This window comes from Micromonospora sp. A3M-1-15 (assembly GCF_024213425.1).
In the GTDB taxonomy this organism is placed as follows: Bacteria; Actinomycetota; Actinomycetes; order Mycobacteriales; family Micromonosporaceae; genus Micromonospora; species Micromonospora chersina.
This window is the reverse complement of sequence record NZ_JANAVK010000004.1, coordinates 168,347-223,775: the sequence shown is the minus strand read 5'-3', so window position 1 is coordinate 223,775 and position 55,429 is coordinate 168,347. Positions and strand designations below refer to the sequence as shown.

The 55,429-nt window shown below is 74.7% G+C and carries 56 protein-coding genes (2 of these 56 cut by a window edge); 24 read left to right on the top strand and 32 right to left on the bottom strand.

Annotated elements, in window-relative coordinates; all coding sequences use genetic code 11:
• On the top strand, positions 1–223 hold the 3' portion of the coding sequence (locus NLX85_RS21495) for a hypothetical protein (protein WP_254337890.1). 287 nt of this gene lie to the left of the window's left edge; 223 of the gene's 510 nt are visible here — the last part of the coding sequence; its start codon lies beyond the left edge, outside the window; its stop codon occupies positions 221–223.
• A gap of 1 nt (position 224) precedes the next feature.
• Here the strand turns inward: NLX85_RS21495 and NLX85_RS21490 are convergent, their stop codons facing one another.
• A complete protein-coding gene (locus tag NLX85_RS21490) occupies positions 225–677 on the bottom strand; it encodes an SRPBCC family protein (protein ID WP_254337888.1) in 453 nt (150 codons plus the stop codon).
• A 102-nt stretch (positions 678–779) separates the two neighbouring features.
• A complete protein-coding gene (locus tag NLX85_RS21485) occupies positions 780–1,139 on the bottom strand; it encodes an STAS domain-containing protein (RefSeq protein WP_254337886.1) in 360 nt (119 codons plus the stop codon).
• Positions 1,140–1,566: 427 nt separating this feature from the next.
• Here NLX85_RS21485 and NLX85_RS21480 point away from each other — a divergent pair, with 427 nt between their 5' ends.
• Positions 1,567–1,971, top strand: a complete 405-nt coding sequence (locus tag NLX85_RS21480; RefSeq protein WP_254337884.1) for a hypothetical protein — start codon at positions 1,567–1,569, stop codon at positions 1,969–1,971.
• Between the two features lie 63 nt (positions 1,972–2,034).
• Here NLX85_RS21480 and NLX85_RS21475 read toward each other — a convergent pair whose 3' ends face one another.
• Entirely contained in the window at positions 2,035–4,749 is a 2,715-nt protein-coding gene (locus NLX85_RS21475) for a cellulose binding domain-containing protein (RefSeq protein WP_254337882.1), read from the bottom strand.
• Between the two features lie 209 nt (positions 4,750–4,958).
• Between NLX85_RS21475 and NLX85_RS21470 the strand changes: the two genes are divergently transcribed.
• Together NLX85_RS21470 and NLX85_RS21465 are read left to right on the top strand one after the other, a co-directional pair.
• Positions 4,959–5,636 (top strand): BON domain-containing protein, encoded by a 678-nt coding sequence (locus NLX85_RS21470; protein ID WP_254337880.1) that lies wholly within the window; start codon positions 4,959–4,961, stop codon positions 5,634–5,636.
• Between the two features lie 59 nt (positions 5,637–5,695).
• Positions 5,696–6,247, top strand: a complete 552-nt coding sequence (locus NLX85_RS21465) for a thioredoxin domain-containing protein (RefSeq protein WP_254337878.1) — start codon at positions 5,696–5,698, stop codon at positions 6,245–6,247.
• Between the two features lie 13 nt (positions 6,248–6,260).
• Here the strand turns inward: NLX85_RS21465 and NLX85_RS21460 are convergent, their stop codons facing one another.
• Positions 6,261–9,113, bottom strand: a complete 2,853-nt coding sequence (locus NLX85_RS21460; protein ID WP_254337876.1) for a LuxR C-terminal-related transcriptional regulator — start codon at positions 9,111–9,113, stop codon at positions 6,261–6,263.
• Between the two features lie 165 nt (positions 9,114–9,278).
• Here NLX85_RS21460 and NLX85_RS21455 point away from each other — a divergent pair, with 165 nt between their 5' ends.
• The 5 genes from NLX85_RS21455 to serS all read left to right on the top strand — a co-directional run bounded on the left by NLX85_RS21455 (position 9,279) and on the right by serS (position 14,951).
• Positions 9,279–9,716, top strand: coding sequence for a hypothetical protein (locus NLX85_RS21455; protein WP_254337874.1), 438 nt, complete (start codon positions 9,279–9,281; stop codon positions 9,714–9,716).
• Entirely contained in the window at positions 9,713–10,864 is a 1,152-nt protein-coding gene (locus NLX85_RS21450; protein WP_254337872.1) for a zinc-binding dehydrogenase, read from the top strand. Before NLX85_RS21455 ends, NLX85_RS21450 begins: the two co-directional genes overlap by 4 nt.
• Positions 10,865–10,895: 31 nt before the next feature.
• Positions 10,896–12,071: a trans-acting enoyl reductase family protein gene (locus NLX85_RS21445; RefSeq protein WP_254337870.1), complete on the top strand. Its 1,176-nt coding sequence runs from the start codon at positions 10,896–10,898 to the stop codon at positions 12,069–12,071.
• A gap of 47 nt (positions 12,072–12,118) precedes the next feature.
• On the top strand, positions 12,119–13,192 hold the full coding sequence (locus NLX85_RS21440) for a MerR family transcriptional regulator (RefSeq protein WP_254338774.1): 1,074 nt from the start codon (positions 12,119–12,121) through the stop codon (positions 13,190–13,192).
• A gap of 472 nt (positions 13,193–13,664) precedes the next feature.
• Positions 13,665–14,951: a serine--tRNA ligase gene (serS, locus tag NLX85_RS21435; protein ID WP_254337868.1), complete on the top strand. Its 1,287-nt coding sequence runs from the start codon at positions 13,665–13,667 to the stop codon at positions 14,949–14,951.
• Here serS and NLX85_RS21430 read toward each other — a convergent pair.
• Positions 14,935–15,813, bottom strand: a complete 879-nt coding sequence (locus tag NLX85_RS21430) for a cytochrome c biogenesis CcdA family protein (protein ID WP_254337866.1) — start codon at positions 15,811–15,813, stop codon at positions 14,935–14,937. The two genes, serS and NLX85_RS21430, sit on opposite strands and share 17 nt — an antisense overlap.
• A complete protein-coding gene (locus tag NLX85_RS21425; RefSeq protein ID WP_254337864.1) occupies positions 15,810–16,217 on the bottom strand; it encodes a redoxin domain-containing protein in 408 nt (135 codons plus the stop codon). Before NLX85_RS21425 ends, NLX85_RS21430 begins: the two co-directional genes overlap by 4 nt.
• On the opposite strand from NLX85_RS21425, the gene NLX85_RS21420 reads away from it, so the two are divergent.
• The gene (locus NLX85_RS21420; RefSeq protein WP_254337861.1) at positions 16,195–16,371 is read left to right on the top strand and encodes a hypothetical protein; all 177 of its coding nucleotides are present in this window, start codon (positions 16,195–16,197) and stop codon (positions 16,369–16,371) included. The genes NLX85_RS21425 and NLX85_RS21420 overlap by 23 nt on opposite strands.
• A gap of 49 nt (positions 16,372–16,420) precedes the next feature.
• On the opposite strand, the gene NLX85_RS21415 is transcribed toward NLX85_RS21420, so the two are convergent.
• Together NLX85_RS21415 and NLX85_RS21410 are read right to left on the bottom strand one after the other, a co-directional pair.
• The gene (locus tag NLX85_RS21415) at positions 16,421–17,887 is read right to left on the bottom strand and encodes an NADH-quinone oxidoreductase subunit NuoF family protein (RefSeq protein WP_254337859.1); all 1,467 of its coding nucleotides are present in this window, start codon (positions 17,885–17,887) and stop codon (positions 16,421–16,423) included.
• A complete protein-coding gene (locus tag NLX85_RS21410) occupies positions 17,884–19,419 on the bottom strand; it encodes a hypothetical protein (protein WP_254337857.1) in 1,536 nt (511 codons plus the stop codon). The genes NLX85_RS21415 and NLX85_RS21410 overlap by 4 nt, the downstream gene beginning before the upstream one ends.
• A 246-nt stretch (positions 19,420–19,665) precedes the next feature.
• On the opposite strand from NLX85_RS21410, the gene NLX85_RS21405 reads away from it, so the two are divergent.
• Both NLX85_RS21405 and NLX85_RS21400 read left to right on the top strand, forming a co-directional pair.
• A complete protein-coding gene (locus tag NLX85_RS21405) occupies positions 19,666–21,111 on the top strand; it encodes an alpha-amylase family protein (RefSeq protein ID WP_254337854.1) in 1,446 nt (481 codons plus the stop codon).
• Positions 21,112–21,203: 92 nt separating this feature from the next.
• Entirely contained in the window at positions 21,204–22,118 is a 915-nt protein-coding gene (locus NLX85_RS21400) for a L,D-transpeptidase (RefSeq protein ID WP_254337852.1), read from the top strand.
• A 6-nt stretch (positions 22,119–22,124) separates the two neighbouring features.
• Here NLX85_RS21400 and NLX85_RS21395 read toward each other — a convergent pair whose 3' ends face one another.
• The 5 genes from NLX85_RS21395 to NLX85_RS21375 form a co-directional block, all read right to left on the bottom strand.
• Positions 22,125–22,748, bottom strand: a complete 624-nt coding sequence (locus tag NLX85_RS21395) for a response regulator transcription factor (protein WP_254337850.1) — start codon at positions 22,746–22,748, stop codon at positions 22,125–22,127.
• Positions 22,745–23,899, bottom strand: a complete 1,155-nt coding sequence (locus NLX85_RS33500; protein ID WP_254337848.1) for a sensor histidine kinase — start codon at positions 23,897–23,899, stop codon at positions 22,745–22,747. The genes NLX85_RS21395 and NLX85_RS33500 overlap by 4 nt, the downstream gene beginning before the upstream one ends.
• Positions 23,900–23,920: 21 nt before the next feature.
• Entirely contained in the window at positions 23,921–24,727 is an 807-nt protein-coding gene (locus NLX85_RS21385; protein ID WP_254337846.1) for an ABC transporter permease, read from the bottom strand.
• A 30-nt stretch (positions 24,728–24,757) separates the two neighbouring features.
• The gene (locus NLX85_RS21380) at positions 24,758–25,648 is read right to left on the bottom strand and encodes an ABC transporter ATP-binding protein (protein WP_254337844.1); all 891 of its coding nucleotides are present in this window, start codon (positions 25,646–25,648) and stop codon (positions 24,758–24,760) included.
• 83 nt (positions 25,649–25,731) lie between these two features.
• Positions 25,732–27,183: an MFS transporter gene (locus NLX85_RS21375; protein ID WP_254337842.1), complete on the bottom strand. Its 1,452-nt coding sequence runs from the start codon at positions 27,181–27,183 to the stop codon at positions 25,732–25,734.
• Positions 27,184–27,290: 107 nt separating this feature from the next.
• Between NLX85_RS21375 and NLX85_RS21370 the strand changes: the two genes are divergently transcribed.
• On the top strand, positions 27,291–28,031 hold the full coding sequence (locus NLX85_RS21370) for a TetR/AcrR family transcriptional regulator (RefSeq protein WP_254337840.1): 741 nt from the start codon (positions 27,291–27,293) through the stop codon (positions 28,029–28,031).
• A gap of 42 nt (positions 28,032–28,073) precedes the next feature.
• Positions 28,074–28,922 carry an alpha/beta hydrolase gene (locus NLX85_RS21365; protein WP_254337838.1) on the top strand — a complete coding sequence of 283 codons (849 nt, stop codon included), beginning with the start codon at positions 28,074–28,076 and terminating at the stop codon, positions 28,920–28,922.
• Between the two features lie 11 nt (positions 28,923–28,933).
• Here NLX85_RS21365 and NLX85_RS21360 read toward each other — a convergent pair whose 3' ends face one another.
• Positions 28,934–30,061, bottom strand: coding sequence for a DUF3103 family protein (locus NLX85_RS21360; RefSeq protein WP_254337836.1), 1,128 nt, complete (start codon positions 30,059–30,061; stop codon positions 28,934–28,936).
• A 182-nt stretch (positions 30,062–30,243) separates the two neighbouring features.
• Between NLX85_RS21360 and NLX85_RS21355 the strand changes: the two genes are divergently transcribed.
• On the top strand, positions 30,244–31,386 hold the full coding sequence (locus NLX85_RS21355; protein WP_254337834.1) for a site-2 protease family protein: 1,143 nt from the start codon (positions 30,244–30,246) through the stop codon (positions 31,384–31,386).
• Here the strand turns inward: NLX85_RS21355 and NLX85_RS21350 are convergent.
• The 4 genes from NLX85_RS21350 to NLX85_RS21335 form a co-directional block, all read right to left on the bottom strand.
• Positions 31,383–32,084 carry an NUDIX hydrolase gene (locus NLX85_RS21350; protein ID WP_254337832.1) on the bottom strand — a complete coding sequence of 234 codons (702 nt, stop codon included), beginning with the start codon at positions 32,082–32,084 and terminating at the stop codon, positions 31,383–31,385. The two genes, NLX85_RS21355 and NLX85_RS21350, sit on opposite strands and share 4 nt — an antisense overlap.
• Positions 32,081–33,598 (bottom strand): hypothetical protein, encoded by a 1,518-nt coding sequence (locus NLX85_RS21345; RefSeq protein ID WP_254337830.1) that lies wholly within the window; start codon positions 33,596–33,598, stop codon positions 32,081–32,083. The genes NLX85_RS21350 and NLX85_RS21345 overlap by 4 nt, the downstream gene beginning before the upstream one ends.
• Positions 33,599–33,664: 66 nt before the next feature.
• Positions 33,665–34,891: an FAD-binding protein gene (locus NLX85_RS21340; protein WP_254337828.1), complete on the bottom strand. Its 1,227-nt coding sequence runs from the start codon at positions 34,889–34,891 to the stop codon at positions 33,665–33,667.
• Positions 34,888–35,652: a PH domain-containing protein gene (locus tag NLX85_RS21335; protein ID WP_254337826.1), complete on the bottom strand. Its 765-nt coding sequence runs from the start codon at positions 35,650–35,652 to the stop codon at positions 34,888–34,890. The genes NLX85_RS21340 and NLX85_RS21335 overlap by 4 nt, the downstream gene beginning before the upstream one ends.
• A gap of 55 nt (positions 35,653–35,707) precedes the next feature.
• Between NLX85_RS21335 and NLX85_RS21330 the strand changes: the two genes are divergently transcribed.
• Positions 35,708–35,905, top strand: coding sequence for a hypothetical protein (locus NLX85_RS21330; RefSeq protein WP_254337824.1), 198 nt, complete (start codon positions 35,708–35,710; stop codon positions 35,903–35,905).
• 10 nt (positions 35,906–35,915) lie between these two features.
• Here NLX85_RS21330 and NLX85_RS21325 read toward each other — a convergent pair whose 3' ends face one another.
• The gene (locus NLX85_RS21325; protein ID WP_254337822.1) at positions 35,916–36,845 is read right to left on the bottom strand and encodes an LLM class F420-dependent oxidoreductase; all 930 of its coding nucleotides are present in this window, start codon (positions 36,843–36,845) and stop codon (positions 35,916–35,918) included.
• Positions 36,846–36,932: 87 nt separating this feature from the next.
• Between NLX85_RS21325 and NLX85_RS21320 the strand changes: the two genes are divergently transcribed.
• Positions 36,933–37,241: a helix-turn-helix transcriptional regulator gene (locus tag NLX85_RS21320; protein WP_254337820.1), complete on the top strand. Its 309-nt coding sequence runs from the start codon at positions 36,933–36,935 to the stop codon at positions 37,239–37,241.
• Positions 37,242–37,243: 2 nt separating this feature from the next.
• The gene (locus NLX85_RS21315; protein ID WP_254337818.1) at positions 37,244–37,771 is read left to right on the top strand and encodes an SRPBCC family protein; all 528 of its coding nucleotides are present in this window, start codon (positions 37,244–37,246) and stop codon (positions 37,769–37,771) included.
• 4 nt (positions 37,772–37,775) lie between these two features.
• Here the strand turns inward: NLX85_RS21315 and NLX85_RS21310 are convergent, their stop codons facing one another.
• Complete coding sequence (locus NLX85_RS21310; RefSeq protein WP_254337816.1) at positions 37,776–38,981, bottom strand: FAD-dependent monooxygenase; 1,206 nt, start codon at positions 38,979–38,981, stop codon at positions 37,776–37,778.
• 71 nt (positions 38,982–39,052) lie between these two features.
• Between NLX85_RS21310 and NLX85_RS21305 the strand changes: the two genes are divergently transcribed.
• Positions 39,053–39,634 carry a TetR/AcrR family transcriptional regulator gene (locus NLX85_RS21305; RefSeq protein ID WP_254337814.1) on the top strand — a complete coding sequence of 194 codons (582 nt, stop codon included), beginning with the start codon at positions 39,053–39,055 and terminating at the stop codon, positions 39,632–39,634.
• Here the strand turns inward: NLX85_RS21305 and NLX85_RS33495 are convergent.
• Genes NLX85_RS33495 through NLX85_RS21290 form a run of 3 tightly spaced genes read right to left on the bottom strand, consistent with a single transcriptional unit; the run spans position 39,625 to position 43,074 of the window.
• Positions 39,625–40,278 carry a response regulator transcription factor gene (locus NLX85_RS33495; protein ID WP_254337812.1) on the bottom strand — a complete coding sequence of 218 codons (654 nt, stop codon included), beginning with the start codon at positions 40,276–40,278 and terminating at the stop codon, positions 39,625–39,627. The genes NLX85_RS21305 and NLX85_RS33495 overlap by 10 nt on opposite strands.
• Complete coding sequence (locus NLX85_RS21295) at positions 40,275–42,362, bottom strand: sensor histidine kinase (RefSeq protein WP_254337810.1); 2,088 nt, start codon at positions 42,360–42,362, stop codon at positions 40,275–40,277. Before NLX85_RS21295 ends, NLX85_RS33495 begins: the two co-directional genes overlap by 4 nt.
• A gap of 25 nt (positions 42,363–42,387) precedes the next feature.
• Positions 42,388–43,074, bottom strand: coding sequence for a hypothetical protein (locus tag NLX85_RS21290; protein WP_254337808.1), 687 nt, complete (start codon positions 43,072–43,074; stop codon positions 42,388–42,390).
• A gap of 223 nt (positions 43,075–43,297) precedes the next feature.
• Between NLX85_RS21290 and NLX85_RS21285 the strand changes: the two genes are divergently transcribed.
• Positions 43,298–44,455, top strand: coding sequence for an acyl-CoA dehydrogenase family protein (locus tag NLX85_RS21285; protein WP_254337806.1), 1,158 nt, complete (start codon positions 43,298–43,300; stop codon positions 44,453–44,455).
• A gap of 643 nt (positions 44,456–45,098) precedes the next feature.
• Complete coding sequence (locus NLX85_RS21280; RefSeq protein WP_254337804.1) at positions 45,099–46,670, top strand: TROVE domain-containing protein; 1,572 nt, start codon at positions 45,099–45,101, stop codon at positions 46,668–46,670.
• 161 nt (positions 46,671–46,831) lie between these two features.
• Here NLX85_RS21280 and NLX85_RS21275 read toward each other — a convergent pair whose 3' ends face one another.
• The 4 genes from NLX85_RS21275 to NLX85_RS21260 form a co-directional block, all read right to left on the bottom strand.
• Entirely contained in the window at positions 46,832–47,461 is a 630-nt protein-coding gene (locus NLX85_RS21275) for a biliverdin-producing heme oxygenase (RefSeq protein WP_254337802.1), read from the bottom strand.
• Positions 47,462–47,493: 32 nt separating this feature from the next.
• A complete protein-coding gene (locus tag NLX85_RS21270; RefSeq protein ID WP_254337800.1) occupies positions 47,494–47,892 on the bottom strand; it encodes a hypothetical protein in 399 nt (132 codons plus the stop codon).
• A gap of 71 nt (positions 47,893–47,963) precedes the next feature.
• Positions 47,964–48,563: a nucleotidyltransferase family protein gene (locus NLX85_RS21265; protein WP_254337798.1), complete on the bottom strand. Its 600-nt coding sequence runs from the start codon at positions 48,561–48,563 to the stop codon at positions 47,964–47,966.
• Positions 48,564–48,626: 63 nt separating this feature from the next.
• Entirely contained in the window at positions 48,627–49,070 is a 444-nt protein-coding gene (locus NLX85_RS21260) for a DUF5990 family protein (protein ID WP_254337796.1), read from the bottom strand.
• 83 nt (positions 49,071–49,153) lie between these two features.
• Here NLX85_RS21260 and NLX85_RS21255 point away from each other — a divergent pair, with 83 nt between their 5' ends.
• On the top strand, positions 49,154–49,543 hold the full coding sequence (locus tag NLX85_RS21255; protein ID WP_254337794.1) for a TIGR03618 family F420-dependent PPOX class oxidoreductase: 390 nt from the start codon (positions 49,154–49,156) through the stop codon (positions 49,541–49,543).
• A 33-nt stretch (positions 49,544–49,576) separates the two neighbouring features.
• Here NLX85_RS21255 and NLX85_RS21250 read toward each other — a convergent pair whose 3' ends face one another.
• Complete coding sequence (locus NLX85_RS21250) at positions 49,577–50,518, bottom strand: inositol-3-phosphate synthase (RefSeq protein WP_254337792.1); 942 nt, start codon at positions 50,516–50,518, stop codon at positions 49,577–49,579.
• A gap of 88 nt (positions 50,519–50,606) precedes the next feature.
• Here NLX85_RS21250 and NLX85_RS21245 point away from each other — a divergent pair, with 88 nt between their 5' ends.
• Positions 50,607–51,830, top strand: a complete 1,224-nt coding sequence (locus NLX85_RS21245) for a Clp protease N-terminal domain-containing protein (RefSeq protein ID WP_254337790.1) — start codon at positions 50,607–50,609, stop codon at positions 51,828–51,830.
• Between the two features lie 130 nt (positions 51,831–51,960).
• Here NLX85_RS21245 and NLX85_RS21240 read toward each other — a convergent pair whose 3' ends face one another.
• Entirely contained in the window at positions 51,961–52,422 is a 462-nt protein-coding gene (locus NLX85_RS21240) for a MerR family transcriptional regulator (protein ID WP_254337788.1), read from the bottom strand.
• Between the two features lie 114 nt (positions 52,423–52,536).
• On the opposite strand from NLX85_RS21240, the gene NLX85_RS21235 reads away from it, so the two are divergent.
• Entirely contained in the window at positions 52,537–53,586 is a 1,050-nt protein-coding gene (locus NLX85_RS21235; protein WP_254337786.1) for an aldo/keto reductase, read from the top strand.
• A 146-nt stretch (positions 53,587–53,732) separates the two neighbouring features.
• On the opposite strand, the gene NLX85_RS21230 is transcribed toward NLX85_RS21235, so the two are convergent.
• From NLX85_RS21230 to NLX85_RS21220, 3 genes are all read right to left on the bottom strand, one after another.
• The gene (locus NLX85_RS21230; RefSeq protein WP_254337784.1) at positions 53,733–54,413 is read right to left on the bottom strand and encodes a uridylate kinase; all 681 of its coding nucleotides are present in this window, start codon (positions 54,411–54,413) and stop codon (positions 53,733–53,735) included.
• A 35-nt stretch (positions 54,414–54,448) separates the two neighbouring features.
• A complete protein-coding gene (locus NLX85_RS21225; RefSeq protein WP_254337782.1) occupies positions 54,449–54,937 on the bottom strand; it encodes a hypothetical protein in 489 nt (162 codons plus the stop codon).
• A gap of 241 nt (positions 54,938–55,178) precedes the next feature.
• On the bottom strand, positions 55,179–55,429 hold the 3' portion of the coding sequence (locus tag NLX85_RS21220) for a hypothetical protein (RefSeq protein WP_254337780.1). It continues 154 nt past the right edge of the window; the window shows 251 of its 405 coding nt (coding positions 155–405); its start codon lies beyond the right edge, outside the window; the stop codon is at positions 55,179–55,181.

Genomic DNA, 55,429 nt, shown 5'->3' with positions numbered 1-55,429 from the left:
GCTCACGCTGGTGCTGCTCCTGCTCACCCCGCGCGTCCGGCACCTCGGCGAGCTGGCCGGGGCGGCCACCACCCACCTGCGCGTCGACCTCGTGGTCGCGCCGACCGTCTCCAGCACGCTGCTGCTCGTCGTCACGGTGCTGTCCACGTACAAGCCGTGGGGGCGGCTGCGGCCGGCCCGACCGGCGGCCCGGCGACCGGCGCCGGTCGGGCGGCGCGGCTGAGTCAGGCCGCCCGCCCCTCCAGGGTGGCGCCGAGCCGGCTCGCCAGGCCGAGGTGGGCCGCCCGGGCCTGCCGGAAGGCGTACCCGAACAGCGGCGCGGGGGCGGAGAGGGTGATCTCCACGTCGATCCGCACCACCCCGTCGGGCTCGTCACGCAGCCGGGTGTGGTTGCGCACCGTGGTGGCCGGCTGCTGCCGGGCCACGGTGACCACCTCGTCCTCGTTGGCGATCAGCACGTCGGCCTGATAGGTGACCGGGAAGTGCAGCGGGCCGAGCTCCAGCCGGTCGGTGATCGCGTAGCTGGCCAGCGCGCCCGGGCGGGGCGGCAGTTGGCGGACCCGCACGATCAGCGGATGCAGCTCGCCCTGCCGACTCAGGTCGCCGAGCAGGGCCACCGCTTCCGCCCGGGTGCAACGGGCCTGCACGGTGTAGCTGAAGCTGTCGCTGCTGAGCAAGCGGTACCCCCTCGCCGTCGTGGATCCGCACGATCGTCCCGTACCGGAGCCGGGCTGGCAACGGGTCGGAAGTCCCGTCGACCAGCGAGGGGTGGGCGCCGATCAGGCGCCGGGGAGCACCTCACGGGTGCTGTCGGCGAACCAGGGCTCGGGCGCGCCGAAGAGGCCGAGCAGGCCGGTCACCCACAGCTGCCGGTGCACGAACCGGCTCGGCTCGGTGACCACCAGCTTGACGCCGCTCACCTCGCAGGTCTGGAAACCGGCGACCATGGCGCTGATGCCGACCGAGTCGATGAAGGTGACGAGCCGCATGTTGAGCTCGATCCGGGAGGGGCGGCCCTTGGCGAGCACCTCGGCGATCGCTTCCCGCACCTCGTACGCGGTGTCGACGTCGATCTCGCCCCGCGGGGCGATCTGGACCACACCACCGGCCAGCACCGACTTCACGATCGACAGGCTCACGCGAGCACCTCCACTCGCCCGTACGGGCGCCTCATCAGTACGCGGGCCGCGACCGAGAGTATTCCTCCGACGGCCTCGGTCGCCACCCCTCGGGATGAGCAATTCGCGGACTGGGCACACCTGGGCACCCTGATCCGGACCTTCGGGCTCCGATCATCCCCGCGGCGCCGGTCCCACCGGTCGATCGACCGGGGCGGGCCCGGCCGATCCGCCGACCCAGGGTAGCGGGCCGCCGCACGTCCCGGTGGCACCCGACCCCCCGGCGCGTCCGGGTGGACTGTCCCCTGGCGCGCCGACGCGCCCCGCCGGGGTGGTTTGCGCCGGGTCGGGTCGGGGCACTGGGCACGGGGAGCGAACCGTCACGCGCCGGATGACACCCGGAGTCCGAACCGGCCACCGGACTTCGGCACCCCGAGGAGGTAACACCATGTTCGGATCCACCCTGCTGGACCGCCGCAGCAAGCCCGAGCGGGTCGCCGACCAGGCGTGGCAGCACCTGCTCGCCGCCGCCGGCTCCGCCGGCGACAGTGTGCGGGACGCCGCCCGTTCGGCCCGCCGCAACTCCTCCGGCTTCGCCGACGACGCCACCGACCTGGTCGGCTCCGCCGCCGAGGAGGCCCGCCGCCGGTCCAGCCTCGCCTTCGACGCGCTCGCCGGCCGCCGGCCGGCGCTGCCCTGGACGCTGCTGATCGCTGCGGCGCTCGCCGGTGCGGCGATCGGCTGGGCCGCCGGCACCGCCGCGCGGGCGGCCGGCAGCCGCGAGCGGGACGTCGACGAGATCGAGTTCGTCGACGTCGACCGCCCCAACTCCCCCGCCGGCCTCGACGGCTGAGCGGGACGCGACGGTGGCCGTCCCCGGCGTCGGGGACGGCCACCGTCGTGTGTGCGGGTGCGGTCAGCGGGCGGTGCAGGAGACCGTCGGGGCGCGGTTGCCGCCGGTGTACGTGCCGGTGAAGCCGGCCGTGGTGACTGCTCCGACGCCCAGGTTGCCGTTCCAGCCGGCATCCCGGACCGTCACGGCCGACCCGCTCTGGGTGTACGACCCGTTCCAGAGCTGGGTGATCTTCTGGCCGTCGGGGAAGGTCCAGGCCACGGTCCATCCGGCGATCGGGGCGGTGCCGGAGTTGCGCACCGTCACCTCGCCCTGGAAGCCCCCCGGCCAGGAGTTCGTCACCGCGTAGGTCGCCGCGCAGCCGCCGCTGGTCGGCGACGGGCTGGGCGAGGTCGGCGACGGGCTGGGGGACGTGGGCGACGGGCTGGGCGAGGTCGGCGACGGGCTGGCCGAGGTGGGCGTCGGGCCGGGCGTGCCGCCGAGCCGGTCCGCCACGAGAATGCCCCGGCCGTTGGTGCCCAGGTAGACCCGGCCGTAGACCCGCGGATCGCCGGTGAGCGCCTCGCCCGCGTTGCCGTACTGGTGCTGGTCGTCGTTGATCCGCACCCAGGCCGCGCCGGCGTTGTCCGAGCGGTACACACCCTGCCTGCCGTCGACGGTGCCGACGGTGAACAGCGCGGGGTACGTCTGCCCGGGGGCCGCCTTGCCGAAGCCCACGTTGACCGTCGAGGTGACGCCGGCCAGCTTCGTGAAGCTCGCGCCGGAGTCGGTCGAGTGCCACAGCCCGCCCTCGCCGGCCAGCCAGACGTCGCCCTCGCGGCCGGGCACGGCCTTGACCTTGACGCCGGTGGTGGGCAGGCCGCTCGCCGCGGTGGCGGTGAAGCTCGCGCCGCCATTGGTGCTCACGTGGAACCGCCCGCCGCTGACGCCGTAGAACTTGTTCGGGTTGACCCGGTCGGACTCGACGACCGCGTTCGCCGGGATGCCGGTCGCGGCGGTCCACGAGGTGCCGAAGCCGACCGAGCGGACCACCGGCTGGCCGGCGTCGCCCGGGGCCCAGACGAACTGGCCGCCGTCGGCGGAGGCGGCGACCGTGCCGCCGCTGTTGATCCCGGACGGCTCGCTGCCCTGGAACCAGTTCGCCCCGCCGTCGGTGGAGAACGCGACGTGGCTGTCGTTGGGGCGGTCCGCGTCGGTGAAGTTGCCGGCCCGGACCAGCACGGCCGGCTTGGCCTCGGCGTAGTCGAGGCTGGTGGTGCTCGTGAAGGTCGGCTGGGTGAACATCATCGGCGGCACCGCGTCGAGGTCGGTGTGGCGGAAGCCGCCGATGTCACCGAGCGCGCTGACCAGCGGCGCGCCCGAGGGCGGGCTGACCAGGTCGAGCACCGCGGTCTCCTCCAGCCCCTTGACCATCGGCTTGACGGTGAACTGGCCGCCGGTGTCCCACTTCGTCAGCTCGGTGGTGCCGTAGACGGTCGCGCCGGTGCCGTACATCATCCGGTTGCTGTCGAACGGGTCGATCTCCAGCGACTCGTTCATCCAGCCCAGCTTCGGGCTCTCCTCGGGCGGCGCCGGGTTGGTGCCGAAGGTCAGCCAGGGCACCGAGGAGATGTCCATGGTGTACTTCTTCGTGCGGTTGGGGTAGCTGGCGAAGTCCCAGATCCGGGTCCAGGTCGCGCCCCCGTCGGTGCTGCGCCAGAAGATGGCGTCCGGCCACCAGGAGATCTGGGTGGCCACCATGAGGGTGTTCGGGCGCTGCCGGTCGATGGTCAGCCCGGAGTAGCCGAAGTAGGCGTCGGCGCTGGACGACGGGACCGGGCTGATCTGCGTCCAGGCGCCGGTGGCCCGGTTGAACTTCCACACGTCGCCCTTGCCGCCGTCGTACGGGCCGCCGGTGTCGCTGGTGGCGATGTAGAGGTAGCCGCCGACCGGGTCAACCACGCCCTTGTGGGCCAGGTAGCCGGTGGGCTGGCCGGGGACCCGCTCCCAGGTCGCGCCGCCGTCGGTGCTCCGGTAGACCGGGTTCTGCTTGTCGGCCACGCCCACGTAGACGGTCTGCGTGGCGGCGCCGGGCGTACCCGTGCTCTTGTCGAAGCTGACCCAGGTCAGGCCCTGGTTCTGGCTCTGGTAGCCGGAGCTGTCGTTCGGGTCGGCCCGGTAGTTGCCGACGTTGGGGAAGTTGGCCACCTTGGCCCAGGTGACCCCGTAGTCGGTGCTGCGCCACAGGCCGTTGCCGCCCTCGGCGCCGTAGTAGACGATGCTGTTCCGGTTGGGGTCCACGGCGAGGCGCTCCCCCATGCCGCGACCGGGCATGTTGCCGCCGTTCTTGAACGGCAGGGCGGTGGCCTGCCAGGTGGCGCCCTTGTCGGTGGAGCGCAGGATCGCCCCGTTGTTCGGGTCCCAGTCGTTGGTGTACATGCCGACCGCGGCGTACACCCGGTTGGTCTGCACCGGGTCGGTGGCGAGGCTGACCACGCCGTTCCAGCCCCACCGGTCGGCGCCCACCCAGTCCAGCAGCGGCGTCCACGACTGGGTCGACTGCTCCCAGCGGTACGCCCCGCCGATGTCGGTGCGCGCGTAGATGAGGTTCTTCTCGGTCTGGTTGAAGATGATGCCGGGGACGAAGCCGCCGCCGTCGATCCGGACGTTCTTCCAGCTGTACGACTCGGCCGAGGCGGCGGCGGCCGGGGTGGCGGGGGCGGCGGCGAGCTGCACGACGACGGCCGCCGCGGTGGCGGCCAGCGCCGCGGCGGCCACGCCGGCGAGACTTCTACGCATGGGGCGGTTCCTCTCGGTTGCCCGGGGTGGTGGGACGGGAGCGGCAGGCGACATTCACACTAACCGATGATGGAAGCGCTCCCAAGCCCTCGGTTCCCACCCGGATCGGGTGAGGGCGGGTCACCCCGGGTGCGCGCAGGATCGGGGTTGCGGGACTCCGTGCCGGCGGCGGAGCCCGGCGAACCGCGAAACCGACCCGGGAGGGCAGCATGGCCACCGCGACGACCACCCGTACTGACCAGGAGATCCAGACCGCCGTCCTCGACGAACTGACCTGGGAGCCCCGCGTACGGCCCAATGAGATCGGGGTGACCGTCACCGAGGGCGTGGTGACGCTGAGCGGCTCGGTGGACAGCTACGCCAAGAAGTGGGCCGCCGAGCGGGCCGCCCACCGGGTGCCCCGCGTCCGGGCGGTCGCCAACGACGTCGCCGTCCGGATCGCCACCTCCGCCGAGAAGAGCGACCCGGAGATCGCCACGGCCGCCAGCCGCGCACTGGAGTGGGACGCGTTCGTGCCGATCGAGGCGCTCGACGTGACCGTCGCCGACGGCTGGGTCACCCTGCACGGCGAGGTCGAGTGGGAGTACCAGCGCCGCGCCGCCGAACGCTCGGTCGCCCGGCTCACCGGCGTACGCGGGGTGAGCAACGGCATCACCGTGCGGCCGAGCGCGCGCGCCGACGGGCGTGACCTGGCCGAGCGGATCGTGGACGCGCTGGCCCGCAACGCCGCCACCGAGGCGGAGGGGATCAGCGTCCGGGTGCACGGCGACACCGTGCTGCTGGAAGGGATGGTCCACTCGGCGCCGGAGCGCGCGGAGATCGAACGGGTGGTGTGGAACGCGCCCGGCATCCGGGAGGTGCACAACCACGTGACCGTGAGGCGGTGAGGCGGACCACCCGGGCGGGGTGATCCCGGCTCACCCGGTCACGGGCGAGGGTGGGAACCATGACCACGCCACTCCAGGTCACCACCGCCCGCCTGCACGTCCCGGTGACCGCGACGGACCACGCCCGCGGGCCGGCCGACGCGCCGGTGACCCTCGTCGAGTACGGCGACTTCCAGTGCCGGTTCTGCGGCGCCGCGTACGCCAACCTGGCCGAGGTGCTGCGCCAGCGCGTCGACACGGTCCGGCTGGTCTACCGGCACTTCCCCATCGCCAACGTCCACCCGTACGCGGAGAGCGCGGCCGAGGCCGCCGAGGCGGCCGGCCGGCGGGGACGGTTCTGGGAGATGCACGACTGGCTCTACGAGCACCAGGACCAGCTCGACCCCGTGCACCTGTCGCTCGGCGTCGAGCAGCTCGGGCTGCCACCCGACGAGGTCGGCGCGGAGGTGGGGCGGCAGGCCCACGCCGACCGGGTCCGGCAGGACTTCGTCGGCGGCATCCGCAGCGGGGTCGACGCCACCCCGACGCTCTTCGTCAACGAGGTGCGCCACGACGGCGGCTACGACCTGGCCGACCTGCTGGCCGCCGTGGACGCCGCCGCGAACCCCTGACCCAGGGGCCCGGTCAGATCAGCCGGAGCTCCCGCGCCCGCCGGACGGCCTCCCGCCGGCGGGTCGCGTCCAGCTTGCGGTAGATGTTGCGCACGTGGGTCTTCACGGTGTTGACCGACAGCGACAGCTCGCTGGCGATCTCCACGTTGGACAGGATGCTCTGCAGGTAGCGCAGGATGGTCAGCTCCCGCTCAGTCAGCGGCTCGTCCAGGGTCCGTTCCGGTCCGGCCGGGCGCTCCGGCGGCTCGTCGGCCCGGCGCTCGTCGGCCCCGCGGACCAGGTCGCTCACCGTCGGCCAGTGCGCGGTGCCGGAGTCCAGGTGCGCGGCGAGCAGGTCGCGGACCCCCGGCTCGGCGCGGGTGAAGACCCGCCGACAGCCCTCCGGCTCGGCCAGGTCCAGCACCTGCTCCAGGATCCGCCCGGCCCGGCGGCCGTCACCGCTAACGCCGGTCAGCACCGCGTCGAGCAGCCCGGCGGCGAGCCGCACGGACAGCGGCCACGCCGCCGCGTCCGGGCCGGTCCAGTCCGGCAGCGCCCGGCCGGCCTCGCGCGGGTCACCGGACCGCAGCCGCACCCGGGCCAGCGCCACGTCGAGGGCGGCCTGGCCGCCGCCTGCCCCGCCCGGCTCCGGGCCGGTCGACCCCGCGCCCGTCGCGCGGGCCGGATCGGCTGCGGTCACGGCGTCCGTCGCGCCGGCCCCCGCGTCGGCGAGCAGGGTCCGGGCGCTTTCCACGTCCCCCACGGCGGCGCGCAGCTGGGCCTCGTCGGCGGCCAGCCAGGCGCCCAGCTCCGGGCCGGGCGCCGTGTCCCGGGCCGCCGCGAGGGCGCGCAGCGCCGCCGCCGGCTCCCCGCCGGCCGCCAGCAGCCCGGCCCGGCAGAGCGCGGCCAGCGCCGCCGCGCCCGGCTCCGCCGTCGCCGGCCCGGCCAGGGTCAGGTTCGCCGCGGCCTCCGCCGGCTCGTCGCGGTCCCAGGCCACCAGGGCCAGCGCGAGGTACGCGTACCCGCAGTCCAACCGGGACGACCAGCCCTCGCAGGACGGCAGGGCCAGCGCCTCCCGGGCGTGGCGTTCGGCGTTCCGCAGCGCGCCGCGCGCCGCGTCCAGCAGCGCCGACCGGCTGGCGCAGACCAGCTCGGTACGCGGCCGGCCCGCCCGTCGCGCCGCGGCGAGGGCCTCGGCGAAGCGCGCGGCGGCTTCGGGCAGGTCCCCCTCGGCCAGCGCCACCAGCCCGAGCGCGGTGCCGGCGACCGCCCGCACGTCGGCGTCCTCCGCCGCACCGGCCCGCGGGTCGTCGACCGGGCCGTCCGGCGCACCGGTGGCGAGCAGCCGGCCGGCGGCACGGCGTACCTCGTCGTGGTCCCCGGCGAGCCGGGCCAGGGTCAGCTCGACCGCGACGGCCAGCCGCCGGAACCGGTCCCGACGCGGGGCGGGCAGGTCGCGGGCGTGCTCGACGGCCCGCCGCAGCTGTCCCGCGGCCGCCTCGGCATCCCCCGCGTACGCCCGCTCGGCCGCGCCGGCCAGCGCCAGCTCGGGGTCCCGGCGCACCGCCTCGGCCGGCGGCTCGGGTGGGGCCGGGGCAGCAGGCCGGTCCCGCTCGTACGGCGCCAGCTCGGGCCAGCGCGCGATCAGCAGCTCGGTGGCGGTGTCCCACTCGCCCCCGGCCAGCGCGTGCCGCAGCGCCTCGGCCGGCCGGTCGTGGTCCGCGTACCAGCCGGCGGCCCGCCGGTGCAGCTCACCCAGCTCGTCGGCGGGCAGCCGGTCCAGTTCGTCGCGGAGCAGGTCGGCCAGCAGTGGCTGGCACCGGTACCAGGGCGGGCTGCTCCCGTCCCGCTGGACGAAGCCGCCCTCCCGGGCCAGGTCGGCCAGCACCTGACCGGCGTCCGGCCGCCCGGTCACCGCGTCGGCCAGATCGGCGCAGACCGCGGCGGCGACCGCGCTGCGGCGCAGCACGTCCCGGGCGGCCGGGTCCAGCGGCGCGAGCACCTCGTCACGCAGGTACCCGGCGACGTCCGGCTGGTCGCCGGTGAACCGGTCGACCGCGCGGGCCGGGTCCGCCTGGGCGCGCAGCGCCAGCGCGGCGAAGCGGAGGCCGGCGGGCCAGCCCCCGGTCCGGTCGGCCAGCCGCGGCACCGCCGCCGCCGGCAGCGGCACCCCGTGCGCGACCAGCAGGTCGGCCACCTCGTCGGGGGTCAACGCCAGCTCCGCCGGGCCGATCTCGGTCAGCTCACCGGCCAGCCGCCACCGGTGCAGCGCCAGCGGCGGGTCGGTCCGCGCGCCGGCCACCACCCGCAGCCGCCCCTCGGTGTGCCGGAGCAGGAACTCCAGCCCGGCCAGCGCGGCCGGGTCGGTCACCCGGTGCAGGTCGTCCAGGACCAGCAGCACCGGGCGTTCCCGGGCGGCGAGCGCGGCGGCGAGCAGTTCGAGCTGGTCCGGCCGGGGCGGGCCGTCCGGCACCGGCGGCTGCGGCCCCTCGCCCGGCACCCCGTCGGCGGCGGCCCGCAGAGCCGCCGCCAGGTAGGCCCAGAGCCGCTCCCCGGTGTCCCCCGCCTCCACCGTCACCCAGGCCGGCGGCGGCTCGCCCCGCACGGCCCGGGCCCAGCCGGCGAGCAGCGTCGTCTTGCCCCAGCCGGCGGGCGCGAGCACCAGGGTGACCGGCCCGGCGGCGCCCCGGTCGAGCCGGTCCAGCAGCCGGGGCCGGACCAGCACCGGCTCGGGCAGCGCCGCCGGCGAGAGCCGGGACGCCAGCAGTGGCGGGCCGACCACCCCAAGGCCCCCCGCCGACCCGCCCCAGCCCGGCGTCACGTCGGTCTCGGTCGTGACGTCGGTCGGCGACGGGGTGACCTCGACGCGGTCAGCCTCATCCGGCATACGGCCCCTCCCCCGGGTCGGTGCGGGCAGCGGTTACCCGGCCCGGGCCGGTTCACCCCTTCGGGGCGAACCCCGCTCACCCCGCCCGGCCGCACCCTGGAGGCACGTGGGCGACCGGCCGCGCGGACCCGGCCGCCCGGCGGCCCGCGACGACGGGAGGGACAGGTGGCACGGATGGGACGGCTGGCCGGCGACGGGCTCGCCCTCGTGCTGGCGGGCGGGGCGCTGGCCCTCGTACGCCGGCACCGGCGCCGCCCGCCCACGGCCGCGCCCGACCCGCGGCCCGGACGCTGGCAGGTGGTGACGGTGGCCGGGCGACCCGAGGTGGTGTTGCCGCCCGGGCGCTGGCCGGAACCGCTGCGCCGGCTCGACGGGGCGGTCGAGCTGGCGGCCCGCCCGGCCCCCGGCGGCCGGGGCACCGAACTGGCGGTCCGCCCGCTCGGCGGCGAGCCCACGCTGCCGGGGCTCGCCGCCCACCTGGTCGGGGACGATCCCGGCCGGTTCCTGCGGCAGGCGCTGCGGGAGGCGAAGCAGCTCGTGGAGACCGGGGAGGTGCTGCGGGCGGACCGCTCGCGGCTGGACCGTCCGGGGACGGCTGGATGAGGGCCCTCTGCTGGGAGGGCGCCGACACGCTGGCGGTCCGGCAGGTGCCCGACCCGGAGCTGCGCAACGCCCAGGACATGATCGTCCGGGTCCGCCGGAGCGTGACCTGCGGCGCCGACCTGCCGCTGCTGGCCGGACAGGTCCCCCACCTGGCCGCCGGGGACGTGCTCGGGCACGAGTTCCTCGGCGACGTGGTCGAGGTCGGGCCGGAGGTACGCCGGCACCGCGTCGCCGACCGGGTGGTGGTCTGCGCGGGGATCGCGTGCGGGGCCTGCTGGTTCTGCCGGCAGGGCCTCTTCGCCTGCTGCGACAACGGGACGACCGGCACGGCCGGCGCCGAGCCGGAGTGGGGGCAGCCCACCGGCGGCTGCTACGGGCGACCGGCCCTGCTCGGCGGCTTCGCCGGCAGCCACGCCGAGTTCGTCCGGGTGCCGTACGCGGACGTCGGCGCGTTCACCGTGCCCGAGGGGGTCAGCGACGACCGGGCGGTCTTCGCCTCGGACGCCGCCCCGACCGCCTGGATGGGCGCCGAGCTGGGCGAGGTGGCCCCGGGCGACGTGGTGGCGATCTGGGGCGCGGGGGCGGTCGGCCAGCTCACCGCGGCGGTGGCCCGGCTGCGCGGGGCGGACCGGGTGATCGTGGTCGACGACCACGACGAGCGGCTGCGCATGGTCGAGCGGCACGTCGGCGCGGAGCCGCTCAACTTCCGGTACCTGGACGTACCCGCCGAACTGCGGGAGCGCAGCGGCGGGCGGGGCCCGGACGTGTGCGTGGAGGCGGTCGGCCCGGCGGCGCGGTCGCCGGGGCTGTTCGCGGGCCGGCCCGGCCGGCGCGCGGACGGGCCGTCGGCCCTGCGCGAGGCGGTGCACTCCTGCCGCAAGGGCGGCACCGTGGTGCTGCTCGGCACCGGGACCGGGTTCGTGGACACCTTCCCGCTCGGCGCGGTGCTCGACAAGGGGCTGACCGTGCGCGGCGGCCGGCAGCACGGGCAGCGCTGGATCCCGATGCTGCTGGAACGGATGGCCCGCGACGAGCTGCGTACCGAGCACCTGGCCACCCACCGGCTGCCGCTGGAGCGGGGCGCGGACGGTTACGCGCTGTTCCGGGACCGGGCCGACGGCTGCGTCCGGGCGGTCTTCTCCCCGTGATCGCGGCGGCCCGGGGTGGCACACTCGGCGGATGCGCGACGACCGCCCGTACGACCTCGTCCTCTTCGGCGCCACCGGGTTCACCGGCGGCCTGACCGCCGAGTACCTGGCCCGGCACGCCCCCGACGGGCTGCGCTGGGCGCTGGCCGGCCGCAACCCGGGCAAGCTGGCCGGGGTGCGGGACCGGCTGGCCGCCATCGACCCGGACCTGGCCGGGCTGCCGCTGCTCACCGCCGACGTCACCGACCCGGCGTCGCTGCGGGCCGTGGCGGAGAGCGCGCGGGTGGTGGCCAGCACCGTCGGCCCGTACATCCATCACGGTGAGCCGCTGGTCGCGGCCTGCGCCGCCGCCGGCACGGACTACCTCGACATCACGGGCGAGCCGGAGTTCGTCGACCTCATGTACGTGCGGCACCATGCCGAGGCCGTGCGCACCGGGGCGCGGCTGGTGCACGCCTGCGGTTTCGACTCGATCCCGCACGACCTGGGCGCCTGGTTCACGGTCAAGCACCTGCCCACGGACGGCCCGGTCACCGTGGACGGTTACGTCCGGGCCGGTGGGCGGTTCTCCGCCGGGACGTACCACTCGGCGCTCACCGCGTTCTCCCGGACGGGCGAGATGAGCCGGGCCGCGAAGGCGCGCAAGGCGGTCGAGCCGCGGCCGGAGGGCCGCCGGGTCCGGGCGGTGCCCGGCCGGGTCGGCCGGGTCAAGGAGTTCGGGCTGTGGGCGGTGCCGCTGCCCACCATCGACCCGCAGGTGGTCCGCCGGTCGGCGGCGGCCCGCCCGGAGTACGGCCCGGACTTCCGCTACCGCCACTTCGCCGCGGTGAAGCGGCTGCCCACCGTGCTGGCCGCCGGGGTGGGCCTGGCCGGCGTGGTGGGGCTGGTGAAGCTGCCGCCCACCCGGCGCTGGCTGCTCGGCCGCCTCTCCTCCGGCCAGGGCCCGAGCGCCGCCCAGCGGGCGAAGTCGTGGTTCCGGGTCCGGTTCGTCGGCACGGGCGGCGGCCGGACCGTACGCACCGAGGTGGCCGGCGGCGACCCCGGCTACGACGAGACCGCCAAGATGCTCGCCGAGTCCGCGCTCTGCCTGGCCTTCGACGACCTGCCGGCGACCGCCGGGCAGGTGACCCCGGTGACCGCGATGGGCGACGCCCTGCTGGACCGGCTGGTCCGGGCCGGGATCACGTTCCGGGTGCTGGACGCTTGACCCTCGACCGGGTTGAGGCCCCAGGATCCGGCGTCGTGGAGAGCGAACTGCGCAGCATCGGCGAGCTGGCCCGGGCCAGTGGGCTGACGGTGAGCGCGCTGCGGTTCTACGACCGCTCCGGCGTGCTGGTGCCGGCGCTGGTGGACCCGGCGACCGGCTACCGCTGGTACACCGACGACCAGGTGGCCCCGGCCCGCCTCGTCGCCGGGCTGCGCCGGGTCGGCATGCCGCTGGCCGGGATCGCCGAGGCGCTGCGGCACCGGCACCGGCCGGCGGCGGTGCACCGGCTGCTGGACGCGCACCTGCGCCGCCTGGAGGACGGCCTCGCCGACGCCCGCCGTGAGCTCTCCCGGATCCGCGCCCTGATCGATCCGGAGGAGACCACCATGACCACCACCCGACTCGTGCTGCGCCGCGCCGACCTGGCCGCCGCCGTGGACGCCGTCCGGTTCGCCGTCGGCACCGACCCGGAGCTGCCGGTGCTCTCCGCCGTCCTGCTGGAGGTCGAGCCGGACGGTGTCCGGCTGGTCGCCACCGACCGGCACCGGCTGGCCGTGGCCCGGGTCGGCGGGAAGGTCGACGGCCGGCCCGTGCGCGCGCTGCTCCCGGCGGACGCGGTGGACGCGCTGCGCGCCCTGCTGGACACCGGCGCCGGGATCACCCCGGAGGCGTACCTCACTGTGGCCCCGGACCGGGTCGAGGTCTCGGTGGCCGGCCGGCCGGTGACCGCCGCCGTGCTGCCGTACGACTTCCCGGACTACCGCCGCCTGCTGCACGGGCAGGTCGCCGACGCGCCCGCCCACCGGATCCCCGTCGACGTGGGGGCGCTGCGGCGTGCGCTCACCGCCGAGGGCGCTCCGGTGCTGCTCCGGGAGTACGCGGGGGTCGACCACGAGGTGGTCGTGCTGGGCCTGGACGACCGGGGCGGGCTGCGCGTGCTCGGGCCCGACGCCCCGGACGGCCTGCGGGTGGGGGTGAACCGGGAGTACCTGCTCGACGCCCTGGACGCCGGCGGCCGGGGCCAGCTCGTGCTGGAGCTGGACGGGCCGATCGCCCCGCTGGCCGTGCGCCGGCCCGACGACGAGGACGTCTTCTCCATCCTCATGCCGGTCCGTCTCTGACCCGGACCGGCCACGGCGGGCGCGGGACGTCCCGCCCTCAGGGCACGCCCGCTGTCACCGTGCGTCATTTCGGCGTCCACCCCCACCCCACCTTCAGCGCGCCTTTGCTCTGCAGCCATCCGCGCAGCAGGCACGGACCGCGACCGATGCGTCCGTGGCTGCAGAGCAAAGTCGGTCGTGGGTGGGGGCGGGGGGCGGCGGGGGCGGCGGGGGGTTCGAGCGAACACGCAGCTCAGCGGCCCGTGACCGAGCGGGACTGCGGCGTCGACCGCCATCGGAGGCCAGCGTTCGTCACTGACCGTCACATCAGGTCGCCGGCGGGGCCGCTGTCACCCACCGTGACCGTCGAGGGCGCGCCGGCGCCGACGCCCGATCGGACGGCGGCCTGCGCGGGCCGGGGCGGGCGGAACGGGACGCGACGGTAGCATCTGGGGGTCCCACCTGACTGCCTGGACGGAGGCATACGAGCAGCATGCTCGACATGGAGTTGATCCGGAAGGATCGCGAGGCGGTGGCGACCGCGCTGGCGAAGCGTCTGGATCCCGCCGAGGTCAACCGGGCGCTGGACGACATCCAGCGGCTCGACCAGGAACGCCGTGCCCTGATCATGGAGATCGACGCCGAGCGGCAGCGCCGCAAGGCCGAGGCGCGGGCGTACGCGGAGGCGAAGCGGTCCGGCACCACGCCGGAGCCGGTCGCGCCGGAGGCCGAGCGCAAGCAGCTCGCCGAGCTGGAGTCCCAGCTGGACGAGGTGCAGTCCCGCCTGCGCGGCACCATGAGCGAGCTGCCGAACCTGCCCGCCGACGACGTGGTCGCCGGTGGCAAGGAGGCCAACCGGGTGGTGCGCACCTTCGGCGAGCCGCCGGCCGTCGAGAAGGTCCGGGACCACGTGGAGCTGAGCAAGGCGCTCGGCCTGGTCGACCACGAGCGCGGGGTGAAGCTCGGCGGCTCCGGCTTCTGGATGTACACGGGCCTCGGCGCCCGGTTGGAGTGGGCGCTGGTCAACTGGCTGATCGAGCAGAACATCCAGGCCGGCTACGAGTTCCTGCTCCCGCCGCACCTGCTGCTCGACAGCGCCGGCTTCGCGGCCGGCCAGTTCCCGAAGTTCTACGACGACGTCTACCACCTGGACAAGCAGTCCGCCCCGCGCGGCCAGTTCCTGCTGCCCACCGCGGAGACGGCGATCCTCGGCGCGTTCCAGGACGAGATCCTGGAGACCGCCAAGCTGCCGCTGAAGGCGTTCGCCTACACCCCGTGCTACCGGCGCGAGGCGGCCGGCTCGCACTCGGACGAGCGCGGCACGGTGCGCGGCCACCAGTTCAACAAGGTGGAGATCTTCCAGTTCACGCTGCCGGAGCAGGCGGGCGCCGCGCTGGAGGCCATGGTCGGCCACGTGGAGGGCCTGGTCGAGAAGCTGGGCCTGCACTTCCAGACCAGCCTGCTCGCGGCGGGCGACTCCAGCGCCGCCATGAAGAAGACCCTCGACGTCGAGGTCTGGATGCCGAGCACCGGCAAGTACAAGGAGGTGTCGTCGGTCTCCTGGGGCGGCGACTACCAGGCCCGCCGGGCGGCCATCCGCTACCGGGAGCCGGGCGGCAAGCAGACCCGCTTCGTGCACACCCTCAACGGCTCCGCGCTGGCCACCAGCCGGCTCTTCCCGGCCATCCTGGAGCAGTTCCAGCAGCCCGACGGCTCGGTCGTGGTGCCCGAGGTGCTCCGCGACAAGCTCGGCGCCGACCGGCTCACCCCGGTCCGCTGACCGCCTGACGCGCGGCGGGGGTCGGTTCGTCCGGCCCCCGCCGCCGTCTGCGGAGCAGGCCGGCGGCCACCAGCAGCACCAGGGCGGCCGCGAGCAGCGCCGGGCCGGCCGTGTCGAGCGTGCGGACCAGGGTCTGCTGCACCTGGGCCGCGGCTCGCACGACGGGGTCGCCGAAGGCGTCGTGGCGGCCCAGGGCGAGGCGCACCTCGTACCAGCCGTACCAGGCGACGTAGCCGCCCGCGACCAGCAGCACCAGGCCGCTCAGCCGGGGCACCCACGCGCCGGCGCCGCGCAGCCCGGCCACCAGCCGGCCGCGCAGCAGCGCCACGCCGAGCGCGGCCACCCCGACCACCAGGGCCATCCCCGTCGCGTACGCGCCGAAGAGCGCCAGCCCGCTCAGCGTCGAGCCGGCCCGCAGGCTGGTCACCACGATCGCCAGGAACGGGGCGATGGCGCAGGTCAGCGACGTCAGCGCGTACGCCGCCCCGAACAGGACCATGGACGGCCAGGTGCGGGTGAGCCGGGGCGCCCGGGCGAACGGGCGTGCGGTGGGCAGCCGCCGGCCGGCGAGCAGCCAGCAGCCGGCCAGCGCCAGCAGCACGCCGAGGGTCACGGTCAGCCAGGGCAGCCGGGGGCGCAGCCAGTCCGCCAGGGGCGCGACGGCCAGCCCGAAGGCCCCGAAGACCAGCGCGTACCCCAGGGTCAGCCCGGCCGTGGCGGTGAGCGCCCGCCCGACCGCGCCGCGACCGTCGGCGGGGCCGGCGACCAGCAGCGACAGGTACGCGGGCAGCATGGCGAAGCCGCACGGATTGACCGCGGCGAGCATGCCCGCGGTCAGCGCCAGCAGCAGCCCGCCGGTCATCCCCGGGCCAGCGCGTCGACCTGGCGGGTCAGCGACTCCCCGTCCAGGAAGCCCTGGTGGACCACCCGCCCGTCCCGGTCCACGATGACGAAGGTGCTCTGCTCGACCACCTCGAACCGGCGCCACAGCGTCCCGGACCGGTCGTCGAGCTGGGGTGTGCCGGCCAGGTCGAACTCGGTGACGAACTCCTTCATGGCCTTCTGCTCGCCCAGTCCCGCGACGCCGACGATCGGCACCGTGTCCCGGTACTTCGGGGCGATCTCGGCGACCGTCCACGCCTGGCTGGCGCAGGTGGCGCACCAGGGCGCCCAGAACCAGAGCACCACCGGCTTCCCGGCCAGGGCGGCGGCGGAGAACGCCGTACCGTCCAGGGTCTTCGCGGTGAACGACAGCGTCTCCGGCACCCGGGCCGGGACCACCGGAGCGGCCGGCGACGCGGACCCGGCCGGGGCGGCGGCTGGCGACGCGGCGGCCACCACGCCGACCGGGGTGGCCCGCTCGGGGCCGACCGCGCAGGACGCCGCGCCCGGCAGCGTGGCGCCAGCACGGCGGCGGTGACCAGGCGGCGGGCAGTACGTGGGGGCATCCGCGTCTCCTCGGGGTTCGGCTACTCGGCCTTGACCAGCCGGAGCGCGAGTTCGGGACAGACCTTGACCGCCTTGAGCGCGCCCTGCCGCAGCCAGGTCGGCACCGGGGTGGCGGGGAAGGCGGGGTAACCGTTGCCGTCGAGCCGGATGAAGTCCGGCACCACGTGGGCGCAGAGCCCGTGCCCGTCGCAGCGGGACCAGTCGAGGGTGAGCTTCTGCGGGTTGCCGTCGGGCGCGCCGGGCAGCCCCATGAGGCCCTTGACCCGTTTGCCGCAGCCCTCGCCGGTGGCGTGCAGCCGCAGGTCCTCGGCGAACACCTCCATGGCGGAGAGCGCGAACCGGGCGGTGCCGTCGGGGTGGCTGCACGCGCCGCGGCCCTTCACGTCGCCGGCCGCGGCGCGGACCACCTCGATGGGCGCGCTGCCGGAGACCGCGAGGTCGACGGCGCGGGCCAGGTCGGGCAGGCCCATCTTGCAGGGGCCGCACTGCCCAGCGGACTCGCCGGCCAGGTAGCGGACCACCTGGGCGGCCTCGCCGAGCGGGCAGGTGTCCCGGCTCAGCGGGACGATGATGCCGGCGCCGAGCGTGCCGCCGACCGCGGCGAGCCCCTTGCGGGACACCTCGGCGCGCTCCGCCGCCTCCGGGGTGATCCATTTGCCGTGGTAGCCGCCCATCAGGATGCCCGGCCCGTCGGGCACCTCGCAGAGTTCCAGGATCTCGCGCAGCGGGGTGCCGGCCGCGCACTCCACCACGGCCGGCCGCTTGGCCGCTCCCGTGACGGTGAGCAGCACGGTGCCCGGCTCGTCGTCGGTGCCGAGCGCCGCGTACTCGTACGGGCCGATTCGGGCGGCGACCGCGAGCTGGGCGTAGGTCTCGGCGTTGGAGAGCAGGGTGGGCAGCCCGTTCACCCCGGAGTCGCTGGACCGCTTCTTGGTGCCCGGCGGGATGTGCGGCAGCCCGTTGATCCCGTTGACCAGGGCGCCGCCTTCGCCGGAGATGAACCGGTGCGGCACCGTGACGATGGTGGTGGGCACCGGCATCCGCCGCTCCCGCAACGCCTCGGTGAGCGACGGCCGGCCCACGTCGTCGTCGGCCACCCCGATCACGATCTCCTCGGCGTCCAGCGCGTACGCGGCAAGCGCGGCGCCGTCGAGGACGAGGTGCGGGGCCCGGCTGAGCAGCACCTTGTCCTTCCAGCTCGCCGGCTCCCCCTCGGTGGCGTTGACCACCACCACGGCGGACAGGTCCTGCCGCTCGCAGGACTCCAGCACGGCGCGCAGCTTGCGGGCGAACGGGAAGCCGGCCCCGCCCTTGCCCTTGAGGTCGATCGCCTCGGCGAGCCGGAGCAGGGCGGCCGGCTCCACCGGCCCGATGGGGCCGTGCACCTCCTCGTGTGCCAGCAGGTCGAGTCTCCCGAACTCGGCGAAGCCGGCGGTGAGCCGGGGCTCGCCGACGCAGGCCACCGGCGGCACGGTCGTGCGCATCACTTGGCCTCACCGCGCAGGCCGGCCCAGTACGCCCCGTCCACCGCGTCCGCGTTGGCCCGCTTGCGCCGGCTCGGCCGGCTCTCGCCGGAGGCTCGCAGGGCCCGCCGGGAGGCGAGGTCGACAAGGGTCGGGGTGTCGTCGACGAAGGCGTCGTCGGGGGCGTAGCGGGCCGGCGGGCGCCAGTAGTCCGGCTCCTCCGGCACGTCCTCCTCGACGCTGTGCCGGCCGCTGCCGCTGCGCGGCGCCGACGAGATCGGGCCGGCCGAGACGGGCTCGCCGGAGACCGGCCGGCTCGCCCAGCGGCGCGGGCTGTCCCAGGGCTCCTCCGGCTCGTCCCGCCGGGGCGGGGCCGAGTAGCGGGCGACGGCGTCCGGCGGCGTGGAGTAGCGGGAGCCGGTGTCCGGCGGGGCCGAGTGGCGTCCGCCGCTCTCCGGCGGGGCCGAGTAGCGGGCGTCGACGTCGACGCGGGACCGCCGGGGCGTCCGCTCCTCCTCGTCCCGGTAGCGGCGGGCGGGCCGCTCGTCGTCGCGGCGCCGGGCGGCCGCCGCGCGGACCGGCTCGCGCAGCGTCCCGGGTTCCGGCACCACGGGTACGGCGAACCGCTCGGGGTCGCGGCGCCGCGCGGTGCCGGCCGGCGCGGTCCAGGTGGCGGTGGCTTCGGCCCAGCCGCCCTCGCGGCCCCGGCCGGAGCGGCTCTCCTCCTTGGCGGTGGCCTTCCGGCGGGTCAGCCCGGCGAGCAGGCCGGTGCGCTCCTCCCCCTTGCCGGCCATCGCCTTGTTCAGGGCGGCGGCCTGGTGCTGCTCCCGGCTGCGCTTGCCGAGGTGGACGGATAGCCGGACCAGCAGCGCCACCACCACCAGCAGCACGCAGACCAGGTAGCTCAGCACCACCCAGGTCTTCGCCGTCCGGCCGGCGTTGAGCCCGTGCAGCAGCGCGAACGGCCAGGAGACGTACGCCATGGAGTGCAGCGCCCGCCACATCCACCGCGGACCGACGCCGGCGAACCGGACCCGGACGATGCCAGTCCAGAGCACGCCGACCATCAGCAGCGCGGCCACGGTGCCCAGCCCGACGTAGAGGCCCCGGCCGCCGAGGAACGGCACCACCGCGTCGGTCGGGGCGGCGCGGCCGGTCGAGATCTTGGTGATGACGTGGAAGACCAGTCCGGCCACGCCGAGGACGCCGGTGGCCCGGTGCGCCGACTGGAGCAGCACCCGGTGCCGGATGAGCAGGACCAGCCGGTCGGTGGCGAGCAGCCCCAGCATCACGGTGAGGCTGAGCGAGACCAGGGCGACCACCCCGGCGAAGAACTCGGTGAAGAAGAATCCGTACGAGTACATGACGGTGCCGGCGCCGGCCAGTTCCAGGCCGGCCCACGCGACGGCGAGCGCGGACGCGGCGAGCGCCACCATCGCGGACCTCGACATGGTCCGGGCACCACGGCTGGTGCTGGTGGTCCGGACGGTCGTCGCCTTCTCGATCTGCTCTGCCCGGCCCATCTGCTCCTCGATCGTCTCGCGGCGGCGCCCCACCGGCCGACCCTGCTCCCTCCTCCAGTACGGACGGACGGCACGGGCGGATCACCTCCGGTGGCGAATTTCTCGGCCGGTCCGTCGAACCGTCCGGCTCCGGGGCGCGTGTAGCGCGTTTCGCAACGACGTATGTCCATGCGTTGACAGGTCTTGCAACACGCTTGTAACCTTGCCGAAAATTTCAGGCCGACTTGCAAGAAGTCGACACCTGATCCTTCCCCCGCGCCGCACCCCTCAGGAGTCCCGATGCATCGACGTCGATGCCGTTCGGCGGCCCTCGCCCTGGGCCTGGTCGCCAGCCTGCTCGTCCCGACCACCGTGGCGGCTCCCCCGGCCGCCGCCTCCACCCCCGGCAGCAAGAAGGTCATCGTCCAGCTCTTCGAGTGGAACTGGACCTCGGTGGCCAACGAGTGCACCACCGTCCTCGGCCCGAAGGGCTACGGCTACGTCCAGGTGAGCCCGCCTCAGGAGCACGTCAAGGGCAACCAGTGGTGGGTGGCCTACCAGCCGGTCAGCTACCGGATCGAGTCCCGCAAGGGCACCCGCGCCCAGTTCCAGTCGATGGTGAACACGTGCCACAACGCCGGCGTCAAGGTGATCGTCGACGCCGTGGTCAACCACATGTCCGGCCAGGACAACGGGGGCACCGGCTGGGCCGGCAGCACCTACGGCCACTACGACTACCCGGGCACCTACGGCTCGCAGGACTTCCACTACTGCGGCCGCAACGGCAACAACGACATCGCCAACTACGGCGACCGGTACGAGGTGCAGAACTGCGAGCTGGTCAACCTCGCGGACCTGAAGACCGAGTCGGACTACGTGCGCACCCGGCTCGCCACGTACCTCAACGACCTGCTCTCGCTCGGCGTCGACGGCTTCCGGCTGGACGCCAGCAAGCACATGCCGGCCGCCGACATCGCCGCGATCAAGGGCAAGCTGTCCCGCTCGGCGTACCTGGTGCAGGAGGTCATATACGGCGCCGGCGAGCCGATCCAGCCGACCGAGTACACCGGCAACGGCGACGTGCACGAGTTCCGGTACGGCAAGGACCTGGCCCGGATGTTCAACAGCGAGCGGCTGGCGTACCTGCGGAACTTCGGCGAGTCCTGGGGCTACCTGCCCGGCGGCTCGGCGGTGGTCTTCACCGACAACCACGACACCCAGCGCGACGGCGGCGTGCTGACCTACCGCGACCGCGGCGAGTACGCCCTCGCGAACGCCTTCATGCTCGCCTGGCCGTACGGCACCCCGGCGGTGATGTCGAGCTACACGTTCAGCAACAAGGACCAGGGCCCGCCCTCGGACGCCAGCAACAAGACCTCGAACACCACCTGCTACTCGGGCTGGGAGTGCGAGCACCGCTGGCGGGTGATCGCCAACATGGTCGGCTTCGCCAACGCCACCCAGGGCGCCGGTGTCGCCAACTGGTACGACAACGGGTGGCAGCACATCGCGTTCAGCCGGTCCGGCAAGGGCTACCTCACCCTCAACGACGAGGACTTCGCCGTCACGGGCCGGTCCTACTACACCGGCCTGCCCGCCGGCCGCTACTGCGACGTCATCCACGGCGACTTCAGCAACGGCTCGTGCAGCGGTCCGGTGATCACCGTGGACTCGAGCGGCTGGTTCGCCGCGACCGTCAACGCGCACGACGCGATCGCCATCCACATCGGCGCGAAGCTGTCCTGACCGGAAGGGTCCGGCCGCCCGACCGAACCGGAGGCCCTCCGCACCGCCGTTTCGCGGCGCGGGGGGCCTCCTGCCCGATTACAGTATCGATCGTGCTGTTTGACCGATTCTTCTCGCGCTGGACCTTCGGCTGGCTGCTCGCCGCGGTCGGCGTACCGGTGCTGCTGGCGGCCGCGCTGCTGGTCGGGCGTGCCCTCACCGCCGGTCCGGCCCCGGCGCCGGTCGCCGCCGCACCCACCGCGGCGATCCCGCCCGCGCCCGACGAGCCGAGCCCGACCCCCGAGGAGTCCGTGCCGGCCGCCGCGCCCGCCCCGGACGACCTGCCGGTGGTCACCTACGACCGGGCGCCCGGCGGGTTCCCCGCCGACCCGGACCCGGCCGACACCCGACCGCTGGCCGAAGGGCTCACACCCACCCGGACCGTGGCCGCTTACGACGCGCCGGGCGGCCGGCCGCTGGCCTTCCTCGCCCCGACCATCAGCGGCGTCGAGCTGACCGTGCCCGTCGTCGAGCGGCGGGTCGGCTGGACCGCGGTCCTGCTCCCCTCGGCCAACCGCCGCATCGCCTGGCTGCCGGCCGGCGGCTGGAGCACCGTCGCGCTGCCCGACCAGATCGTGGTGGAACGCCGCCCGCACCGGCTCACCTGGTTCCGGGACGGCCGCGCCGTGCGCTCCTGGGAGGTCAGCCTCGGCATGCCGGGCCAGTCCACCCCGCTGGGCCGCACCTTCGTCCTGGGCCGCACGCCGCCCCCGCAGGACGTCTACGGCGGGGTCGACATCTTCGCCCTGGGCGCGATCCCCGACGACCCGGGCGCGGTGCCGACCGGGCTGCGCGGCGCCCACATCGGACTGCACAGCTGGTACACCGACGACACGCTCGGCAGGAACGTCACCAACGGCTGCATCCGGCTCACCCGCAGCGGCCAGCGGCAGCTCCTCGCGGCGCTGCGCCCCGGCACCGCCGTCGTGGTGGTGGACCAGCTTCCCGCCCCGCCGGCCACCGCCTGAGCCGGCTCAGTCGCCGAGCAGCCAGCCGTTCTCCTCCGCCACCCGGACGGCGTCGGCCCGGTTGCGGGCGCCGGTCTTGCCGATCGCCGCGGAGAGGTGGTTGCGCACCGTCCCCTCGGAGAGGTGCAGCGCCGCCGCCAGCTCGGCGACCGTGCCGCCACCCCGGGCCGTACGCAGCACCTCGGTCTCCCGTTCGGTGAGCGGGCTCGGCCCGGTGGCCAGCGTCTCCGCGGCGAGCGTCGGGTCGACCACCCGCAGCCCCGCGTGCACCCGGCGGACCGCGTCGGCGAGCTGGCGGGCCGGGGTGTCCTTGACCACGAAGCCGTTCGCGCCCGCCTCCATGGCCCGGCGCAGGTAGCCGGGGCGGCCGAAGGTGGTCACCACGAGCACCCGGCAGCCGGGCAGCGCGGCCCGCAGCGCCGCGGCCGCCGCGACCCCGTCCAGGCCGGGCATCTCCACGTCGAGCAGGGCCACGTCGGGCCGCGTCCGCAGCGCCGCCGGCACCACCTCGTCGCCCCGCCCCACCTCGGCCACCACGGTCAGGTCCGGCTCCATCGACAGCAGCGCGGCGAGCGCGCCCCGGACGAGTGCCTGGTCGTCGGCGAGCAGCAGCCTGATCGGCTCGGTCATCCGGTCGTCCCCCGTCCGGTCTCGGGCACCGTCACCCGGAGCAGGAAGCCGCGGCCGCCGCGCGGGCGGCCGACGGTGACCGTGGCGTCCAGCCGTCGGGCCCGCTCGCGGAGCCCCACCAGGCCGTGGCCGGCCGCCTCCGGCTCGCCGGCCGGGCCCCGACCGTCGTCGCGGATCTCCACGCCCGTCGGCTCGACCCGGATCTCGCAGCGCCGGGCGCCGCTGTGCCGGACCACGTTCGTCACCCCCTCGCGGACCGTCCAGCCGAACAGCTCGTCCCGCTCCGCAGGCAGCGCCGGCGCCGTCTCCGGCAGGTCGGCGGCGATGCCCGCGGCGGCCAGCGCCGAGCGGGCGCCGGCCAGCTCCGTCGCCAGGTTCACCCCGCGGTACGCCCCGACGGTGCCCCGCACGTCGGCGAGGGCCTGCCGGGCCAGCCGCTCGATGTCGGCGATCTCGGTGGCCGCCCTGGCCGGATCCAGCTCCAGCAGCCGACCGGCCAGCTCCGCCTTCACGGCCACCACGGTCAGCGAGTGCCCGAGGATGTCGTGCAGGTCCCGTGCCGTGCGGGCCCGCTCCTCGGCCACCGCCAGCCGGCCGATCTCCTGCTGGGCGGCCTGGAGCTCGGCGTTGCGCTGGGCCAGCCGGCTGACCCCGAACATGGCGAACGAGGCGAGCACGACGGCGAAGACCACCGTCCCCTCCGCCTCCCAGCCGGGCACCAGCGCCGCCGCCACCGGCGGGGTCAGCGCGGCGAGCACGACCACCAGCAGCGCCTCGCGCGACGGCAGCAGGAACACCGCCGCCGCCGCGACGAAGACCAGTGTGGTCAGCCAGTCCCCCTCGGTGCCGGGGATGCCGGCCAGGCCGAGACCGAGCAGCGCCGCCAGGGCCGCCCAGGCCCGACCGCGGGGGATGTTCCGGTGCGCCTGCCGCATGCCGCGCGCCCACTCGAACACCCAGACGTAGAGCAGGCCGAAGGCGACAAGGGTGACCGCGCCCAGCACCCGCCGCCAGACCTCGGGCTGGTGCAGGGCGGTGAGCAGCGGGATGTTGAGGAAGAAGAGCCAGACCGCGGCCAGGAGCCAGCCGGTGATCCGCCAGCGGCGGCTCACCGGCCGGCTCTGATCGCGCGGCAGGCCCACGGTGAACACGCTAACCTCCGCGGTCGCGCGTCAGACGCGGCTGGTGTCGCGGCGGAACAGCCGGGCCGCGCCCAGGCCGAAGAAGGCGGTCCAGGCGGCCACGTTGCCGACCGCGACCCAGTCCAGCCCGGCTCCGGTCAGCGGCGCCCGGGCGAGCTGGCCGACGCCGTACACCGGGGTGAACTTGGCGATCTGCTGGAGCGCGTGGGGCAGCACGTCGAGCGGTACGAACAGCCCGCCGAGCATGGCCAGCACGGCCAGGATCGGTCCCATGAACTGCATGACGTTCTCGGCCGGGGCGAGGTAGCCGACGAAGAGCCCGAGGGCGGCGAACACGAGGGAGCCGATCCAGGCGGTCAGGCCGGACTCCACCCAGACGTGCGCCGGCAACCGGACCCCGGAGGCCGCCCCGACGGCGAACTCGACAAGCACGCCGAGGAGGCCGAGCACCATGGCGGTGGCCACCTTCGTGGCCACGTACGCGGCCGGGCGCAGCGGGGTGAGCCGCAGCTGGCGGCTCCAGCCCAGCGCCCGTTCGGTGGCGACGGCGGCGCCGGCGCTGGTGGTGGCGACCATGGCCGCGTAGACGGCGAGGCTGATCATGATCCAGCCGGTCACGGGCAGGCCGTTGTCCAGGTTCTGCCCGCGCTGCGGCAGGCCGAAGAGGAGGAAGAACACCGCCGGCATGATCAGGATGAAGACGAGCGTGCGGCGGTTGCGCAGCACCCGGCGGATCTCGATGCCGAGCACGGCGGTCGAGAAGCCGCCCAGCGCGGGGGGCCGGCGGTTCCCGGCCCGGTCGGACGAGGTGGTGGCGGACGGGGCGGTGACGGTCATCTCAGGCTCCGGGGATGGGCGCGGTCGCGGTCAGGCGGCGGTGGTCAGGGCGAGGAAGGCGTCCTCGAGGTTGCGCGAGGTGATCTCCACGTCCCGGGCCGGGGTCCGGGTCAGCAGGTGCCGGGCGACGGCGTCGGAGTCCTCGGTGTGGACCAGCACGGCGTCGCCGCGCACCTCGACCGACTGCACGCCGGGCAGCGCCGCCAGGGCGGCCTGGTCGGCGCCGGGCAGGGTGGCCCGGACCACCCGGCCGGCGGCCAGGTTCTTGATCTCGGCGGTGGTGCCGTCGGCGACCACCCGGCCCTGGCGGACCAGCACGATCCGGTCCGCGTACGCGTCGGCCTCGTCGAGGTAGTGGGTGGCGAAGAGGACGGTGCGGCCGTCGCGGGCGTCGGCCCGGATGGCCTGCCAGAAGTCCCGGCGTCCCTCGACGTCCATCCCGGTGGTCGGCTCGTCGAGCACCATGAGGTCGGGATCGGGCAGCAGCGCCAGGGCGAAGCGCAGCCGCTGCTGCTGGCCGCCGGAGCACTTGCCCACCGGGCGGTCGGCGATGTCGGCGATGCCGGCCCGCTCCAGCACCTCGGCGGCCGGCCGGGTGTGGCCGTAGAAGTGCGCGGTCATCCGTACCGTCTCGGCGACGGTGAGGTCCTTGAGCAGGCCGCCGGTCTGCATCACGGCGGCGACGCGGCCGAGCCGGACGGCGTCGGCGGGCGTGCCGCCGAAGAGCCGGACGGTGCCGGCGTCCGGGCGGGCCAGCCCGAGCAGCATGTCCACGGTGGTGGTCTTGCCGGCGCCGTTGGGGCCGAGGAAGGCCACCACCTCGCCCGGGGCGATGCGGAGGTCGAGCCCGTCGACGGCGGTCACCGGGCCGAAGGTCTTGGTGAGTCCGGCGAGCTCGACGGCAGGGTGGGTGTCGGTCATGACAACGATGCTCCGGGGACCGGCGGCCCGGTCCCCGGAGCGGCCGTCATCTTCCGGCCGTGACATTTGTCAGGGGTCGGCGCTCAGTGCCCGCCGTCGGCCCCCTCACGGGCGCGGCGGGGCAGCAGGAACGCGCCCGCCACGGTGACCAGCAGCAGGCCCAGCTCGGCGAGGAGGGTGACCCGCACGGCGTGCGACACCGAGTCGGTCAGCCCGTCGAGGAAGACCGTGCCGAGCAGCGCCACGCCGAGCGCGCCGCCGAGCTGCTGCACGGCCGTGAGCGTGCCGGACGCCGAGCCGGTCTCCGCCTCCTCGACCCCGGAGAGCACGATGTCGAAGAACGGCGCCATGACCAGGCCCATGCCGAAGCCGACCGCCAGCAGCGCGGGGGTCATCCGCCACGGGGTGACATCGGAGCCGGCCAGGGTGAGGGTGAGCAGCATCCCGGCGACGCCGGCCAGCACCACCACGAGTCCGATGTGGATGAGGCGCCGGCCGAGCCGCGGGGCCAGACCGGCGCCGGCGAGCACGAAGGCGGCCACCATGCCGAGCGCCTGGGGCACGCCGGCCAGCCCGGCGCGCAGCGGCGACCAGCCGAGGCCGAGCTGGAGGTAGAGGCTGAAGACCAGCGAGAAGCCGGCCAACGCGGTGAAGAAGGCCAACCCCGCGACCAGGCCGCCGGTGAAGGCGCGGCGGCGGAACAGGGCGGGCACCACCAGCGGGTCCCGGCCGGCCCGCTGCCGGCGCTGCTCGTACCGGGCGAAGACGGCCAGCACCACGGCGGCGCCGGCGAGCATCGCGAAGCTCCACCAGGGCCAGCCCAGCTCGCGACCCTGCACCAGCGGGTGGACCAGCAGGAACACCGCGACCGAGAGGAGCGCGACGCCGGGCAGGTCGAGCCGGGTGGCGTGGCCGGGGCGGGAGGCCGGCAGGAAGCGGGCCGCACCGAGGGCGGCGAGCAGGCCGAGCGGGACGTTGATGAGGAAGATGGCGCGCCAGCCGGTGCCGGCCAGGTCGGCGTCGACCAGCCAGCCGGCCAGGATGGGGCCGCCGACCGCGGAGATCCCCATCACCGGGCCGAACGCGCCGAAGGCGGCGGCGAGCTGCTCCGGCGGGAACATCTCCTTGATCAGCCCCAGCCCCTGCGGGAGGAGCAACGCGCCGAGCAGGCCCTGCGCGACCCGGGCGGCGATCAGCGTGCCGGGGCTGCCGGCGAGCGCGCAGGCCGCCGAGGCGGCGGTGAAGCCGAGCACCCCGACCAGGAACATCCGGCGGCGGCCGTACAGGTCGCCGAGGCGGCCGCCGGTGACCAGGCCGACGGCCATGGCGAGGGTGTAGCCGGCGCCGATCCACTGGATGACGGTGGGCGAGCCGCCGAGGTCGGCCCGGATCGCCGGGCCGGCGAGGTTGGTGACGAGCACGTCGAGCAGGTCCATCACCTCGGCGGTGAGGATCACCGCGAGGGCGATCCAGCGCCAGCGATGACCCGCGGCGGGCGGCGCCGCGGGGTGCGGCGCGGTGAGTTCGGTGGTCATGGATCCCCCGATCGAGACGAACACCGTTCGTTGACGAACACTGTTCTATCAACGAACGGCGTTCGCAGCAAGTACGATGTTCGAGTCCCCTGACCCGGAGGTCGTCCGTGAGCGAACAGCCCGCCCCGCCGTGGCGTACCCGGCCCCGCAGCAGGTCGCCCCGACAGCCGCTGAGCCAGCAGGCGGTGGTCGACGCCGCCCTCGCCGTGCTCAGCCGGGAAGGGCTGGGCGGGCTCAGCATGCGGCGGGTGGCGCAGGAGCTGGGCACCGGACCGGCCTCCCTCTACGCCCACGTCTCCGGGCGCGAAGAGCTGCTCGAACTGCTCGTCGACCGGGTCAGCGCGGACATCACCGTGCCCGAGCCCGACCCGGGCCGCTGGACGGAGCAGGTCCGCGAGGTGGCCCGGCAGGCGTACCGGGTCTACGCCGCGCACACCGAGCTGGCGCTGGCCTCACTGGCCACCATCCCCACCGGTCCGAACGCCCTGCGGGTCACCGACGGGCTGCTCGCCGTTCTCCGCACCGGCGGCGTGCCGGCCCAGCAGGCAGCGTGGTTCCTCGACCGACTCTTCCTCTACATCGCCGGCGACGCCTACGAGGGCGCCCTGTACGCCGAGAAGGTCCGGGCCGCCGGTCAGGACCAGCCGACGTGGTGGGCGCGGATGCGCGAGCAGCTCAGCACGTACTACCGGAACCTGCCGGCGGGGCGGTACCCGCACGTGCGGGAGCACGTGGACGCGCTGCTCGCCGGCGACGGCGACACCCGCTTCGAGTTCGGCCTCGACCTGCTGATCCAGGGCATCGCCACCCACGTCCCGGGCGGGAGTGACGGCGGCCGGGCCGGGTAACCACCGCCGACGTCAGTCCTCACGGCACCGGGAGGTCAGGGCATGGGCACACCGACGGGACGGGTCGACACGATCGTGCTGATCCACGGCCTCTGGATGACCTCACGCAGCTGGGAGCACTGGGTCGACCGGTACGCGGCGCGCGGCTTCAAAGTGCTCACCCCGGCCTGGCCGGGGATGGACGTCGACGTCGAGCGGCTCCGGGAGGACCCCACGCCGATCGCGGCGCAGCGGGTCACCGGAATCGTCGACCACTACACGGCGATCATCCGCGGGCTGCCCCGTCCGCCGATCATCATGGGGCACTCGTTCGGCGGCCTCATCGCCCAACTGCTGCTGGACCGGGGCCTCGGCGCCGCCGTCGTCGGCCTGCACCCCGCCCCGGTGAAGGGTGTGCTGAAGCTGCCGCTCAGCACGCTGCGCTCAGGGTTCGACATCCTCCGCAACCCGGCGAACCGGCACCGCGCGGTGCCGTTCACCCGCGAGGACTTCCGCTACACCTTCGGCAACACGATCAGCCCCGAGGAATCGGACGCCGCCTGGGAGCGGTACGCGGTGCCCGCCGCGGGCCACGTCTTCTACGAGGGGGCGTTCGCCAACCTGGACCCGAACTCGGCGACGGCGGTGGACACCAAACGGTCCGACCGGGCGCCGCTGCTGGTGACGGCCGGCGGCGAGGACCACGTGGTGCCGCCGTCGCTGGCGTCCTCGTGCGCCAACCTCTACCGCGGCTCGACGGCGATCACCAGCTACCGGGAGTTCCCGGGCCGGTCGCACTTCGTGGGCGGCGAGCCGGGCTGGGAGGAGGAGGCGGACTTCGCGCTGGAGTGGGCCGTGGAGGCGGCGAACGAGTACTCGCCCACCGTCGTCAGCACGGCCCCCCGCCGCTGAGCCGGGCCGGATCAGAGTTCCGAGACCCAGTACGGGACGACGTCCATCCAGCCGTTGCCGCCCGCGCCGTACTTCCGGCCGCTGCTGGTGGTGCTCAGCGTGTACCAGGCGTCCACGAAGTCCGGGTCGTCGGTGTACCAGGACGTGGGGATGGCGTCCAGGATCGCGTTGACCAGCGGCGTGTACGCGCCACCGTCCACGATCACCAGCAGCGCGTTCGCGATGGCCTTGACCAGCGCCGAGTAGTTGGTGTCCCCGTCGTCCTCCATCATGACGACATCGGCCAGGTTGTACTTGTACGCCGAGAAGTGCACCAGTAGCTGGCTCGGGTAGTAGGTGGTGCCGTCGTTGTCCAGGTACGGCATCTGCACCAGGTCGACCTTGGCCTTGCCGTCCAGCCCGAAGCCGGCGACCACGGTGTAGATCTCGGCCGCACCCTTGATCCAGGGCTCCTGGTCGTCACTGAGCCGCACGGCGTCGACCTTGGTGGCCCAGTAGCCGCCCGACGCGGTCAGCCCGGCCGACGCGGTCCGCGTCGACGCCGCCGGGCCGATCCCGCGCGCGCTCAACCGCTCGCGCATCAGCGCAAGCCCGGCGGAGAGCGCCCGCTCTCCGTCCACCTCGACCACCAGCACCGGCCGCTGCGGCACCCGGGCGGCATCCAGCACCACGGTCCCGCCGGAGCGGTCGTGGGCCACGACGCTCGCCGCCGAGTCGTCGGTCGGGGTGGCCGCGACCAGAGGGGCCTCGCCGCGCGCCAGCGCCTCGCGCAGGTCCGGGTGGGCCAGGCGCAGCCGCAGCAGCGAGCCGGTGCCGGCGGGCAGGCCCTTGGCGGCCAGCAGCCGCTCGTTGGCCGCGCGCAGCTCGCCGGCGAGCCGGCCGCTCACCGGGGCGGCGAGCAGGTCCACCGGGCCGGCGGCGACGGCGGCGCCCAGTCGACGCCTGGCGGACTCGTCGGCGAGGGCCCCGGCGACCTGGCGGGCGACGCCGTCGAGGACGGTGGACACCGGGCCGGCGGCGGTGGCCGGCGGCGCGGAGTGGACGGGCCGGGCGTACGCCGGGGTGGCGACCGCTGCGGTCAGGGTGGCGACCGCGATGCCCAGTGACACGGCGGCGCGGCGGACGGTGCGTGGATTCACGTGGACTCCTCTACCTCTTCCGGGCGCCGCTCGTGGCGGCGGCCGGAAGATCTGACGGCGACTTACCCGGATAGATATCGGCGAATGGCATGCGCCGTCAATGCTCGCTTGACGTATGGCAAGCGAAAGTCCGGGACTTTGCGCCCTGGTGTGGCACCGACCGGGACGGGTATGACGGGGACATGAGGGCGAGCTTCCGGCTTGGCCGGATCGCGGGTGTACCCGTCGGGGTCAACTGGAGCGTCCTGGTCATCTTCCTGCTGATCGCGTGGGCGCTGTCCGCGAGCCAGTTCCCCCGCGCGTACCCGGGCCACTCGGCCGTGGCGTACGTGGCCGCCGGGCTGGCCGCCGCTGTGGTCTTCTTCCTCGGCCTGCTCGCCCACGAGGTGGCCCACGCGGTGGTCGCCAAGCGCAACGGCATCGAGGTCGAGGGGATCACGCTGTGGCTCTTCGGCGGCGTCTCCGAGCTGAAGGGCGAGGCCCGCGACCCGGGCGCCGAGCTGCGCATCGCCGGGGTGGGGCCGCTGGTCAGCCTGATCATCGGGCTGTTCTTCGGCGCGATCGCGCTGCTGCTCGCCCTGGCCGGCGCGCACGGCCTGCTGCTCGGCGCGCTGTCCTGGCTGGCCGGCATCAACGTGCTCCTGGCGATCTTCAACGTGCTCCCCGCCGCCCCACTGGACGGCGGCCGGCTGCTGCGCGCGGCGGTGTGGAAGGCCACCGGCGACCGCACGAAGGCGTCCGTGGTGGCGGCCCGCGCCGGCTGGATCCTCGGCGCGCTGCTGATCGGGCTGGGGCTCTGGCAGTTCCTGGCCGGCAGCGGGGTCGGCGGGCTCTGGCTGGCGCTCATCGGCTGGTTCCTGATCGGCGCCGCCGGCATGGAGGAGCGCCAGGCCCGGATGGGCAGCGCGCTGCGCGGCATCCGGGTCGCCGAGGTGATGACACCGCAGCCGCAGACCGCCTCCGGGGAGATGACCGTCGCCGACTTCGTCGACCACTACCTCTTCGCGTACCGGCACTCGGCGTTGCCGCTGACCGAGGAGGGCCGGCCGGTCGGGCTGGTCACCCTCGACCGGGTCCGCGGCATCCCCGCCGACCGGCGCGCCTCGACCACCCTGGCCGAGGTCTCCTGCCGGGCCGACGAACTGGTGCTCGCCAACCCGGACGAGCAGCTCACCGACCTGCTCCCCCGGCTCAGTCAGTGCGCCGACGGCCGGGCGCTCGTGGTGACCGACCAGCGGCTGGTCGGGATCGTCTCGCCCAGCGACATCAGCCGCGCGGTGCAGCGCGGCAGCATGCGCGAACAGATGACCGCCGGCCGCTCCTAGCCCTCGCCCAGCAGGCCGCGCAGGTGCGCCCGGGTCCAGGCCGCGATGGTGAACGAATCGGTCACCACCCCGTCCCGGATGAGCCGGCCGACCTCGGCCGGCGGGCAGCGCCGCACGGCCCGGATGCCCTCCCGCGCGTCGGGCTCCCCGACCGCCGCCACCTCGGCCAGGAAGAGCCGGACCTCGTCGGTGGAGGTGCCGGTGTCCGGGTGCAGCACGCCCAGGTCGACCAGGCGGACGGCCTCCGCGCCGATCTCCTCGCGCAGCTCCCGGGCCGCCTGCTCCTCGGCCGGGACACCCGGCTCGCCGAACCCGCGGGGCGCCTCCAGGTGCCACCGCCGGGTGGCGTGCCGGAAGTGCTCGATGAGCACCACCGCGCCGTCGAGCACCGGCAGGAGCACCACCCCGTACGCGCCGCCCATCGACACCGCGCGGATGTACGTGCCGAGCCCGCCGCCGGGGAACCGGACCGGGTCCCGCAGCAGCGTCAGCCACTCGTCCTGGTACGCGACCCCGGTCCGGCCCCACTCCTCGGGCAGCCCACGGGCGCGCAGCGCGGCGGCCTTGGCCCGTTCCGCGGCGGCCACCTCCGCGGGGTCGTCGAGGATCTCCACGGCGGCGCCCGGCGGGTTGGCGAACAGCTCCGGCAGCCGGTCGCGCAGCTCCCGGTAGCGGGGATCGTCGGAGACCTCGCTCATGTGTCCTCCCGGGGTCGGTCGATGTTCGGCTCGGAGTCCCGCTCGACGTCGCCGTCGACCACCGGGAAGCCGCCCTCCCGGAGTCGGGCGACGAGTTCCCGCCAGTCCTCGCGGGCCCGCTCCAGCCGGACCCGCATGACGTCGATGCCGGTGGCCAGCTCGTTCTCGGCCCGGCGCTGGTCGCGCCCGACCACGGCGAAGCGGAGCACCGCGTCGGTGCCCCGGGAGGCGACCTCGGTGGCCACGTCGCCGATCACCTCCAGCCGGGGATCGCCGTCGTAGATGAGCGAGGCGGAGGCGCCGAGAACCTCGATGGTGATCCGGACGACAGGCTGCCAGATCCGCATCCGGCTGCGCCGCCGCTCGCCGACGATCTCCGCGAGCCGGCCGGCGAGGGCGAGGTAGCGGTCGTACACCACCTGGCCGCGAGCCACGAAGTCGGTCGGGTCGTCGAGCAGCGATTCCAGCGCGCCCAGGTAGCCGCGCCACTCGTCGGTGTCCCGCGCCTGCCGCACGTGGGTCAGTTCCAGCCCGGTCAGGTCGATCCGCAGCGGGGACAGGGCCAGGTCGAACGCCTGGGGCCGCAGCGTCCGGAGCAGCTCGACGAGCTGCTTCAGCTCGGCCCGCGGAGCGCCCTCCCCGGTGGCGCGGGCGGCCCGCACCGGCGGCCGCTCCTGGAGGGCGGTCCGCCGCAGCGAGTCGGTGGGGATCAGCGCGAAGCGCTCCACCGCGTCCGGCACGGTCGTGTTGTACCGGAGGTCGATGAGCTGCTTGAGCTCCGCCACCAGAGGCGCCGACCGGAAGCGGCCCTGCGCGGGGTCGCTGCCGGGCTCGACGAGGAACTGCCGGTAGAACCCCTCGCGGTCGGCCCGGTCGGTGTCCGCGGCCCACAGGGTCACCTCCCGCAGCCGCTCCCGCAGCGCCGGGATGCTCTCCCCGTCCAGGCCGAGGTCACGGCGCAGGGCGTCGAGGTTGAAGCCGCGCAGTTGCAGCAGGAAGCGGTGGAACTCCTCGAACATGAGCCGCTGCGTGCACTCCTCGTTCTCGGCGTCGTCCCAGCTCAGCCGGAGACACCGGATGGTGTCGAGGTCACCGAGCAGGCTCCGCCAGGCGTCCCAGCCGATCGGGTCGACGGTGAACCGCGGCTCGTCCGCGGGCGAGCCCTCGCGGAGCAGGAAGGGCACGAGCACGCTCTCGTCCAGCAGGGCCCGGACGGCCTCGCGTTGGGGGCCCCGCTCCGCGAAGTCCTGGTAGACGACGGGGTTGTTGAAGAAGTACGCCCGATTGACGATGACCTGCTCGGCGTTGAGGATCGACCGGAGGTACTCGGCCCGCGCGTCCTGCCGCCGCCGGCGCTCCACCTCCGCGTAGGAGAGTCGCCGGCTCACCATGTGCTCCAGCAGGTCCCGGGTGACCCACTGGTTGTCCAGGCACTGGGCGACGACGCTGATCCGGGACAGCGCTCGGTTGTCGACGCGGACCAGCCCGCCCGGGCCGGGGGGTTCCTGCACCATCGTTCTCCCTCACCGGTGTCCACCCTGGATGGTCGGACCATAGGCTACGGGTGACCCGGTGGTAGGTCAGTATCGCGGGAAGTAACGGTCCAGCAACGCGGTGCGGAACTTGCCGGCCGGGTCGAACTCGCGCAGCAGGGCGCGGAAGTCGTCGTGGCGGGGATAGGCGGTGGCCGGGTCGCGGGTGAAGAGCTTGCCCCAGTGGGGGCGCGGGGCGAAGGGGGCGAGCCGCTCCTCCACCTCGTCGAGCACGGGCGCCACCGCTTCCGGATCGCCCACCCAGGTGAAGTGGACGGCCAGGGTGTCGCGCTCGTGGTTCGGGCTCAGCCACAACCCGTCGGCGGCCACCGTACGCAGCTCGCAGACCTGGAGCACGGCGGCGATCCGCTCGGCCGCCGGGTCGAGCGCGGCCAGCGCCGCGGCGCCGTCGGCGCGGGAAAGGTGCCACTCGGACTGGAGTTCGTCGCCGCTGCTCGGCGTGAAGCCGAGCCGGAAGTGCGGCAGCCGCTCGTGCCACGGCCCGGGCTCGCCCAGCTGTTCGGTGCAGTTCTGCGCCGGCATCCCGGGCACCGGGTGGCGGGGCGTGTCGGCGGCCCGGGTGTCCAGCCAGTCCGCCGGGGGCGGCGGCTGGTCGGCCCGCTGCTTGAGCCACACCTGGTCGAACCGGGGTGACCGCCAGCCGGTGAAGACGCTGACGCTGTAGGCCGCGTCGAGGGCGTCGTCCAGGGCCGCGCGGGGCAGGCCGAGCCGGACGTACTGCCGCACCTCGAAGGCGGGCACCACGTCGAGGGTGAGCCGGGTGACCACGCCCAGCGCGCCGAGGTGGACCACCAGCCCGGCGAACCGGGGGTCGGCGCGGTCCACGGTGAGCAGGTCGCCGTCGGCGGTGACCAGTTCCAGCGCGGCCACGGCGGTGGCCAGGTTGCCGTGGGCCGGCCCGGAGCCGTGGGTGGCGGTGGCGACCGCGCCGGCCACCGAGATGTGCGGCAGGGAGGCGAGGTTCGCCACCGCGTACCCCTCGGCGTGCAGCGCGGTGGCCAGGTCGCCGTACCGCATCCCGGCGGCGACGGTGACGGTGCCCCGGTCACGGTCGAGCGCGACGGTCGGCGGCAGCCCGGCCACCGACACCTGCACGCCGGTGGTGTCGCCGAGCCGGTTGAACGAGTGTCCGGTGCCCACCGCCCGGACCCGGTCCGCGCCGGCCACCAGCCGGCGCAGCTCGTCCAGGGTGGACGGCTCGTGGCGGGCGCGGGCCGACCAGGTGACGTTGCCCGCCCAGTTGGTGCCGGTCATGCGGTGGCCTCCCGGTCGGTGCTGGCTTCCTCGGTGAGCGCGGCGTGGAGCGCGTCCAGCGCCGCCTCCACCTGCGTGGTGGAGTACCCGCGCAGCGCCACCGGCAGCCCGGCGGCCCGGGCCCGCTCGATCTCCGCCCGGGCGGTCCGCCGCTCGGCCGGCCCGCCCCGGGCGAGCGCCTCCCGGGCACGGTCGACCAGCCGGTCGACCTCGCGGACGTCGTAGCCGCGCAGCCCGATGGTGAAGTCGAGGTCCGCGCCGGCCGGCCCGGTGCGTGCGTCGGTGAAGCGGTCACCCGCGTACCGGGTCAGCGCCGCGGTCACCTCGTCGGGGCTCTCCCGCACCTGCGTGAGGTCGAGCAGTTCGACGGCGGGGCGGCCGTCGCGCGGGTGCCGGGCGCTCACCGGCAGGCCCGGCGGCAGGCCGGCCCCGGGCACGCCGACCAGCCGGCCGGCGTCGTCGAGGGCGAGCGCCGCGAACTGCTCCCAGCGGTACGTCCCGCGCAGGCCCGGCCGGCGCACCTCCAGCCCCTCGGGGCTCAGCACGCAGCGGAACGGCCGCAGGGCGCCGACCAGCACCTTGACGCCGATCACCACGATGCCCAGGGCGACAAGCATCCGCAGCACGGGCCCGTCACCGGCCACGGCGAGCACCATCACCCCGCCCGCCACGCAGACGAGGGCCAGCGGCAGGACCCCTCGGTTGCGGTGCAGTTCCACGTCGTTCCCCCCGTTCCCGTCCCCGGTGTCCGGGTGCATCATCCGCCAATCGCGCAAGCCGCGGTTGCCCCGCCGTCCCGTAGGGCACCCTGTGGACATGAGCAGCTACCGCGACCCGACCCTCCGCGGCGACGTGTATCCGTCGGAGGAGGAGATCGACCCGACCGGCGTGGGCCCCGAGCCGGCCGGTGGGCAGTACGCCACGGCCCCGGCGCCCCCGCCGGCCCCGGAGCCGGAGCCGGACCCGATCCCCCACCCGGGGCCGCCGCCCCGGGCCGCCGGAACGGTCCGCTGAGCCCTCGCGCTCAGACCTGCCGCATCACCTCGGCGGCGACCAGCTCCAGGTGGTCCAGGTCGGCCAGGTCGAGCACCTGGAGGTAGACCCGCTCGCTGCCGATCTCCGCGTACCGGCCGAGCTTGTCGACGACCTCGGCGGGGGTGCCGGCGGCGCCGTTCTCGCGCAGCTCGTCCGGCTCCCGGCCGATCGCCGCGGCGCGCCGGGCCACCTCGGCGTCGTCCCGGCCGCAGCAGAGCACCAGGGCGTTGGACCAGGTCATGGTGGCGGGGTCCCGGTCGGCCTCGGCGCAGGCGTCCTTCACCCGCTGGAACTGCGCCGCCGAGTCCTCGACCGAGGCGAACGGCAGGTTGAACTCGTCGGCGTAGCGGGCCGCCAGGCGGGGCGTCCGCTTCGGGCCGGTGCCGCCGAGCAGGATCGGCGGGCGCGGCTGCTGGACGGGCTTGGGCAGCGCCGGTGAGTCGCTCACCGGGTAGTACTTGCCGGGGTGGTCGAAGGTCGACCCGGCCGGCGTCTCCCAGAGCCCGGTGATGACGGCGAGCTGCTCCTCCAGCCGGTCGAACCGCTCCCCCAGCGGCGGGAACGGGATCCCGTACGCGGTGTGCTCCTCGGCGAACCAGCCGGTGCCGATGCCCAGCTCGACCCGGCCGCCGCTCATCTGGTCGACCTGGGCGACGGTGATGGCGAGCGGGCCGGGAAGCCGGAAGGTGGCCGCGGTCATCAGGGTGCCGAGCCGGATCGTCTTCGTGTCCCGGGCCAGGCCAGCGAGGGTGGTCCAGGCGTCGGTCGGGCCCGGGTCGCCGCTCACCGAGCCCATCTTCAGGTAGTGGTCGGAGCGGAAGAAGGCGCCGAAGCCCGTCTCCTCCGCGCGGCGCGCCACGGCGAGCAGCTGGTGGTAGCTGGCGCCCTGCTGGGGTTCGGTGAAGATCCGCAGTTCCATGCCCCGAGCATAGGAAGCGGGCCGGCTCGCCGCGCCCGCGCCCCGTATTCCTTGACAGGCATATGAGCATCGAGGCATATTGGAGGCGTGTCCGGGGATGCCTTCGCCGTGCTGGCCGAGCCCACCCGACGCCGCATCCTCGACCGGCTGCGCCGGGCGGAGAGCAGCGTCGGCGACCTCGTGGCCGCGCTCGGCATGAGCCAGCCGGCCGTCTCCAAGCACCTCAAGGTGCTGCGCGAGGCCGGCCTGGTCAGCTGCCGCACCGCCGCCCAGCAGCGGATCTACCGGATCGACGTCCGCCCGCTGCGCGCCGTGGACGACTGGCTCGGGCCGTACCGGCGGATGTGGACCGACCACCTCGACGCCCTGGAACGCCATCTCGACAGTCAGGAGTGACCATGGACCGCGACAGCTTCCGTCCCGGCACGCTCGCCGACGTCTCCTGGGCGGCGGCCGGCGACCGGTGGGACCTGATCCTCGTCCGCGACCTGCGGCATCCGCCGGAGAAGGTGTGGGCGGCGCTCACCGAGCCGGACCGGCTCGCCCAGTGGGCGCCCTTCCTGGCCGACCGCGACCTGGGCACGCCCGGCGCGGTCACGCTGAGCACCGTCGACGGCGAGCGGAGCTGGCCGGCCCCGGCCACCGTGCGGCGCGCCGAGCCGCCCCGCGTCCTCGAGTACACCTGGGGCGACGGCCTGCTGCGCTGGGAGCTGGCCGGCACGGAGGCCGGCACCCGCCTGACCCTGCGGCACCGCTTCGACGACCGCGCCATGGGCGCGAGCATGGCCGCCGGCTGGCACCTCTGCCTCGACGTCGCCGGCCACCTGCTCGACGGCGACCCGGTCGGCCCGATCCGGGGCGCCGAGGCGAAGGAGTTCGGCTGGGAGGACCTGCGCGCCGCGTACGACGAGCGCCTGGCGGACTGACCGGTCAGCGCGCGGCCGTCGGGGCATCCGGCAGGGTGATCGCGGTGGCCGCCCGGCGGATCGGCTCGGTGACCCGGCTGATCATCCGCTCCCGGCCGGGCAGGCGCGGCATGAGGCGCAGCATCAGCGTCTGGAACCGGATCTGCGCGGCCGACGAGAGCACCATCCCCTTGAGGTTGCGCTCGGCCAGGCGCTGGTTCGCCGCGACGAACGGGCGCATCCGGCGCTCGTACGCGGCGAACCCGGCGACCGGGTCCCCACCGGCCTCGGCCAGCGAGGCGGCCAGCACGTACGCCCCGACCAGCCCCAGGCTGGTGCCCTGCCCGGAGGCCGGCGACGGACCGTAGCCGGCGTCGCCGACCAGCCCGATCCGGCCGGTGGACCAGCGCTCCATCCGCACCTGGCTCATGGGCGCGAAGTAGAAGTCCGGCGCGTCGTCGGCGGCGGCGAGCAGCTCGGGCACCCGCCAGCCGGCCCCGCCGAACGCGCGGGCCAGCGCCGCCCGCTGGGCGGGCAGGTCCCGGTGGTCCGGCTCCTCGGCGGGCGAGGGGAAGAGGAACAGCGCCCGGGCGTCGGGCGCGCCGGCGGTGCGGTAGACGCCGACGGTCCGGCCCGGCGCCGGGTGCATCAGCTCGACCCGCTCCTCGCCCAGTCCGGCGGGGACGGTGCAGATCGCGATGTGGTGCCCGAGCGGGCGCAGGTGCGCCGCGGCGGGGCCGAACGCCAGCCGGCGTACGGTCGAGTGCAGCCCGTCGGCGCCGACCACCAGGTCGAAGCGGCGGCGCCCACCCCCGGCGAAGGTCACGTCCACCCCGCCGGCGGCCGGATCCAGCGCGGCGATCGAGTCGCCGAAAAGGTATTCCACGTCGGCGGTGGCCTCCACGAGCAGCCGGGCCAGGTCGCCGCGCATCAGCTCGACGTCGTCGCCCTCCCGGCCGCCGAAGAGCGCGGCGTCCATGGTGGCCAGCTGCGCGCCGGACGCGTCCACGAAGCGGGCCAGCCGCATCCCGGTGTCGTGCCGGCGCACCTGCTCGCGCAGGCCCATCCGGTCCAGCACGGTCAGCGCCGCGCCCCGGACGTCCACCTTGTAGCCCCCGTCGCGCAGCGCCGGGGCGCGCTCGACGACGGTCGGCCGGAAGCCGTGGCGGCGCAGCCACCAAGCGAGCGCGGGGCCGGCGACACCGGCGCCGGAGATCAGGACATCAGTCATACCACTGACGGTACAAGCGTGTTAGACGTTTGTGCAAGACATTTGTTCAAGGAATCCGCTAGGCTGCCGGCATGGGAAATCGGGAGGACCTGCTCGCCGGGGCGAAGCGCTGCCTCATGGAGAAGGGGTACTCGGCCACCACGGCCCGCGACGTGGCCGGCGCGGCCGGCACCAGCCTGGCCGCCATCGGCTACCACTTCCGCACTACGAAAGCGCTGCTCAACGAGGCGCTCCTGGAGGCCATGGCGGAGTGGGGCGAGGAGCTGCAACGTGCCCTCGCCGAGGACGCCGGGCCGGAGGCCACACCCGAGCAGCGCTTCGAGGCGGCGTGGGAGCGGATCATCGAGTCGTTCGCCCGGCTCCGGCCGCTCTGGGCCGTCCAGTTCGAGCTGATCGCGCAGCTGGACCGCGCCCCCGAGCTGCGGGAGGCGTTCGCCGGGGCCACCCGGCAGGCCCGGCTCGGGCTGGCCCAGGTCTTCCACCGGCTCGACCCGGCCCTCGACGAGTCGACGGCGGTCGCCCTCGGCGCCTTCCACCAGGCGCTGATCGGCGGCGTCGCGGCCCAGTGGCTGGTCGACCCGGCGGCGGCGCCCTCGGCCCGGGAGCTGACCCGCGCGCTGCGGGTCCTCGGCACCGAGTTCGGTCAGGGCTGACCGAGGCCCGCCTCCCGGGCCCGGACGATGGCCTGGGCGCGGTCGGCCACCTGAAGCTTGGCCAGCACGTTCGACAGGTGGTTGCGGACAGTCTTCGGACTCAGCGTCAGCCGCCGGGCGATGACGACGTTGCTCAGCCCCTGGGCGACCAGATCCAGCACCTCGCGTTCCCGGTCGGTCAGCTCGGGGAAGGGGGCGGCCCCGGCGCCGCGCGCCCCGGACAGGTAGCTCAGCGCCCGGCTGGCGATGACCGGGCCGAGCAGCACCTCGCCGTTGGCCACCGCCCGGACCGCCCGCTCCACCTCGGCCGGGGCGGCGCCCTTCAGCAGGTAGCCGCGGGCCCCGGCGCGCAGCGCCGCGAAGACCCAGTCGTCTTCGTCAAGCATCGTCACCACCAGCACCCCGATCCCCGGGTGCCGGGCCACGATCTCCCGGGTCGCCGCCACCCCGGAGCGGCCGCCCAGGTGCAGGTCCATGATCATCACGTCGGGCCGGTGCTGGTCGGCGACCCGCAATGCGGCGTCCGCGTCGGCCGCCTCCCCGACCACCTCCAGCCCGGCCGTCGAGGCCAGCAGCGCGCTCATGCCGAGCCGGAACACCGGGTGGTCGTCGACCACCGCGACCCGGATCGTCTCCCCGGTCACGGGACCACCGCGAACGGCTGCCCGGCCTCGTCCGGCGCGGCGTCGCCGGACAGCCGCGCGGCCGGCACCCGGACGGCGACCGTCGTGCCGCCCTCCGGCCCCGGCGCGACCACGCACACCCCGCCGATCCCCTCGGCCCGCTCCCGCATCGAGCGCATCCCGATCCCGGCCGGCGTGCCCGGCACGATGCCGCGACCGCCGTCCTCGACCCGGAGCGTGAGCCCCTCGTCGTCCCGCCGCACGGTCACCCGGCAGTCCGTAGCGCCCGCGTGCCGGTGCGCGTTGCGGACCGCCTCGGAGACGATCCCGTAGATCGCGGTGGCCACCGGCTCCGGCAGCGGCAGCGGCTCGGCCGCCACCTGGACGGCCAGCCCGGAGCCCGCGTACCGCTGAGCCAGCTCGTGCAGCGCCGGGGCGAGGCCGCGCTCCCCCAGCACCGGCGGCAGCAGCCCCCGGGCCAGGTCCCGCACGTGCTCCACCCGCTGGTCGGTCTCGTCGCGCAACCGGTCCAGCAACCGGCCGGCCGCCTCGGGATCCACGGTGAGCAGGTTACGGGCCGCCGCCAGGCCCAACGCCACCCCGGCCAGCGCCGGGCCGAGCCCGTCGTGCAGGTCCCGGCGCAGCTTGCGCCGCTCCTCCTCGCGCGCCTCGGCCAGCCGGGCCCGCGAGGCGGCCAGCGCCCGGCCGGTCGCGGCCAGGCTGGCGGCCGAGGCGACCAACGGCACCAGGTCGAGCAGCGCCGCCCGGGTCCGCCCGTCCAGCCGCTCCCCCGCCCGGGCCCAGGCGACCAGCCGGCCGATCTCGGCGCCGCCCCGGAGCAGCGGCAGCACCAGCGGCACGCCCACCGGGCCGGCGGAGGAGCCGTGCGCGGCGTACGGCTCCGGGCCGTCCACCTCGATGGCGCAGGCGCCCAGCCGGAGCAGGTCCGTCACGCTGCGGGCCACCCCGTCCAGCACGTCCGCCGGGTCGGCGGAGGCGCTGATCCGGTGGCCGACGCCGCGGACCACGCCGAGCGGCTCCACCGCCTCGCCGTGGATCAGCCGGTCCACGCCGCGCTGCACCCGGGACCGGGCCGGTTGGGTGCCGGCCGCCACCAGCGCCGTCACCAGCACCCCCGGCACGGCCGGCGACGACGGCAGCAGCCCGTCGAGCACGCTCACCCCGACCACGTACGCGGCGACCAGCAGGAAGGTGAGCAGGAACCAGACCAGGGTGCGGCGCACCGCGATCTCGATCCCCCACAGCCGCTGCCGAAGCACCACGGCCAGCACCGCCGCCGGGAAGAACGCCTGCGAGGCGAGCATGGCGGTCGGGGCCAGCCAGTCCGGGACCTGGCGGGCCCACTCGACGGGGAAGCCGAGCGGTGCGAAGCTCACCGCGAGCAGCAGGGTGCCGACCGCCAGCCAGCCCAGCCCCACCCGCTCGGCCGGCGGCCCGGTACGCCACCGCCGCAGCACCCCGGCGGCGGCCACCAGCCCGAGCAGCGGAACCACCCGGAACAGCCACGGCTCCCCCGCCACCACGAACTCCGCCCAGCGCGGGGCGGTGACCGGGAACGGCGCCCCCGAGGGCTGCCCCGGCCGCCCCGGCCAGGTCAGGTGGAACACCGCGATCCCGGCGGTGACCAGGGCGCCGGCCGCCACGGCGACCCGGGCCGGCACGGGCAGCCGCCCCTCCCGGACCAGCCAGGGCACCACCGTGATGAGCGAGAGCATCCCGAACACCCAGGCCCAGTCCCGGGCCGAGGTGAGCAGCACCGGCGCGGGCAGGTCGGGCCGGACCGCCAGCAGGTCCACGTACTGCGCGCTCAGCGCGGAGAGCCCGCCGCCCAGCCCGGTCGCGGCGAGCAGCCAGGCGACCGGGTGACCGCGGCGCAGCAGGACCAGCCAGGCGACCGTGCCGTAGACCGCGCAGTCGGTGAAGTCGACCAGGAAGTAGAGCTGCGACAGGCCCCACGGCCGGCGAGCCGCCACCCAGCAGACCGCCGTACCCACGAGCAGGAGCGCGCAGCCGACGGCGACCAGCCGGGCGGCGACCGGGCGGCGGCGGTCGCGGGACGGCGCGGGCGTCGGATCGGCGGACATGGCCCTGATCCTGGCAGTCGCCGGGTCAGTTGCCGAGACCCCGCCGCTCCAGCGCGAACGTCAGACCGGCGACGGTGGCCCACAGCGCCGCCGGGGCCAGCGCCAGGTACTGCAGCGGCACCGCCTGGGTGACCACCACGAGCAGCGCCATCACCAGGCTGAACACCGCCAGCCAGCGGCTCACCGACCGGCGGCGCAGCCCGGCCACGGCCACCGCCCCGGCGCTCAGCCCGGCCCCGGCCCACACCCACGGGAAGGTGCTGTAGAGCGCGGCGAGGCCGGCGACCGTGTCGGGGTCGGTCTCGGACAGGTGCAGCAGGTCCCAGTACAGCTCGGTGGAGACCCCGCCGCCGACGAGCAGCAACGCGGCGGTGAGCAGCAGGCCGGCCGCCGCCACGTCGGGCAGCAGCCCGCCGGCCGGCTCGCGGGCGGCCAGCCGCCGCCGCAGCCCGGCCGCGAAGACCGCCAGGCACCCGGCGGCCAGCACGGCCAGGACCTGGAAGACCCACAGGTACGCCTCCCGGCCGTCCATGGCCGCCACGAATCGTTCGTTGTCGGCGAAGAGCGACCGGTCCACGTCGGTCAGCGCCGGGCTGAACTGGAAGAGCGCGATGCCGGTGAGGCCGGCGACGGCACCGGCGACCGCCCAGCCCCGGCGGGGGCGGTCGGTGGCGGCCGGCGCGCCGGTGGTGTCGAGCAGGGCGCTGGTCATGGGTTCCTCCTGGAGGTCGGGGGCGCGGCGGAGCGCCGCGAGGCGAAGCGTCGCCGTCCCGGCGTCCCGGGCGCATGGGGCGGGGCGTCCCGACCGTCCGGGCGGTTCCGGCGGCGTACCCGGGATCCGTCGGTGTCCCGACCGGTCGGTGCCGGTGTCCCTGGCGGCCGGGACGGCGGGCCGCCCACCGTGGAGCCGCACACGATGCCGAGGGAGGCCACCGATGGCGCACGACCTGCTGACCGCCGTACGCGAGCTGACGCCCGAGCTGACCGCGCGGGCCGCGGAGATCGAGCGGGAGCGGGAACTGCCCGCCGACCTGCTCGACCGGCTCCGCGCCGCCGGCTGCTTCCGGATGTTCGTGCCGCGCGACCACGGCGGGCACGAGGTGGACCTGCGCACCGGCATGGCGGTGCTGGAGACCCTGGCCCGGGCGGACGGCTCGACCGGTTGGACCGTGATGATCGGCGCGGAGACCCCGCACCTGCTGGCCCTGCTGTCCCGCGAGCGGTTCGACAAGATCTACGCCGCCGGCCCCGACGTCGTGGTGGCCGGCGCCTTCGCCCCGCAGGGCCGGGCCGAGCTGGCCGACGGCGGCTTCCAGGTCAGCGGGCGCTGGGCGTTCGCCAGCGGCTGCCGGCACGCCGACTGGATCTTCGGCAACTGCCTGGTCACCGCCGACGGCCAGCCCATTCCGGGCGCGGACGGCGCGCCGCCGGAGACCCGCTCGATGCTCTTCCCGGCCGACCGCGTGAGCGTGGTGGACACCTGGCACGTGCTGGGCCTGCGCGGCACCGGCAGCCACGACGTGGTGGTCGACTCGGCCTTCTGCCCGGCGGAGGCGACCTTCGACCTGTTCACCGGCACGCCGTGCGTGCCCGGGCCGGGGTTCGTGGCGCCGCTGGCGCAGTTCGTGCTGCACCTGGGCGCCGTGGCGGTCGGCATCGCGCAGGGGGCACTCGACGACATGACCGCCCTGCTCGCCGGCGACCGGCAGCGCCTCTACGCCCGGCAGCCGCTCGCCGACTCCCCCGCCTTCCGGATCCACCTGGGCCGGGCCGACCTGAACGTGCGCGCCGCCCGGACGCTGCTCGCCGACCTCGCCGACGACCTCTGGGCGGCCTGCGCGCACGACCCGGAGCGGATCCCGGCCCTGCAACCGACCATCTCCGCGGCCCTGCCCTGGGTGACCGAGCAGGCGATCGCCGCCGTGGCCACCTGCTACCGGGCGGCCGGCGGCGGCGCGGCCCGGGACTCCTCCCCGCTCCAGCGCCGGTTCCGGGACATCCACACGTTCGCGCAGCACGCGGCGGCCGCCGAGGGCTGGCTGGGCAACAACGGGGCGCGGCTGCTGGGCCGGCCGGTGGCGCTGGCGTACTGACCTTGTCGCGGGGACCGGTGGGGCCCGGTCCCCGGCCGGCGCGAGGGGCGCCGGCCCGCGGCAGGCCGGCCGTCGAGGGGGGTTCGGCGGCCGGCCCGTCGCGTGTCAGGGGGCGGAAACCGGGACGACCGTCGGTCGCGTTCGGCGGTAACCTGCCGGGGCTACGGGACGCGCGGGCGGCCGGCCTGTGCGCAGGGTGGGGATACTTCCACTCGGGATGGGGAGGTCGCAGGTTCGAATCCTGCCGTCGGCTCTCCGGGCCGGCGTAGCTCAGTGGACAGAGCGCCAGGTGCCTCGCCCGACCGGTTCTCGGCCGGCTCCCCGCGCGTCCCGTACCCGAACAGAATTCGCAGGACGGATGATCCACGACGGGCTACCGTCCAGGGCGCACCTCCGAGGTGCGGGCCGGCGACGCCGGTCCACCGGCTCCCGGAGGGGCGGTACGGAACGCGCGGGCGGCCGGCCTGTGCGCAGGGTGGGGATACTTCCACTTCCCATGGGGAGACGCAGGTTCGAATCCTGCCGTCGGCTCCGGCCGGCGTAGCTCAGCGGCCCAGAGCGCCAATGTGCCTCGCCCGACTGGTCCTCGGCCGGCTCCCCGCGCGTTCCGTACGCCGCCCTTCCGCAGCGAAGGGCACATCCGATGGGCAAGTTCGACACTCTCCTGCGCCGGCGTACCGGCCCGAACGGGCCGATCGCCACCACCGGCGCCATGCCGACCCACGAGGGCGCACCCGGGTACCGCCGGGACGCCCGAGGTGAGCTGTTCCTGCTCGCGGTCGCGAACTTCGTCGCCGAGGACACCTTCTACGAGGCGGCCGGCCGCCGCGACGACCGCTTCGCCGGCCTGGTCCGCGAGATCGCGCTCGCCGACGTGGCGTGGCTGACCGCGTTCGTCCGCTGGCTGCGCCGGGACGCCAACATGCGCTCGGCCGCCCTGGTCGCCGCCGCCGAGGCGGTCCACGCCCGGCTCGACGCCGGCCGGCACGGCGACAACCGGCAGCTCGTCGAGGCCGCGCTGCACCGGGCGGACGAGCCGGGCGAGTTCGTCGCCTACTGGCACGGCCGGTTCGGGCGCCGGCTGCCGCAGCCGGTGAAGAACGGCCTCCGCGACGCGGTCGCCCGCCTCTACACCGAGCGCTCCCTGCTCAAGTACGACACCGACGGCCACACGGTCCGCTTCGGCGACGTGGTCGACCTGGTCCACCCGGCGCCGACCGACGCCCGGCGCTCCGCCCTCTACCGGCACGCCATCGACCGCCGCCACGGCCGGGACGAGGCGCCGCCGGCCGAACTGCCCCTGCTGCGGACACGGGCCGAGCTGGCGGCGCTGCCGGTGGCGCAGCGGCGGGCCGTGCTGGGCGATCCGGACCGGCTGGCCCGGGTCGGGATGACCTGGGAGGCGCTGTCGGCGTGGCTGGCCGGCCCGATGGACGCCGCCGCCTGGGAGGCGGTGATCCCGTCCATGGGGCTCATGGCGCTGGCCCGCAACCTGCGCAACTTCGACGAGGCGGGCGTCTCCGACGAGGTGGCGGCCCAGGTGGCGGCCCGGTTCGCCGACCCGGACGAGGTGGCCCGGTCCCGGATGCTGCCGTTCCGCTGGCTGGCCGCGTACGAGAACGCGCCGTCGCTGCGGTGGGGCCACGCGCTGGACCGCGCCCTGCGGGCCAGCCTCGCGAACCTGCCGGCGCTGCCCGGGCGGTCCCTCGTGCTGGTGGACACCTCCGCGTCGATGACCGACCGGGGGTTCTCGCGCCGGTCGACGATGACCCCGCTGAAGGCGGCGGCGGTCTTCGGCGTGGCGCTGGCCGCCCGGGGCGGCGACGTGGACCTGCGGGGCTTCGCGACAGGCGTGTTCCGGCACCGGATCCCGCGCGGCGCGTCGGTGGTCGACCAGGTGCGGCGGTTCTGCGACCGGGTGGGCGAGGTCGGGCACGGCACCGACATCGCGGGCGCGGTGCGGTCGTCCTGGAAGGGGCACGACCGGGTGTTCGTCATCTCCGACATGCAGACGATGACCCCCGGGGTCAACGGGACGGTGCCCCACCACGTCAAGCTGTACGGCTTCAACCTCGGCGGGTACGCCCCGGCGGCGATCGACGCGGGCAGCCGCAACCGGATCGAGTTCGGCGGGCTGACCGACGCGACCTTCCGGGCCGTACCGCTGATCGAGCGTGGCGGGTCGGCCGGCTGGCCGTGGGAGGACGCCGCCTGACCGGCGCCCGCCCCCTCGTGGGGTGGGCGTCGGTTCGGCGGGCGGTTCCGGGCGGCCTCGCGGCTGGCTGCTGTGCGCGGTTCGGCGGGTCGGTTGCGGGCGGCCTCGGGGCTGGCTGCTCTGCGCGAGACGGCGGGCGGTCAGGCCGCGCCGGCGGGCGGTCAGGCCGCGCTGTGGCCGGTGTCGAGGAGCGGCGCGGCGGTCCGGCCGACGAAGGTGAAGGTGGCGCGGGCGGCCTCGGCCGCCTCGGCCAGCTCCGCCGGGGACCAGTCGCGGGCGGTCAGCCCCACGCGGAAGTCCCGCCAGTCGCGCCCCGGCGCGCGGCCGCTGCGCCGGAAGAACCCGGTCGCCTCGCCCTCGGCGAGGCCGAGCCGCCGTTCCACCGCGGGAGCGATGACGCTGCCGCCCAGCGCGCTGCCGAGCAGCACGTAGCGGCCGCCGACCGCCCGGGCCGGGGTGTCGAACCGGACACCGCCGTCCGCCCGGCCGCCGCCCGCCGGCGGCGCGGCGTTCAGGGCGGCCAGGTCGGCGCGGAGCAGGCCGGTCGCCGCGCCGAGCCGGGGGTCGAGCCGCAGCCCGGACCAGTCCGCGGCGGCGAGGTCGCGTTCCAGCGGGGCCCACGCGGCGAGCAGCGCGGAGAGCACGGCCGCCAGGTCGGCCCGGGTCCGGATCCGGCCGGGCAGGTCGAGGTCGCGTTCCAGCGCGAGATGGTGGTCGCGGGTGCCGGTCCGCAACGCGGCAAGCATCGGCGACACGGCCTCGGGTCGCGCGCGGCGGGCCTGCTCAGACATCCGGCAAGTATGCCCGCCGGACGGTCGGCTCCTCAGCGGGCCGGGGCGTCACGGCGGCGGCGCAGCCAGGCGGCGCCGCCGCTGACCACGATCGCGCCGATGGCGGTGCCGATGGCGACCATCGCCGCCCCCACCGCCCAGAGCCCGCTGCCGTCCGTCGACGCGGCCCGCGCCGCCCAGACCGCGGTGAAGGCCACCGTCATCACCGGCGCCACCAGCCACGGGCTCCAGAACCAGCCCCCCACGGCCGCGATCACGATCAGGGTGAGCACGGCGGCGGCCACCTGCCAGACCGCGTACGGGCCGCTGGTCGCGCCGGTCTCCGGGTCGACCGTGTAGCCCGACTCCCAGCCCAGCCAGGCCCACCAGGCCCCGACCGTCGCCGCCGCCACAAGGAGGCCGCCGAGCAGGGTAGGCGTCGTCTTCGTCACGGCCCGATCCTGCCGCGTCACGACGCCACACGAATGAGCATCCGTACTCGGTCGGGATGCGTTGCTTGTCACTAGGGCGGCAGGACCCGCAACCCGGGCCAGCGCCTGGCCGGATCATGGCGGGCGAGGCGGGCGCGGGACAGTTCGACGGTCACCCGGCGCGGGTTGCGCCGCCACACACCGTCGAGCAGGTCGTCCAGCCCGAGCGGGGCACAGACGTGCAGCATCCCGGCAGGGTCGAGACGCACCGCCACACAGGTGGCGGTCTCGGGCCAGGTGGCCACCGCCTCGGCCACCGAGCGCAGCGCACCGACCGGACCGGCGCCGAACACGCTCTCGTACCAGATGTGCACGGCGGCCTGGTTGGTCGCCTCCCACGGGATCGCCGGGTCGTGGCGTCGCAGCAGCTCGGTCGCCGCGGCGTCGCCGCTCGGGGTGACATCGTCGGGGTCGAAGAACGCGACGTCGACGTCCCGCACGGCCCGCGGGTCGAAGCCGCTGCCGTACCGCCGGCCCCAGACCAGGTCCCGGAGGACGCCCGCCCCCACCCATGCGTCCGGAAGACCGGCCTCCCGCACCACCCCCAGCACGCCGAGAAGCCAGGGACACGCCGCGATCAGCGCGGCCAGCTCGGCCGTCCGGGGACCGCTCGGCTCAGTGGTCAGCGACATGTCCCTCTCCAGGCCGCGCAGACCACGGGCGTCGCCACTGGGTGGCACGCCCCGTTCCACCCGTCACTCCACGGTCCAGCCGATGCCGGGTGGCCGGACCCGGGCACAGACCGGCCCGCCCTCGGCGTCCGTCAACCGGAGCCGGCCCACCAGCACACCGGCTCCCTCGTGACCGGCACGCAGCAGCTCCCCCGGGATGTCACCGAACAGGAGCTTCGCCCGGCGGAACATCTCGAAACGGTCCTCCGTCACCGATCCCCAGCTGAGATAGAGGAACCGCGCACCCGGGCGGCCGTGCACCCACGGCCCACCGACGTCGAGCAGGCCGTCCACCTCGCGGCTGGTGACCTCGAACTGCCAGGCCGCTTCCCGCGCGTCGGCGGGCACCCGGTCGACCACCTCCGCCTTGCGCTGCACCCCCACGTGCACGTTGCGGAGCCGCAGCAGGTCCGCCTCGGCGCCGGTACGCCGGCCCGGCAGGTCGCTGCCCTCGATCCGGATCAGCATTCCCCGACTCTAGGTCTCCCCGTCCGCGGTGGCGGCCCCCACGGCGGCATCCGCGTCCACCCCGATTGTGGTCCACTTCCCGCGTGACCTCACCTCTCCCGCCCCACGTCGAGACCCGGCTGGCCGACGAGCGGAACGTGTGGCTGTGCACCGTGCGCCGCGACGGTTCTCCTCACGTGACGCCGGTCTGGTTCGTCTACGCCGACGGCACCTGGTGGATCGGCTGCGACGCTCGCAGCGTCAAGGTCCGGAATCTGGAGGCCGACCCGCGCGTGTCCCTGGCCCTGGAGGACGGGACCGCTCCCGTGGTGGCCGAGGGCGTCGCCCACCTGCACCGCGGCGACTTCCCTGCCACGGTCGTCGAGGCGTTCGCCAGCAAGTACGAGGGCTGGGACGTCAGGGAGCGGGTGGGTGAACGGGTGCTGCTGGAGGTTGCCGTCCGACGGTGGCTGCTCGTGGGCACGGCTCAGTGATCCGCCACCCCGTGCCGGATACCTCCAGCGTGATCAGATCGCCGTTCCCGGTGGGGACTTCAGGAACGACGCCGCCTCGGCGATGAAGCCACCACGGCCGGACCGCAGAGCGGTGGCGGCCAACCGGATCAGGTCGATGTTGACGCCGGCTGCGCCACTCGGGTCATGCACGTTGAGCCGTACGTCCAGGCTCACCGCTGTCCCACCCCAGCCCTGCGCTTCGATGTTGAGGTGGGCGATCTTCTGGGATCGCAGGTGCGGGAGGTATCCGAGGGGCGCCATCTGCACCTTGTCGGACCCGACGGCGTTCAACTTGGACTGCGCCTTGGTGTTGGGGTTCTCGACCAGGTTGCGGAAGTCCTCCGTACCCCCCAGATTCACCTGGTAGGAGCTGACCAGGGTGAGCCCGCGCTCCTCGAGCAACCGCAGCAGCGCGCGGTGCACCACGGAGGTGCCGAACTGGCTGGCCAGGTCGTCGCCGAGCAGCGGCAGGCCGGCCTCCTCGAACCGCGTGAGCCACAACGGTTCCCGGGCAACCGCGTCCGAAGTGGTGTTCACGAACGCCACGCCCGCCCGCAGGGCCGCCTCGGCGTACGCGTGAGCGGTTTCCGGCCTGCCGCTCGGCGCGGAATAGAGCAGCACCTCGGCGCCCTCCAGCGCGTGCGCCACCCGCTCGATCTCCGTCGAGTCGACGAGACCGGCCTGCACCGTCACGCCCGCGGGCGGCAACTCCACGTCGAGCCGCGGGAAGTTGTTGGGCGGTACGAAGATCGCCTCGTGCAGGTCCTTGCCGACCTTGCCGTCGGAGCGGGCGAAGGCCGCGACGACGTCGATGTCGCCGACCCCCAGCCCCGCTATCTCCGGTCGGTGGATGCCCACCAGGCTGCCGGTGCTGCGGTAGAAGGCGATCCCCTGCACCAGCGCCGAGGTGTTGTTGCCGACGCCGACGACCGCGACCTTCACGTTGTTGATCACGGCACGAAGGGTACGCGCGCGCCTGGAGGAGGCACCATTGCGTCAGCGAGTTGTCGAGGCGCCATCCCGTCCCGAACATGGAGGACCCGTGCTGCCGCACGAGGAGCAGCGACCCTTCGTCGCGCTCGGCGCGATGCCGATGCGGGTGCTGCTGCAGGCGTACTCGGCGGCGGTCCGGCACGGGTCCAACAGCGTCGGCACCCTCGACCTGCTGTGCCGGGTGGCGCTGTACCCCAGGTCGGTCCCACCGTGGCTGCTCGCGGGCGCGAACGGTGCGAACCTCATGCGGATGGCGGCCGATCCGCGCCGCATTCCGTCCGGACGAGCGGTCAGCGAACTGGTGTCCGGGCCGGCCAGCGAGTTCGACGACGAGGTGCAGGCAGTTCTGCGCGAGGTCGAGTGGCGGTTCCGCCGCCAGCCGGGCAGGCGCCTCGGAAAGCAGACCACGCATCCAGCCTGGACGAGTGGCGTCCGTGTCACCCTGGCCGGCGCGCTGCAGGACGCACGCGACACCGGAACGCCGTTCGCCAACCTGTCCCATCTCGTGCTCGCCATGCTGCGACTGCGCGGCTGCGACGGGACCAACTACATCCTTCCCCACGAGTACGCACGGCTGTCGGCCGTCGAACGGTTGCGCACCGAACCGGCGATGCGACGGACCGACGAGCCCTATCCGGACCTCGACGACGTGCGTTTGGCCCTCTGGCCCCGTGCCGGTTCGCTGGTCGACCGCGTCGCGGGACGGTTCTTCGCGCGTGCGTCCCGGCTCAGCCGCTTCGGCTCGATCCTGGCCGGAGTCGACCTCGAGGCGAAACGCCAGGCGATCCGGCTCGGCCACGACGTGATCGGCCCGCTGCACATCCTGCTCGCGATGATCACCCATGACGCCACGCTCGAAGCGGCCCGAATCCCGGTACCCGCCTACCAGTCCAGCCGTAACCGAGGTGCGGCCGTCCTGCGCAGCCACGGTGTCGACGCCCACCGCCTCCGCGTGCTGGCCGCACGGCGCGGCGCCCCGGAGGAGCCGCCGGCCGAGGTGCTCACCGAGCAGCTGAGCAGTCAGCGCCTGGGCGACCCCTTCGTGGGCACCGACGTCGTCACCGCCATGGCGCGGGCCATGGCGATCTCGCTCGCCTACCGGCACCCCGACACGGGCACCGGTCACCTCCTGCTCGCGCTGGTCGAGGACGATGCCGGCGACGGCAGCGCCGTGCTGCGCGACCTCGGCGTCGACCCGACGGCGGTACGGGCGCGGGTCGAGCAGGACCTCCGTGCCGCACCCGCCGCCTGGCAGCCACCGACCGGCCGGTAGCCGGCCGACGGGCCAGCCGGCCGCGACCCCGCGGAGCCGACGGTGACCGCCGCGACCCCGGGCACGACGGTCATTCACCGGCCGCCTCGGCTGCGCCGCACCGCCGTGACGTTGCGGACCAGATGGGGGTCTAAAAGCTGACCGACGTGGTTGGCGTCTGTTCATTGACCGCCGAAGGGGATGGGGCATGGCATTGGCGGGCGGTGGGGCTCCCCGGGTCGAGGAGGTCCTCATACACTCCGACCTTGAACCTGATCAGATCCAGGCACTCGGTGAGTCTGCCGATCTGGGCAGTGACCTGCGCTTCGTGCTCGCGCAGCAGCGCGAGGCGTTCTTCCGCGTTACCGGCTCCTTCTCGCACGAGGTCGGCGTATCGCCGGAGCGCGGGTAGGGGCATGCCGGAGGCGCGGAGAATGATGCAGACCGTGAGCCAGTCCACGTCATCCTGGCTGTAGAGGCGACGCCCACCCGGTCCGCGTCGCACGGGGTTGACGAAGAGGCCCTCGTGCTCATAGAAGCGCAGCGCGTGAACGCTCAAGCCGGTGCGTTCGGCGACCTGTCCGATGCTCAGACTCGTTGTGACCTCAACCATGCCGGTCAGGGTAACGGGTTGACCTAGAGTCGACTCTAGATCCTAGGCTCCCCCGCGTGATCGACGCTTTGTCGCTCTGTGTAATCACGGCTGAACCAGTGAGGAAGCCTCACCATGCGCTATCGCACCCTCGGCGGAACCGGTATGGAGGTCAGTGCCTACTGCCTCGGGACCATGATGTTCCAGGCTGTCGGCAACCCTGACCACGACGATTGCGTCCGTGTCATCCACACGGCCCTCGACCACGGCATCAACTTCGTCGACACGGCTGACATGTACGGACAGGGTGAGTCCGAGGAAATTGTCGGGAAGGCGCTGCAAGGGCGCCGCGACGACGTCGTACTCGCCACCAAGGTGCATTTCAAGATGGGCGAGGGTCGCAACCGCAGTGGCAACTCACGGCGCTGGATCCTCAAGGCGGTCGAGGACAGCCTCAGGCGCCTGAACACCGACTGGATCGACCTCTACCAGGTCCACCGCCCCGACCCCTCGACCGACATCGAGGAGACGCTCTCGGTCCTCAGCGACCTCGTGCACCAAGGGAAGATCCGCGCCTTCGGATGCTCCACGTTCCCGGCCGAGGAGATCGTCGAGGCGCACCACGTCTCCGAGCGGCGTGGCCTCGGCCGCTTCCGCACCGAGCAGCCGCCCTATTCGATCCTGGCCCGCGGAATCGAGGCCTCGCTCCTGCCCGTCTGCCAGCGCTACGGCATGGGCGTACTGGTCTGGAGTCCCCTGGCCTTCGGCTTCCTCACTGGCAGATACCGCAAGAACCAGCCCATCGACCTGGCGACCGGCCGTCCCACAATCAGGCCGGAACTATTCGATCCCGCGAACGCGGAAAACGCCGCGAAGCTCGACGCCGTCGAACAACTCGTCGAACTCGCGGAAAGCATCGGCTGCACCCTCCCCCAGCTCGCCGTGGCGTTCACCGTGGCCCACCCCGCCGTCACCTCGGCGATCATCGGACCGCGAACCATGCAACAACTGGAGGACCTCCTCAAGGGGGCCGCACTCACCCTGGACGATGCGGCACTCGACCGGATCGACGAGATCGTGGCGCCCGGCACCAACCTGTTCAACCCCCAGGCTGCCTCGCCCCCGCGCGCACTGACCGACACGGCCCTGCGCCGCCGCCCACTCGCCGAACGCCCCGCCGACTGATCCGGGTGGTACGCGGATCACCTCGTCGGGCGGTCGTGGACCGTCCAGCCCTTGTGGTGCCCGGCGAGGTGATGCCGTCCCACCACCTGCTTGACGGAATGGCCTGGAGACGGCTCCCCGGCCGGTCCCAGCCCGCAGCGGGAGTGTCAGTGTGCTTTCGTCTGGTTCTCCCAGACCGGCTGCTGGGGCTCGTCGTTGTGCACGATGATGTCGACCAGATCGGTCGGGCGGACCGTGGCGAAGTAGAGCTGTTGCGAGGGGATGTAACGCTCGCGCCAGCGCCGTTCGACTTCGGCCCGAGATGACACCTGGCGCTCCCGGATCACGGCACGATCCACGGTCGTCTCGAGTGCCGTCGACACGAGGATGCGCAGGTCCCACCGCTCAACCAGTTCCGGGCGCATGAGAAAGACACCGTCGAAGACCAGCACGGCTTCGGCTGGGGCAGTCGTGACCGGCGGGGACAGCACGGTATCCGCGGTGCGGTCGTAGACCGCGTGTTGGAACCGTCGGTCTCCGCCGGGGCCGAGCGGATCGAGCAGAACCCGGTTCAGCGCCCCGTAGTCGTGGGTGTCGAAGTAGCAGCCTTCGGCCGAGTACTCCCCGCGCGGATAGCGCTGCGCCCGGGGGAAGAGGAAATCGTCGATCGTCGCGCGGATGACGTCCCGGCCCTGTCCGCGCAGGACGACGGCCAGTTCCTCGGCGAGGGTGGTCTTGCCGGCGGCGGGCGGTCCGTCGATGGCAACCCGCGTCGGGTGTGCGACCGCGACGGACCCGACGGCCTCAGCCAGGCGGCCGAGCAACTCGTCGCGGGAGCCCTGGTCCATGTCCTGCCCCGTCCTGATCGCGCGAGGGTCCCGTGTCAGATCAGGCAGCGGGCGAGTTCTGAGTGATCGTAGGTCCAGTACCCGAAGAATCCGGACCACACCCAGCGCTTCACGTGCCAGTAGTGGTACTCGTACTCCAGGTAGAACCCTGGCCAGCCCGGATTCGGCTCGAGGCCGGTCCGCGCGCCGACGTACTGGTACTGAGTGGTCGAGGTGCTGCCGCAGCGGTCGCCGCCGGTGGCCGTCACGGCCAGATCCGTGGCGGTGACGATCGTTTCGCCGCTGCACCGCACCACGTAGCTGCGTTGGTAGCTGTCGGAGGTGGCGTCGACGACGTGCCAGTACCGATAGGTGCTGACGGAGCCGACCAGCCAGAAGGTCGTCGGCGTGCCGTCGACGACGCGGCTGTAACTGCCAGCAGCAGCGCAGGCCAGGCTGTCCGGTGCGGCCTGGGCGGCAGCCGGGAGGACGATGACGGACGCCAGCGCCGCGGTCGCGACGGCAAGAGCGAGTCTGAGTCTCATGCCCACGCAACCTACGGTCGAGCACTGAATCGACACACATCAGTGCCGGCTTCCCGCCACGGCTTCCGGCGAGCCTTCCCATCGCGATCTTCGGAGACGATCAGCCAGCGTCGACCCTTGCCGTGACCTGGTCGGCTCGTCGACCACGGTTGCTCGTCGTCTGTGCCTGTCGGCCGCAGGTGATCGCCTGGCGGCCGGTCGTGCGCCGGTTGATGGTCGACACGGCGTCGCCCAGGTATCGTCACGGCTCCGCGAAGATCGTGAGATGGGATGCGACGTTGACGGTACGACGGCTCGGGCTCTGCGTGACGGTCGCTGCGGCGCTGCTCACCGCCTCGGCGTGTGACCGTGCCGCCGAAATGCCGGCCACGCCCACCGCCGTGGAGGCGAGTATCTCCGCGGGGTCACCCACCCCCACGCCCGCGGCGCCGACGGCCACACCGAGCCGCGCACCCGAGCCCTCGCCGACCCCCCGGTCCTCGGGAACCCCCC

Coding starts and splice junctions, on each gene's coding strand:
- NLX85_RS21375 (WP_254337842.1), bottom strand. CDS start 27,183: ATGACCACCGAACTCACCGCGCCGCACCCCGCGGCGCCGCCCGCCGCG.
- NLX85_RS21325 (WP_254337822.1), bottom strand. CDS start 36,845: ATGGAACTGCGGATCTTCACCGAACCCCAGCAGGGCGCCAGCTACCAC.
- NLX85_RS21365 (WP_254337838.1), top strand. CDS start 28,074: ATGGGCACACCGACGGGACGGGTCGACACGATCGTGCTGATCCACGGC.
- NLX85_RS21295 (WP_254337810.1), bottom strand. CDS start 42,362: ATGTCCGCCGATCCGACGCCCGCGCCGTCCCGCGACCGCCGCCGCCCG.
- NLX85_RS21265 (WP_254337798.1), bottom strand. CDS start 48,563: ATGTCGCTGACCACTGAGCCGAGCGGTCCCCGGACGGCCGAGCTGGCC.
- NLX85_RS21280 (WP_254337804.1), top strand. CDS start 45,099: ATGGGCAAGTTCGACACTCTCCTGCGCCGGCGTACCGGCCCGAACGGG.
- NLX85_RS21405 (WP_254337854.1), top strand. CDS start 19,666: ATGCATCGACGTCGATGCCGTTCGGCGGCCCTCGCCCTGGGCCTGGTC.
- NLX85_RS21450 (WP_254337872.1), top strand. CDS start 9,713: ATGAGGGCCCTCTGCTGGGAGGGCGCCGACACGCTGGCGGTCCGGCAG.
- NLX85_RS21480 (WP_254337884.1), top strand. CDS start 1,567: ATGTTCGGATCCACCCTGCTGGACCGCCGCAGCAAGCCCGAGCGGGTC.
- NLX85_RS21310 (WP_254337816.1), bottom strand. CDS start 38,981: ATGACTGATGTCCTGATCTCCGGCGCCGGTGTCGCCGGCCCCGCGCTC.
- serS (WP_254337868.1), top strand. CDS start 13,665: ATGCTCGACATGGAGTTGATCCGGAAGGATCGCGAGGCGGTGGCGACC.
- NLX85_RS21315 (WP_254337818.1), top strand. CDS start 37,244: ATGGACCGCGACAGCTTCCGTCCCGGCACGCTCGCCGACGTCTCCTGG.
- NLX85_RS21380 (WP_254337844.1), bottom strand. CDS start 25,648: ATGACCGACACCCACCCTGCCGTCGAGCTCGCCGGACTCACCAAGACC.
- NLX85_RS21350 (WP_254337832.1), bottom strand. CDS start 32,084: ATGAGCGAGGTCTCCGACGATCCCCGCTACCGGGAGCTGCGCGACCGG.
- NLX85_RS21330 (WP_254337824.1), top strand. CDS start 35,708: ATGAGCAGCTACCGCGACCCGACCCTCCGCGGCGACGTGTATCCGTCG.
- NLX85_RS21395 (WP_254337850.1), bottom strand. CDS start 22,748: ATGACCGAGCCGATCAGGCTGCTGCTCGCCGACGACCAGGCACTCGTC.
- NLX85_RS21385 (WP_254337846.1), bottom strand. CDS start 24,727: ATGACCGTCACCGCCCCGTCCGCCACCACCTCGTCCGACCGGGCCGGG.
- NLX85_RS21335 (WP_254337826.1), bottom strand. CDS start 35,652: ATGATGCACCCGGACACCGGGGACGGGAACGGGGGGAACGACGTGGAA.
- NLX85_RS21275 (WP_254337802.1), bottom strand. CDS start 47,461: ATGTCTGAGCAGGCCCGCCGCGCGCGACCCGAGGCCGTGTCGCCGATG.
- NLX85_RS21475 (WP_254337882.1), bottom strand. CDS start 4,749: ATGCGTAGAAGTCTCGCCGGCGTGGCCGCCGCGGCGCTGGCCGCCACC.
- NLX85_RS21230 (WP_254337784.1), bottom strand. CDS start 54,413: ATGGACCAGGGCTCCCGCGACGAGTTGCTCGGCCGCCTGGCTGAGGCC.
- NLX85_RS21460 (WP_254337876.1), bottom strand. CDS start 9,113: ATGCCGGATGAGGCTGACCGCGTCGAGGTCACCCCGTCGCCGACCGAC.
- NLX85_RS21285 (WP_254337806.1), top strand. CDS start 43,298: ATGGCGCACGACCTGCTGACCGCCGTACGCGAGCTGACGCCCGAGCTG.
- NLX85_RS21240 (WP_254337788.1), bottom strand. CDS start 52,422: ATGGTTGAGGTCACAACGAGTCTGAGCATCGGACAGGTCGCCGAACGC.
- NLX85_RS21345 (WP_254337830.1), bottom strand. CDS start 33,598: ATGGTGCAGGAACCCCCCGGCCCGGGCGGGCTGGTCCGCGTCGACAAC.
- NLX85_RS21465 (WP_254337878.1), top strand. CDS start 5,696: ATGACCACGCCACTCCAGGTCACCACCGCCCGCCTGCACGTCCCGGTG.
- NLX85_RS21225 (WP_254337782.1), bottom strand. CDS start 54,937: ATGAGACTCAGACTCGCTCTTGCCGTCGCGACCGCGGCGCTGGCGTCC.
- NLX85_RS21235 (WP_254337786.1), top strand. CDS start 52,537: ATGCGCTATCGCACCCTCGGCGGAACCGGTATGGAGGTCAGTGCCTAC.
- NLX85_RS21430 (WP_254337866.1), bottom strand. CDS start 15,813: ATGACCGGCGGGCTGCTGCTGGCGCTGACCGCGGGCATGCTCGCCGCG.
- NLX85_RS21470 (WP_254337880.1), top strand. CDS start 4,959: ATGGCCACCGCGACGACCACCCGTACTGACCAGGAGATCCAGACCGCC.
- NLX85_RS21445 (WP_254337870.1), top strand. CDS start 10,896: ATGCGCGACGACCGCCCGTACGACCTCGTCCTCTTCGGCGCCACCGGG.
- NLX85_RS21305 (WP_254337814.1), top strand. CDS start 39,053: ATGGGAAATCGGGAGGACCTGCTCGCCGGGGCGAAGCGCTGCCTCATG.
- NLX85_RS21260 (WP_254337796.1), bottom strand. CDS start 49,070: ATGCTGATCCGGATCGAGGGCAGCGACCTGCCGGGCCGGCGTACCGGC.
- NLX85_RS21355 (WP_254337834.1), top strand. CDS start 30,244: ATGAGGGCGAGCTTCCGGCTTGGCCGGATCGCGGGTGTACCCGTCGGG.
- NLX85_RS21290 (WP_254337808.1), bottom strand. CDS start 43,074: ATGACCAGCGCCCTGCTCGACACCACCGGCGCGCCGGCCGCCACCGAC.
- NLX85_RS21340 (WP_254337828.1), bottom strand. CDS start 34,891: ATGACCGGCACCAACTGGGCGGGCAACGTCACCTGGTCGGCCCGCGCC.